We start from the raw sequence: 57671 nt of genomic DNA on the forward strand, positions 1-57671 counted from the left end.
TGGGTGCCATGCTGGGGAGATTTGGCGAGGCTACGATCGGGCTGCCGGGAGGTTGTAATTTTGAACCCCGTCCGATAGATCAGCATATTAAGGGATTTGAGGCGCTGGGAGCCACGGTAACAAATGAGCACGGTTCCATTCATCTTAAAGCCAAAGAGCTGCGAGGGGCCAAGATATATCTTGATGTTTGCAGCGTTGGGGCTACGATTAATATTATGCTGGCGGCTGCAAGAGCCAAAGGCTCCACAATTATTGAGAATGCGGCGAAAGAGCCTGAAATTATAGATGTTGCTACACTGCTGAACTCGATGGGTGCCAGCATTAAGGGCGCGGGAACGGAGACGATCCGGATTGAAGGGGTTAAGGAGATGAGCGGCTGCCGCCATTCGATTATCCCTGACCGGATTCAAGCGGGTACTTATATGATCGCCGCAGCTGCTACCCGCGGCGATATGATTATCGATGGGGTCATTCCAAAGCACCTAGAGGCGCTTACGGCGAAATTGATTGAAATGGGTGTCACCGTTGAAGAGATGGATGAGTCAATTCGCGTTCTTGGCGCGCATCGATATGAGCATGTTGACGTGAAGGCTTTGATCTATCCTGGCTTTCCAACAGACATGCAGTCTCCGATGACAAGCCTGCTTACGCAAGCAGAAGGGGTCAGCGTGTTAAGTGATTTTGTATACAGTAATCGGTTTAAGCATGTACCCGAGCTCGTGCGAATGGGCGCGAAGATCCGTGTAGAAGGCCGCTCGGCTATTATTGAAGGCGGAGAGCTCAATGCGGCTAAAGTTAAGGCAACCGATCTTCGGGCCGGAGCGTCGCTTGTCATTGCAGGGCTTACCGTCAAGGAAGGGATTACGGAAGTATCCGGCGTCGAATTAATCGATCGCGGTTACGATAATCTGGTGACTAACTTACGTGCACTCGGGGCGGATGTGTGGCGTCAGGCAGAGTAGAAGTTCTCTGCCTGACGCATAATTTTGTGGCAACCGGGTAATATTAATAAAATGCGTCTATCATTTTTCCTGTTTATAGATTTATACTGGTTTCATAGTGTGATAGATAATGCTTGAAATGATTATTCAAAAATATGCAAAATGAAAAAATTGAATAGGTGGTATACTATATGGATTTACAAATTGCCGACTTGGAAGAAATGAAACTGACGGAGCTTTATAAGCTGGCGAAGCAGTATCAGATTCCTTATTACGGACAGCTCAAGAAGAAGGAACTGATCTTTGCGATCTTAAGGGCTCAGGCAGAACAGAGCGGTCTTATGTTTATGGAAGGCGTACTGGAAATACTGCCAGAAGGCTATGGTTTTCTTCGTCCGATCAACTACTTGCCGAGCACCGAAGACATTTACATCTCAGCTTCCCAAATACGTAAGTTTGATTTGAGAACAGGTGATCTGGTATCTGGCAAATGTAGAACGCCGAAAGAAAATGAACGATACTTCGGACTATTGCAAGTGAATGCCGTTAATGGAGAGAATCCGGCTATTGCCGCCGAACGCCTGCATTTCCCGGCACTAACACCTCTTTATCCGCAAAGCAAGCTCGTGCTTGAAACAACCCCTAACCATTTATCCACTCGTATTATGGATGTTCTAGCCCCTGTTGGACTTGGACAACGCGGTTTGATCGTAGCACCGCCTAAGGCGGGCAAGACGCTGTTGCTTAAAGAAATCGCCAACAGTATTTCTACTAATCATCCCGAGATTGAGCTATTTGTGTTGCTTATCGATGAACGCCCGGAGGAAGTTACGGATATGCAGCGTTCGGTAAAGGGGGAAGTGATTGCTTCCACATTCGATGAGCTGCCAGAGAATCACATTAAGGTAGCCGAGCTTGTGCTGCAGCGCGCGCTTCGTTTGGTAGAACATAAGAAAGACGTTGTTATCCTGTTGGATAGTATTACTCGTTTGGCTAGAGCGTACAATCTTGTTGTTCCGCCTTCAGGACGTACGCTGAGCGGGGGGATTGACCCTGCAGCCTTCCATCGCCCGAAGCGGTTCTTCGGTTCGGCGCGGAATGTGGAAGAGGGTGGAAGCTTGACGATTCTAGCGACAGCTCTAGTAGATACGGGTTCTCGTATGGACGATATTATTTATGAAGAATTTAAAGGCACAGGCAACATGGAGCTGCATTTGGATCGCAAACTGGCCGAACGCCGGATTTTTCCGGCCATCGATATTCGCCGTTCCGGCACAAGACGGGAAGAAGTGCTCTTAACGAAAGAGGAATTGGATACGATCTGGTCGATTCGCAAAAATATGAACGATTCCTACGATTTTGTGGAGGGTTTCTTAAAAAAGCTGCGTGACAGCAAGACTAACGCGGAGTTCCTCGCTTCCTTTGACACCGCTGGCAGTACTTCAACATCCAGCAGTGGAAGCGGTGTGCGCCGTTCGCCGCGTCCCGCCACACCATCCGGATCCGGATCGGGCTCAGGGTCATAATAATATACGCCTGACGTCATGAAATAGCTTAAGAATGGCCGTACTGTAAGGCAAAGAGGAGAACGACATGTATTTAGTATATGCAGATAAACAAGGGCAAGTCTTTGATCATCCCTCGCTGTATGGACTAGCTCGCAGCGCGGATATGATCGTTGAGATTTTAGAGGATGAACTGATTCCGTTGCCAGAAGGGGCAACGCTGGTAGGCCTACCTTCAACAAGGCCAATCGGAATGGATCCTGCTACCGGGGAGATGATGCCCGTTCCTGGAGATGTGCAGGCTGTAGGAGCATTGCTTCCGCAGGGCTTCACCCGTCTTTGCCTTCCCGGCTATGTAAAGACGGACAAGGAGTATAAGCTTCCGCTGTTCGGATATTCTGCGGTTGTATGGAAGGATGGCCAATTTTATGTAACGGCTCGATTATCCGATGATCCCGAGAAATGGAATCCTTTGAACTGCGACCCGTTTGAGCTAAAGAGCCAAGTCAAGGCGTTAAGAACGAAATACCCCGATAACCGTTTGTACGAGCATTTATCCAACTGTGCGCTAGGATACGAATGCCTAACTGCTTCCAATACGTTCTTGAATCGTTGGGAAGGAGCGGTTCCAGTGTCTTATTCCTGCAACGCTGGCTGCTTTGGCTGTATTTCAGAACAACCGGACGACAGCGGTTTCGTCGCCCCGCAGACGCGAATGAACTTCCGTCCCCGATTGGATGAGCTAGTTGAAATCATGCTGGAGCATTTGCAAACGTCGGAGTCGATTATTAGCTTTGGCCAAGGGTGTGAAGGAGAGCCTTCGACGCAAGCCAAGCTGATTATTGAAGCGATTCGCGAGGTTCGGCGTCAGACGGATATGGGGTATATTAACATCAATACGAATGCTGGCCTGAGTGACCATATTCGCGGCATTGTTGATGCGGGACTGGATTTAATGCGTGTCAGTACGATTAGCGCGCTAGACGATCATTATAATGCTTATTACAAACCGCGCGGATATACGCTGGCCAATGTGGAGAAATCGCTTCGCTACGCTTCGGATCAAGGCGTATATACGTCGATCAACTATTTAATCTTCCCGGGTGTGACGGATCGGGAGGAGGAAATTGAAGCGATGATTGGATTCGCACGCCGTACGAAGCTTCGCCTGATCCAGCTTCGCAATCTTAATATTGATCCCGAAAGTTACTTGGGGCTTATTCCACCAGCGAAAGGCGATATATTCGGCATGAAGCAGGCGATTGAAATATTTCAGCAAGAATTGCCTGACGTAGTCATCGGCTCGTATACGCATGTTCCTCCGGCCGAATTAGCCCGCGTAAAATTGCGGAGATAAACCTCATATATTCCAATTGCGCGACAAAACATCGCGTGATATAATCACTTTATGTGTCATTTATAACTCTGTGCACGCTTGAGGCCCAGGGCGGAAAGAAGGTGAAAGTCATGAACGAAGCAATTCAACCTAAATATCACGTGACAACGGTAACTTGCGCTTGCGGAAATACCTTTGAAACAGGTTCTGTAAAGCAAGACCTGCGCGTCGAGATTTGCTCCAACTGCCATCCATTCTTCACAGGTAAACAGAAATTTGTGGATGCTGGTGGACGTGTTGACAGATTTAAAAAGAAATATGGCATCTAATTTACATTTGATGGAGACATGCTGCGTTGCAGCATCTCGAAATACATGCGAAATCCCCTGCTCATTGGCAGGGGATTTGTTGTTTTTCAGGATAAAATTATTTTTTGAATTCAATGCTTTTTTGCATTTGTGTCCACTCGTCTCCGCTGATTAGGCCGAGCCTCCATATTGCGATACCTTTAAGATCATAGCGTTTGGCTAAACCGATCAGCGTATTTACTGATTTGGCATTTTCACTGTTTATGTTGAGTCCCAGCACAAGCTTGTTCTTCTTCGTTTCCTTAAGGGCGAGGCGAATGGCTTCATCCACTTTATCGGCTGGCTCCGGTTGCCCGGTTCCGCCGCCGCTGCGGTAGTCATAGGCCATAATAATGATTTCATCCGCAATTTGACCGAGCGCCTTGTAATCGTACCCTTGATAAGACGAATTGAGCGGGTGCAGAGCCAGAGCGAGCTTCAGATTCTCAGATTTAGCCTGCAAGGACACCTCTTTGACGAAGGCAGTGAAGGAGGCGCGGGTCTTCGTTTTGTCCGTGGTAAGACCCAGACCTTCGAAATCAAGCAGAATGCCCTGAAATTTATTTGCTTTTGCAGTGGCAACCATTTCCGATATTGCTTGCTTCCGAGCATCGGCATTTTCGATAACTTTGGTTAGTTCACCATTGACATCCCCTGAATAAACCATCAAATAAGGCAGGGTACGGGACTGCGCTGCTTCACTAACTAGACTCTCTGGAGTTGTGTTTCCCGCGGGGAGGGGCCACTTAAAGTCTTTGCCGTTCAGTGTAAATTTCCCGTTCTCATCAATTCGGCTCCAGCCAAAGGCTACGGAATCCAGGATTGGAATGACGGATGCGTCGGAGAAGGATGAGATCGCATAGAAGCCCATGGTGTACATTCGCTGCTGCGGTGATAAAATCGAGACGGTGCGCGTCTTCTGATCCCAGTCGACCTGTGCCCCGAATTGCTGACTAAAGAAGCTGAGCGGAATTAAAGTATGCCCGCTGACCGCCTGCGGCGCTACCGCAAGATCGACGGCTGCTCCGTTTACGCTGGATTTCTTGCTGTTCAGGGTCAACTGCACCCGAACCGTATTTAGGCCAGTTCCTTTTATGGCGGAAATGCTCTTTGATTTAGCATCCCATGTCACTTGAATGCCAAGCGCTTCGGATATTACACGAAAAGGTACAAGGGTTGTCCCCTCTTTGATGATAGGCTCTTCCGGGAACTGAAGAGGGTATCCGTCAAGCATGATACGGATCGGGGGGTTAGCGTGAGCCTGCTGAGGCTGCGATATAACTCCGCTAAGGGTTCCGATCCAGATCGTAGCAGCGAGCATGAGTTTACCTATTTTTGTCATCCAGGTACATCCTCTCTATGAAGTTCCATATTATTCTATAAATATATCAAACTTTAAGAGAGAAGGCATGTTCAAAGTTAGCATAAAAGACAACTTTTGCTGCCAGTTGCTTTTTGGACATGTATAAGATATACTTATTTTCACCGTGCTAGATGGGGAGGTAGCGGTGCCCTGTAACTCGCAATCCGCTATAGCGAGGTTGAATTCCTGTTAGAGGTCTTGCCGATGTGAGGTCCGGTCTTTACGGCAGACGTTGACAGACGGGTCCTCCGCAATGAGTACCTGTGAACCTGGTCAGGTCCGGAAGGAAGCAGCCATAAGCAGTCCTACTTTTGTGCCGGGGGGAAGCCTGTCTCGAGTTGCGCCGTAAGGGTGCCGCTTGGATCGCAATGATCAATAACAGGTGCACGGCTACATAGTATTAATACAGCGACATCTTTGTCTTTTCGGACAGAGATGTTTTTTTATGTGTTTATTCTTGCGGGGAATGAAATGGCATTCCTTGTGAAACCTTACTGGGGGCGACTTGTAAGTTAGAAGTTTTTCTCGTCCTTCGAGTATAGTATAATGGGAAAGTGACGATTATCGTTTCATGAAGAAAGAAGGTGCCGCATATGGAGCATATTGCGCTGTACCGTGCTTGGCGGCCGCAGTCGTTTCAGGACATGGTAGGACAACAGCACATTATTCGTACGTTGCAGAATGCGATTCGGGAGCAGCGGCTTTCGCATGCTTATTTATTTAGTGGACCTCGTGGAACAGGGAAGACGAGCGCAGCCAAAATTTTGGCCAAAGCGGTGAACTGTGAGAAGGGGCCTGCTCCAGAACCGTGCAATGAATGTGACTCATGCCGCCGGATTACGGCTGGAGCTGTTATGGATGTGCTTGAGATTGACGCCGCTTCCAACAGGGGAGTCGAAGAAATTCGTGATTTGCGCGAAAAAGTGAAATATGCCCCTACCGAAGTGCGGCAGAAGGTTTATATTATCGATGAAGTTCATATGCTGACGACGGAAGCGTTTAATGCCTTGCTTAAGACGCTGGAAGAACCGCCGCCGCACGTTATGTTTATCCTTGCGACGACAGAGCCGCACCGGCTTCCAGCCACGGTGATATCCCGCTGTCAGCGCTTTGACTTCCGGCGGGTATCTTTGGAGGAGCAGAGCGAGCGGCTAAAGCTTATTTGTGAGCAGGAGGGCATAGCCGCCGAGGATGAAGCCATTCAGTATATAGCTCGATTGTCGGACGGCGGCATGCGGGATGCGCTCAGCATACTGGATCAAATCGCATCCTTCTCGGATGGACATGTATCCTACAAGCAGGCGCTTGATATGACTGGCGGAATTCCTTCGAAGCAGTTCGCGGAAATCGCGAAGACGCTTGCCGAAGGCGACGTCGGCGGTATGCTGCAACTGATTGAAGGACTTATGCAGGAGGGCAAGAGTGCTGATAAATGCATGGAGAACCTGCTGTATTATTTCCGCGACTTATTAATGATTAAAATGGTGCCTAATGCAGAGAAGATGACGGAACGCGTGCTTGATTCCCAGGAATTCAAGGAAATGGCGGAAGTATTCACACGTTCGCAGTTGTTCCGGATTATCGATACGCTGAACCATTATCAGATTGAAATGAAATATGCTCTGCAGCCGCAGACATTGTTTGAGGTAGCGCTATTAAAGCTGTGCAGCATTCCCCAGAGCGAAGAATCGACTCAATCGCAGGCTGTATCCTCGGCCGTGGCGGATTCCTCTGCGGGTCAATCGGAGGTTCAGCAGTTGCGTCGTCAATTGGCTGACTTGGAGAAGAAGCTTGAACGTGCGCTTCAAGGAGGTTTAGCGGGTGGGGGGCAAGATGCCGCTCAGAAGGGAAGCCGTTCGAGCACGAGAACGGCTGCACCGCGCATAGCCTCGAAAGCCAAGATACCTGCGGGAATAGATCGATACGTCGCGCAGCGAAGCAGCCCCGAATTTATGGCGGTGCAGGGCAAATGGAACCAGGTGCTTCAAGGTGTTAAGGACGAGAAGATTACCATCCATGCCTGGTTCGTCAACGGCGAGCCCGTCTCTGTCCTTGAGGATGCCGTTCTGGTCGCATTCAAGAACGATATCCATCGTGAAACCACGGAGAAGCCTGCGAATAAACAGCTCATTGAGATGGTTATGGAGCGGGTATTGGGCTCGTCATACCGTTTGGTCACGATGATGCTCAAGGATTGGAGCGATAGTATTGAAGGCGCTGCAGTTGATCCGTCCGAGGAGGAGCCCTTTCAATTAGAGCAGGCTTCAGAAGATGGAAGAGGCGGCAGTAAGGAGCCATGGGTGGACGAAGCGCTGCAAATGTTTGGCGATGATCTTGTTGTTGTGAAGGAGTAACTCGGCTAACTTTTTTTGCAAATTACTATAATATATAAATGACCAAGGTAAAGGAGATGTAAGTAATATGAATAATATGAACCAAATGATGAAGCAAGTTAAAAAAATGCAGGAGCAAATGTTGAAAGCCCAGGAGGAGCTCGGCGGCAAATCGGTCGAGGGAAGCGCGGGCGGTGGCGTAGTTACTGTGGAAGTCAATGGACATAAGAAAGTATTGTCCATCAATATTAAGCCAGAGGCCGTTGATCCGGAAGATGTAGAGATGCTGCAGGATCTCGTGTTGACGGCTGTTAACGATGCGCTGGGCAAAGCGGATGAGCTGGCTAACAACGATATGGGGAAATTCACGGGCGGAATGAAGATTCCGGGCCTATTCTAATTACACAACCGAAGGAGAACACTTTCATTGTATTATCCGGAACCGATCGCTAAACTGATCGACGCCTTTACTCACCTGCCGGGAATCGGGCCGAAGACCGCCGCGAGACTGGCTTTTCATGTGCTGAATATGAAGGAAGACGATGTTATCGATTTCGCCAAAGCTTTAGTAAGCGTTAAGCGGAACCTTCACTACTGCTCGGTATGCTGTAACATCACGGACACTGATCCCTGCCGGATTTGTCAGGACAAGACTCGGGATTCTTCCGTCATTTGTGTTGTCCAGGACTCCAAGGATTTGGTGGCTATGGAACGAACGAAAGAGTTCGATGGTTATTATCATGTGCTGCAAGGCGCTATTTCACCCATGGAAGGACTTGGCCCGGATGACATACGGCTTAAGGAGCTTCTGACCCGTCTCAGCGATGAACGGGTTAAAGAGCTGATCTTGGCGACCAACCCTAACATTGAGGGAGAAGCGACAGCGATGTATATTTCCCGTCTTGTGAAGCCGTTCGATATTCGTGTTACTCGCATTGCCCATGGATTGCCGGTTGGCGGTGATTTGGAGTACGCGGATGAAGTAACCTTATCGAAGGCGCTCGAGGGCAGGCGTGAACTAAGATAAGGAAATTATAATCAAGAAGAAGCGCTGGTTTATAACCAGGCTTCTTTTTTGTTTTTTCACCTTAACAAGGATTAATAGATCGCAATCAGGATTCCGGATGAAAATAAGAAAATAGGAAAGTTCTAAGTTTGTCCCTTTCTCGATACACATGAAATATACCGGATCGAGGGGGCGGATATTATCGTGATTTGGAAGCAATGGCTGTTGAGAGCGAAGAAGATCAAGCAACTCGACGAGGAGTTGGAGTATAAAGTGCATCTGTACAATGAAGTGAACAAAGCACAGCGAGAGTGGGAACGAGCCTATTGTGCGCTGCAGGAGGCGGTTGGCGCTGATGAGGTGGACATTGCGATATATACCCTGGAGGCTGCGGAAAGACGTTATCAGGTACAATTAAAGGCGGCCAAGCAGGCGAATGTTACGTGGCAGCCTTTTCAATTTGGCTCATATTTCGATTCGTACCTGAGAAAGTAGTCCGAGGTGTACTAATGTAGAGAGGTGATAAAGAATGAAACTGATACTATCCTTAGTGCTTATTGGATCGTTGCTGCTGCTAGGCTATATTATTTTTTCGCGAAGGATGGGCTTCGCATGGCTCACTCGTTTGGGAGTTCATATCGTATTGGCTGCGCTTGGGATTTATGTCGTTAATTTCTCTGGTTTACTGACCGAAGCGTATATTCCGATGAACCCGGTTACGATAAGTACAGTGCTTATTCTCGGCTTGCCTGGTGTAGGTTTACTGCTCGGGCTTAAATTAGCCATGTTTTGAATGCATTTCATAGTTGACGTTAATTTAAGTTCTGTGTTACATTATAAATCGCTTCTTCGAAAGCCCTAGAACAGCAAGGCTAGTCAGTAATTTTTATTTTAAAAAAAGTATTGACTTCGGAAGGGCGAGCATGATATATTATAAAGGTCGCTGCTGAAACAGTTTGGCGATGAAAACAAGGTTTGATCTTTGAAAACTGAACAACGAGTGAGCGGGTTTCACGGAAGTGAAATCTAAAAATAGAGTCAGATGCAAATCTGATCTCGTCAGATTCAAAATGAGCAAGTCAAACACTTTAATGGAGAGTTTGATCCTGGCTCAGGACGAACGCTGGCGGCGTGCCTAATACATGCAAGTCGAGCGAAGTTATTTTGGAAGCTTGCTTCCGAAATAACTTAGCGGCGGACGGGTGAGTAATACGTAGGCAACCTGCCCCTCAGCCTGGGATAACTAGCGGAAACGTTAGCTAATACCGGATAATTTGCTTTTTCGCATGAAGAAGCAATGAAAGACGGAGCAATCTGTCACTAAGGGATGGGCCTACGGCGCATTAGCTAGTTGGTGAGGTAATGGCTCACCAAGGCGACGATGCGTAGCCGACCTGAGAGGGTGAACGGCCACACTGGGACTGAGACACGGCCCAGACTCCTACGGGAGGCAGCAGTAGGGAATCTTCCGCAATGGACGCAAGTCTGACGGAGCAACGCCGCGTGAGTGATGAAGGTTTTCGGATCGTAAAGCTCTGTTGCCAGGGAAGAACGTCTTGGAGAGTAACTGCTCTAAGAGTGACGGTACCTGAGAAGAAAGCCCCGGCTAACTACGTGCCAGCAGCCGCGGTAATACGTAGGGGGCAAGCGTTGTCCGGAATTATTGGGCGTAAAGCGCGCGCAGGCGGTCATTTAAGTCTGGTGTTTAATCCCGGGGCTCAACTCCGGGTCGCACTGGAAACTGGGTGGCTTGAGTGCAGAAGAGGAGAGTGGAATTCCACGTGTAGCGGTGAAATGCGTAGAGATGTGGAGGAACACCAGTGGCGAAGGCGACTCTCTGGGCTGTAACTGACGCTGAGGCGCGAAAGCGTGGGTAGCAAACAGGATTAGATACCCTGGTAGTCCACGCCGTAAACGATGAATGCTAGGTGTTAGGGGTTTCGATACCCTTGGTGCCGAAGTAAACACATTAAGCATTCCGCCTGGGGAGTACGGTCGCAAGACTGAAACTCAAAGGAATTGACGGGGACCCGCACAAGCAGTGGAGTATGTGGTTTAATTCGAAGCAACGCGAAGAACCTTACCAGGTCTTGACATCCCTCTGACCGGTACAGAGATGTACCTTTCCTTCGGGACAGAGGAGACAGGTGGTGCATGGTTGTCGTCAGCTCGTGTCGTGAGATGTTGGGTTAAGTCCCGCAACGAGCGCAACCCTTGATCTTAGTTGCCAGCATTTCGGATGGGCACTCTAAGGTGACTGCCGGTGACAAACCGGAGGAAGGTGGGGATGACGTCAAATCATCATGCCCCTTATGCCCTGGGCTACACACGTACTACAATGGCCAGTACAACGGGAAGCGAAGCCGCGAGGTGGAGCGAATCCAATCAAAGCTGGTCTCAGTTCGGATTGCAGGCTGCAACTCGCCTGCATGAAGTCGGAATTGCTAGTAATCGCGGATCAGCATGCCGCGGTGAATACGTTCCCGGGTCTTGTACACACCGCCCGTCACACCACGAGAGTTTACAACACCCGAAGTCGGTGAGGTAACCGCAAGGAGCCAGCCGCCGAAGGTGGGGTAGATGATTGGGGTGAAGTCGTAACAAGGTAGCCGTATCGGAAGGTGCGGCTGGATCACCTCCTTTCTATGGAGTACCTCGCTTCCGTAGCGAAGCGGTACAAACGGTCAGCGCAAGCTGCCGGATATGCTTTCGAAGTAGCTTTGCTTCGTAAAGCTTTTAGCTCACTCGTTGGTCAGTTTTGAGAGGTTAAGCCTCTTATGCGTTTGGTGATAATGGCGGAGGGGTTCCACGCGTACCCATCTCGAACACGACCGTTAAGCCCTCCAGCGCCGATGGTACTTGGACCGCAGGGTCCTGGGAGAGTAGGACGTCGCCAAGCGCAGCCCATTTTATGGGTTGCCTTTTAAATTTAACATTACTTTTACGGGCCCTTAGCTCAGCTGGTTAGAGCGCACCCCTGATAAGGGTGAGGTCGGTGGTTCGAGTCCACTAGGGCCCACCATACAACTCCATATTCACTTATACGTGCTTTGGAGTGGCGTATGGGGCCATAGCTCAGCTGGGAGAGCGCCTGCCTTGCAAGCAGGAGGTCAGCGGTTCGATCCCGCTTGGCTCCACCATAAATGCTATCTCTTCCATAACTTACCGCTTGATTGGTGAGTGTGGACTTGATAAGATAGTCTTCCGCCAGTAAAATGGTGGTGGAACAATTTGCTGAAAGGTTGAACGTCACCTTGCGTGATCGTTACAAAATTTCATCATTGCTGATCATTACAACCTCACGAAGTGATGGCTGCGCATGATCGAGCATTTGATCCTTGAAAACTGGATAACGAAACGAAATTTGCGTTTTAGAAATATTCCTTTTCTGATGAATTTAAATGAGCTGCAAAGCCAAATTAAAATTCATCATAGCTGAACTTGTGTCAAAACAAGTGAAGTGAAAAGTGGCTAGCGAAGGTTTTGGGACTGGAGATCCTTTGTGAGGCGATTTCTACCTTGTATGAATTTACTTGATCAAGAAATCGACGAACAACAGAGCGCCAGGCGCAAAACCGAAGCATTATGGTTAAGCTACTAAGAGCACACGGAGGATGCCTAGGCGCTAGGAGCCGACGAAGGACGTGGCGAACAACGAAACTGCCTCGGGGAGCTGTAAGCAAGCTTTGATCCGGGGGTGTCCGAATGGGGAAACCCGGCTGTGGTAATACGCAGTCACTCGCATCTGAATACATAGGATGCGTAGAGGCATACCAGGGGAACTGAAACATCTAAGTACCCTGAGGAAGAGAAAACAAGAGTGATTCCGTCAGTAGCGGCGAGCGAACGCGGAACAGCCTAAACCAGAGAGCTTGCTCTCTGGGGTTGTGGGACGTCTCACACGGAGTTACAAAGGAACAGGTTAGACGAACAGGTCTGGAAAGGCCGGCCGTAGAAGGTAAAAGCCCTGTAATNGCTGGGCTGTGATGGGGAGGGAAAATTTACAGTACCGAAGGTCATGATCTCACACTGCCAAGAAAAGCCTCTAGCCAGGAGAAGGTGCCCGTACCGCAAACCGACACAGGTAGGCGAGAAGAGAATTCTAAGGCGCGCGGAAGAACTCTCGTTAAGGAACTCGGCAAAATGACCCCGTAACTTTGGGAGAAGGGGTGCCCCGGTAGTGTGAATAGCACGAGGGGGCCGCAGTGAAAAGGCCCAAGCGACTGTTTAGCAAAAACACAGGTCTGTGCGAAGCCGTAAGGCGAAGTATACGGGCTGACGCCTGCCCGGTGCTGGAAGGTTAAGGGGAGCGGTTAGGGAGTAATCCCGAAGCTGTGAACCGAAGCCCCAGTAAACGGCGGCCGTAACTATAACGGTCCTAAGGTAGCGAAATTCCTTGTCAGGTAAATTCTGACCCGCACGAATGGCGTAACGACTTGGGCGCTGTCTCAACGAGAGATCCGGTGAAATTTTAATACCTGTGAAGATGCAGGTTACCCGCGACAAGACGGAAAGACCCCATGGAGCTTTACTACAGCTTGATATTGAACTTTGATGCGATTTGTACAGGATAGGTGGGAGCCTAGGAATCCGGAGCGCCAGCTTCGGTGGAGGCATCGTTGGGATACCACCCTGATCGTATCGAAGTTCTAACCTAGGACCGTGACCCGGTTCGGGGACAGTGTCAGGCGGGTAGTTTGACTGGGGCGGTCGCCTCCTAAAGAGTAACGGAGGCGCCCCAAGGTTCCCTCAGAATGGTTGGAAATCATTCGTAGAGTGCAAAGGCAAAAGGGAGCTTGACTGCGAGACTGACAAGTCGAGCAGGGACGAAAGTCGGGCTTAGTGATCCGGTGGTACCGCATGGAAGGGCCATCGCTCAACGGATAAAAGCTACCCTGGGGATAACAGGCTTATCTCCCCCAAGAGTCCACATCGACGGGGAGGTTTGGCACCTCGATGTCGGCTCATCGCATCCTGGGGCTGAAGTAGGTCCCAAGGGTTGGGCTGTTCGCCCATTAAAGCGGTACGCGAGCTGGGTTCAGAACGTCGTGAGACAGTTCGGTCCCTATCTGTCGTGGGCGTAGGAAATTTGAGAGGAGCTGTCCTTAGTACGAGAGGACCGGGATGGACGCACCGCTGGTGCACCAGTTGTTCCGCCAGGAGCATAGCTGGGTAGCTACGTGCGGATGGGATAAACGCTGAAAGCATCTAAGCGTGAAGCCCTCCTCAAGATGAGATTTCCCAATTTAGTAAGACCCCTTGAAGACGACGAGGTTGATAGGCCTGAGGTGGAAGTGCAGCAATGTATGGAGCTGACAGGTACTAATCGGTCGAGGGCTTATCCAATTCCCTATATGAAGTAGGGCTAACACGCAAATGGTTGTTTCGTATCCAGTTTTCAGGGATTAACATCCTTGGATTTATGGCTTGGAGAGGTACCCAAGTGGCTATAAGGGGACCCTCTGCTAAGGGGTTAGACTGCGTAAGCGGTGCGAGGGTTCGAATCCCTCCCTCTCCGCCATTTGTACAACCTTATATGTTTGGCGGCGTAGCTCAGCTGGCTAGAGCGTACGGTTCATACCCGTGAGGTCGGGGGTTCGATCCCCTCCGCCGCTACCATAATTTTCGGAGGCTTAGCTCAGCTGGGAGAGCATCTGCCTTACAAGCAGAGGGTCAGCGGTTCGATCCCGTTAGCCTCCACCATACTTATCTATTTTTTTGCCGGTGTAGCTCAATTGGTAGAGCAACTGACTTGTAATCAGTAGGTTGGGGGTTCAAGTCCTCTCGCCGGCACCAGTTTTTCTTGGAGCTTTTATTGCGGAGCCGTGGTGTAGAGGCCTAACATGCCTGCCTGTCACGCAGGAGACCGCGGGTTCGAATCCCGTCGGCTCCGCCATTAACTTCCTCGAATAAGGGATGAGAACCTATAAGGGTTCGTTGAAGTGTCTGAAGTATCCATATAAAGTGTTTCCACAAGAAGTGGGAAAGTTATAAACTTAACCGCTTTATTTTTTTGACCAAATTTAATATGGCTCGGTAGCTCAGTCGGTAGAGCAGAGGACTGAAAATCCTCGTGTCGGCGGTTCGATTCCGTCCCGAGCCACTTTTATGCTCTCAGGCAACGCCCTGATCTAGCATGAAACCTTGGAGGCTTAGCGAAGTGGCCAAACGCAGCAGACTGTAAATCTGTTCTCGTACGAGTTCGGTGGTTCGAATCCATCAGCCTCCACCAGTAAGAGCCATTAGCTCAGTTGGTAGAGCACCTGACTTTTAATCAGGGTGTCGAAGGTTCGAGTCCTTCATGGCTCATCTCAAAAGTCGTCAATCTTGAATTGGCGGCTTTTTTGTTTTATAAAAATTGTACGCGCGAAGCAAATTTTAATTTTTTCTAAGGATCATGATACAATACTGACTATAGTCAATAAAAAAACAGGGTGCTCCAGAAAGGCATTTTTTATGGAAATCAACTTACTCAAGAAGCAACTGGAACTCATTATTAAGGCTCCCGTCCATATGTTAAATATGGAGCTGCAGGAGTGGCAAGATTTGACGGAAATTGCGAACTCAGAAGAATCGACATTAGCTCGATCCGCTGTGCTGAAGGATCGTTCTCTCTGGTTGTGTGGAATTCATAATCATAAGGTTCAAGTGCTTGAAGCGAATACGTCTGGCTTGGCCGAGACGGAAGTGAAACTGATCGAGCTTTTAATGGCTGCGTTTGATGGAGAGCGGTCGCTGCCGCTTGCTGGTGGGAAAAAAGATGATGAGTACCGCAGTCAGCAGCTGGGCGCATGGATTCAGGAACAGCTTGAGCAGGGGAATTACCAGACGGTCATACCAGAACCGTTAGCTTGGAAAACGAAGATACAGGGGATGATGCTTCCATTCCTGCTTGGTTGGGAGAACCACTCGGCCATGGATATTTCGCATGTTAAGCTAAATAAGCTGCTGCGCAGTTATTTTGGCGGTGACATCGTGCTGCTGCCCTTAAAGGAGGAGTGGTACGTTCTTGTCGGTGAGAAGCTGCTGACTGAAATTCGTGACGAGAGTGAAGAGGGCTTGGATACAGAACGGGACATGCTCAGCGCACTAAGCCAGGGGATGTACGAATTGATTACAAATGAATGGGTTGGGGGAGGCTTTCACCTGGCTGTAGGTGATCCGATTGATCCGGGGAAGGCACTGGTGTCGACGGCTTTCTTACTTCGTGAGACGCTGGCTATTGGCCGTATTTTTCATGTGACAGAGCAAATTCATTTGCCGTGGGAGCTGCGTCTCGAACGCCTCATTTACAGCATCCCTGATGCTCAGCGGCAAAGATTTGTAGAGGATACAGGGAATCCGATCGGTATGTTGAACGATGAAGAGACATTGACGACGCTGGATACCTTTTTTCAATTGGATTGTAATGTGAGCGAAACCGCTAAACGGTTATATATTCACCGAAACACGCTGCTGTATAGACTCGATAAGTTTAAACAGGAGACAGGCCTTGATGTACGAAGCTTCCATGATGCGGTTATAGTCAAGCTGGGGATGCTATTGTATAAAGTGACAAATAGGGAATAGGTTTTTTGTGCAGTTTGTGGATAGCGCATTATTGCCCTGGTGGGTTAATATAAAGATACGAAATGAATCCGATTACATTTGGATGAATCTTTAATACTAAATTTATTCTAGGAGGCAGAACTCATGGCAGGCGTACGCTTAGAACACATTTATAAAAAATACCCAGGTGCTGACAAAGCAACCGTTATCGACGTTAACTTAGATATTGCAGATAAAGAATTCCTCGTATTGGTTGGACCATCCGGTTGTGGTAAATCTACAACTCTTCGTATGATCGCTGGTCTTGAAGAAATTACTGAAGGTAAATTGTACATTGGCGACCGCGTCGTTAACGACGTTGCTCCTAAAGATCGCGACATTGCGATGGTTTTCCAATCCTACGCTTTGTATCCGCATATGAACGTGTATCAAAACATGGCATTTGGTCTGAAACTTCGTAAAGTGAAAAAAGAAGAAATCGACCAGCGTGTACGTGAAGCTGCAAGAATTCTTGATATCGAGCACTTGCTTGATCGTAAACCGAAGGCACTTTCCGGTGGTCAGCGTCAACGGGTTGCCTTGGGACGCGCGATTGTCCGCGATCCACAAGTCTTCCTCATGGACGAACCGCTTTCCAACTTGGATGCTAAACTCCGTGGTCAAATGCGTGCGGAAATCACAAAGCTGGTTAAACGTCTCGAAACCACTTGTATCTATGTAACGCATGACCAAACAGAGGCTATGACGATGGGTGACCGTATCGTTGTTATGCAAGACGGTATCATTCAGCAAGCTGCTTCTCCGGAAGAGCTGTACAACCAACCAACGAATATTTTCGTTGCTGGATTTATCGGTTCCCCTACAATGAACTTTATCAATGGTACAATTGTAGAGCAAAACGGCGCTGTATACTTCCAATCCGATACGCTTAAAGTTGAAGTACCTCAGGGTAAAGCTGTTACTCTGAAGGAAAAAGGATACGTAGGCGGCAAGGAAGTAATCATGGGCGTACGTCCTGAAGATATTCATGAAGAGCCAATCTTCTTGGAAGGATCCCCGAATACGATCTTCACGGCAAGTGTAGACGTAACAGAGAACCTGGGTCATGAAATGCTCTTGTACTTGAGCAGCACATCCTCGCTGATCGCTCGTGTGGACGGACGTTCCAATACTCGTGAAGGCGACAATGTGAAGCTTGCAATCGATATGAACAAAATTCATATCTTCGATAAAGAAACTGAGCAAAACATATTCTTCGGTTAATTATAACTGATGATCAGAACCGCCCTTCGGGGCGGTTTTTTTATTGTAAACCGGGCTGGTAATTGATTTACGTCGTATTTTCCTTTACGATGAATACAATGAAATAAATGCAGATGTGACTGGATTGTATTTACATATTTGCAGGGCGCTAACCGTAAAAATTGAGTTTCCGAGGCTAGCGGCTTGGAGAAGGAGAACATCATGGCAAAAAAAGTGAAAGTATCAGAATTGGTTAACCAGTTCGGGCTTGAGGTTGTATCTGGAGAGCAAGGGTTAAAACGAGTGATTACAGTGGATGATTTATATCGCCCTGGTTTAGAAATGGCCGGTTATTTCGAGTATCATCCGCCTGAGCGTGTACAAATTCTAGGGAAGACGGAGCTGGCTTTTTATGAAATGCTGCCAGCTGAGGAGCGGCGTGATCGTATGGAGCGCCTGTGCTCCAGTGATGAGACGCCTTGCATCATCGTGACAAGATCCTGGGAAGTGCCGCAGGAGCTGACGGAAATCAGCTCGGTCAAGAATATTCCCGTCCTGCGCAGCAATATGGCAACAACGATTCTATCCAGCCGGATTACCAGCTTCTTGGAGAAGAAGCTCGCCCCTACGGCTACGATTCATGGCGTACTTGTCGATGTGTATGGGGTAGGTATGCTCATTACGGGCACTAGCGGCATTGGTAAAAGTGAGACTGCTCTGGAATTGGTTAAACGAGGCCACCGCCTGATTGCCGATGATGCTGTAGAAATTCGTCAGACCTCCGACAATCAACTCCATGGGACTGCACCAGAGTTAATTCGGCATTTGCTTGAGATTCGGGGCGTCGGTATCATTAACGTTATGACTCTGTTTGGTGCAGGGGCCATTCGGAACAATAAACGGATTTCGCTCGTCGTGAGGCTTGAGGCTTGGCAGCAGGAGAAGCAGTATGACAGACTGGGGCTGGACGAGGAGACTACGCGGATTATCGATACCGATGTGCCGCTTGCAACGATCCCGGTGCGGCCTGGTCGGAACTTGGCTGTTATTATTGAAGTGGCGGCAATGAACTTCCGTCTTAAACGAATGGGATATAATGCGGCATTGCAATTTACGACCAAACTCACTGAGACCATTGCGGAAGATATCGACGATTTGGATTAGGAGCGTGAATGATGGGCACTTTGTTATTGGATCCAATAGCCTTTTCTATTGGAAGTATCGCCGTACGCTGGTATGGATTAATTCTTGGAACCGGCGCTTTGGTCGGCTTGCTTCTGGCTATTCGAGAGGGGAAGCGCTTCGGCATTCCGCAGGAGTTTTTCATGGATTTGCTGCTGCTGGGGGTTCCATCAGCTATTATTGGGGCTAGAATTTACTTTGTTGCTTTTACGTGGGAGCAATATAAGGATAATTTTTGGGATGTCTTTAAGATCTGGGAAGGTGGCATAGCCATATACGGCGCGCTTATAGGCGCAATTATATGTGCAGTGATTCTGGTGCGTAGACGCGGCTATAATTTCTGGCGGATCGCGGATATTTGTGCGCCTTCCCTGATTGTAGGTCAAATGATCGGCCGCTGGGGGAACTTTGTGAACCAGGAAGCCTATGGCGGGCCGACAACGGAAGCTTTTTTAAGTGATTATTTACATCTGCCAGCCTTTATTGTCAATCAGATGAACGTTGAGGGAATATTCCGTCATCCCACCTTTTTGTATGAATCGGTGTGGAACCTGGTCGGCCTGCTCCTGCTCTTCGTTCTAAGAAGACAGAAGTTTCTGCGGTCAGGAGAGCTATTCTTCTCCTATTTCATTTGGTATTCCATCGGCCGTTTCTTTATAGAGGCGCTGCGGATTGATAGCTTGGCCTTTAAAGGGCCGCAGTGGCTGGCTTCTTTTGTAGACGGGCTATGGTCTCCAATGTTATGGCTAGGTTTCGAGCACGGATATTTAGATCCCAATTATGGGAATGTTCGAATATCTCAACTGTTGGCTCTGGTTATTATTGTTATTGCTATCATCTTCATCATCGTTCGTCGTAGAACGGTATCTGATTTGCCACGGTACAGCGATCCGATCGTTTCTACGAAGAATCAGGAGATCGAGAATGTATCCAGTACTACCGCTCTGAACAAGAAAGTACTGGACGCCAAAGAGAATGATACAGATATCTCCAAGACGGAAGATGAGGAACAGAAAAAGGAGTAGCTTAATTTGAAGATAGATACGGTGTTATTTGATCTAGACGGAACGATTGTCGATACGAACGAGCTGATTATTGCATCATTTCAGCATGTATTGGACAAGCATAAGCAGCCGCGTACCCGGGAGCAGATTATCCCTTACATGGGGATGACCTTGGAACAGCAGTTTCAGGCCTTCTCGGGCTGGCAGGATGTCGCGGAGCTGGTTACCGATTATCGCTCATATAACACAATACACCACGATACGATGGTCAAGGGATTCCCCCATGTAGACGAAGTGATCTCCGCTTTGAAAGATAAAGGAATTAAGCTGGGAATCGTTACGACCAAGATTAGACCGTCAACGATGCGTGTATTGGAGCTGTTCGGGTTGCTGAAATATATGGATGCAATTGTTACAGTACAGGATGTGACGCATCCCAAGCCGCATCCAGAGCCGGTTCTGAAGGCTATAGAGCAGCTAAATGCTGATCCAAAGCGCACGATAATGGTGGGGGATAGTCCTGCAGATATTAAGTCGGCTCAAGCCGCCGGAGCTCTCTCGGCTGCCGTAGCCTGGTCGCTTAAAGGGGCGGAGGAGCTGAAGAAGTACAATCCGGATTATATTCTGGAGGACATGCTCGATCTATACGGAATATTAGGATGGGAGCTACAGAAGAAGTGAGGAGAGTGCAGCGTTATCCAGTAGAAGGGCCAAATGCACTGTGGCAGCTTTACCGTACGGTAAGTCCGTGGAAGGGTGTTAAAAATTTTATTTTCATCCAACTGGCTAGATATTGTCCGGTGCTGCCGCTAAAGAACTGGATTTATCGCCGCATTCTGGGCATGAAGGTGGGTGAACATACCGCATTCGGCCTCATGGTTATGGTTGACGTATTTTTCCCAGAGCTGATTACGATTGGGCGCAATTCTGTGATTGGCTATAATACGACCATCCTGGCTCATGAATATTTAATTAAGGAATATCGGCTGGGCAAGGTTCGTATTGGGGACGAAGTTATGATTGGTGCCAACACGACGATATTGCCTGGTGTCACGATTGGGGATGGGGCGGTCGTCGCTGCCGGATCGATCGTACATAAAGATGTTGCACCGGGAGCGTTTGTAGGCGGCAATCCGCTTCGTGTGATTGAGCGTAAGTCGCCAGGAGAAGCAGCAGCTTCGGAGGCTGTTGTAATGGCACAAGAAGAAACGGAAAGATAAAGGATCGCCCGAGGGCGATCCTTTATTGTTATTGGTAAGATGTTTTGTTACACAGGTGGAGGGGAGCGGGAGCGCAGTTCCTACTTCTTTGAATTGTTCTCGGAGAGAAGAGGAACTTCAAAAGTCTGGTAAATGTCGGTTCCGGGATAGGAGAGCAGTTTAAAGGTTAACGGTTGGGCGTAAGCGCCGGGCTTCATTTTATAGTTAATTGTTTGGAAGGTGTCCTGGCCTCTTCGGGAGCTAGAGCTGCCCATAATAAAAGAGTGTTCACCCCCGTCTCCGTCAGTAAACTCATTGTCCAGGTTGAATTGGGGAGATCTTTGATCGGAAACAAAATCAAGCTCAAAATAAAGATCAATAAACTCTTCGCTTGGAACTATGCGATCAAGCCGAATGGAATCGTTCGGAGAAGAAATCAGTTCCTGTTTCTCCGTATCAAGTACAAGTTCTAAATCCTCCCCTAACGCTTCTTCCATTCCAGAGGCACCAAATGAAAGCTGTTGCCAATCGGAATAATACAGGCTGTCAAATTGGATGAGAAGTTGGTCTGAATCTACATTTGTCGTAGACATTTGCATAGGAATGGACTTTCGTGCGCCCCCCTGAGTTATCCATAAAACCGGGTCGATCAGACCTTGGTATAGATTCTCCTCGGCGGATTCAATATGAACGTAGACTCTTGTCGTTAATGGGTTCAACAACGCTCTTGTAACGGTAAACGTATATGGCCCAATCGTCTCCGTGCGGTTGACCTCAACTTTTTGTTCCAACCCAGCATATTTACTGGAATCAAGCCGAATCGGGAAATTGATGAGTTCATGGGCGTTGTCAGACGCTTGCGGATGTCCCCATTTTGCGGAGAAGTTGAATTGATTCGGTATATCCTTTTTAGAAAAAGAAAGTGTAAATTCACCATGATGCACATTGGTCGCAGTTCCGGTATCGTTTTCCGTTGGAAGGTATTCGATCATAGCCTCTATATTTTTCCCCCCGGCGTCCATGAATTGAGGCTCACGCGGAAAAATGGGCGTATTCCCCGGCAAATTAACCGATGTATAGAACAGAACCATCTCTGTACGATCAGCAAGGACTCCGTGTACAGTCACCTGGTAATCGCCCTGCGTGACCGTCTCGTTGATAGGCTGATACAGTCCATGGCGTGCTGCCTCTTTAAGCTTTGGCGTCATTCTGTCGTATACGAAGCTCGGGATATCCATGCGAGAAGCATGAAATGCGGGATGATCTTTCTTTCCCAGTTCCCATGCCTGCCAGCCGCCGAAAAGGATCAAACAGCAAGCAAGTACTGCACCTGCAAGCTTCCAAGGATAGGAATGAGCGAGATGCTTGTGCCGGGAATTTCCTGCTGCAATTCCTGCGAGAAGCGCACTTTCTAATTTCTCTTCATCGATCTGGGTGGCAGCAGTGCTGTGGGACTTATAATAATCTATCAGTAGCTTTTCTACCTGATTATATTCCGGATCAAAATGATGGTTTCTCATCGTATCCTTCGCCTCTCCTTCCTATATGTCCTCGTATTTGCTTTAATCCTTGATGCAGCCAGGTTTTCACGGTGCCTTCAGGCCGACCCAGAATAAGGGCGATTTCAGTTAACGTCATATCCTGATAATACTTGAGCATGAGTACATCACGATATTTAGGCTTTAGGCGATCAAGCGCCTGTTCGAGATCCAGTCTGTAAACACTGATCATTTCTACTTTCTCCTGTGATGCTTCGGTATATTGAGGCAAAGTTCTTTTACGGTACTTTAGCTCATCGTGACAACAGTTAATTAGGATACGGATAAGCCATGGTACGAAGGCTGCCGGATCACGCAGCTGTCGGCATTTGACCCAGGCGCGGCAAATAGCCTCTTGGACGGCATCCAAGGCATCGGCCTCATTTTCCAGATAGCTATGGGCAATGCCGAACAGTTTTCTTGTTTGGGAAGATACCAGCTTGTAGAAGGCGTCTTCATCCCCAAGACATGCTGCGGCAGCCCATTCTTTTTCTTGCACGTTCTTGCTCCTTTCTGTATATATCTCCATGCTATAAATTCGGGGGATAATTTGCATCTATATGTTAAGACGTGGGAGGGCTACAAACGGTTTTATCCGATTCTCTTAAAAATAGGCGAAGGTATGTTAAAGTTGTAATAGATACATACCGTCTTCCAAATGCATCCAAAGCTTCGTGCATTGACGATTCGGAAGCAAGTATGATAAAATATGCCATACCCTTTAATTTGGTAGTATGGTAGCACTTTAATATGATAAAGTAATTTATACTTTGAATATAGTTTATATGACAGAAGAGGTGAAAGTCTTGTCTAAACCGAAAGGATTTGAAAAACCGGCTGGTGTGCGCGATTATTTGCCTTTTGCGGTAGAGAAGCTGCGGGCAATAGAGCGCAGTGTATTGGACTGCATGACCAGCTGGGGATATCGTCAAATAATGACACCGACAATGGAATATTACGACACGGTTGGCGTGGCTAGCTCAACATCGGATCAGAAGCTGTTCAAGCTGCTCAATAATCGGGGAACCACAATGGTGCTTCGTTCAGACATGCCTGCTCCAATCGCGCGTGTTGTCTCCTCATTATTAAGGGATGAGCCTCTGCCGCTTAGGTTGTCGTACCATGCGAACGTATTTCGGGCCATTGAAGAGGAAGCGGGGAAGGAAGCAGAGTTCTTCCAGACAGGCGTGGAGCTTGTCGGCGATGATTCTGCAGAGGCCGATGCCGAAGTCGTGGCCTTGGCTGTATCCTCACTTCAGGCAGCGGGGGTTACGACCTTCAAGATTGCTCTGGGTCACGTCGGCTTTCTGAACGGATTGCTTGAGGATGCCATTCCTGATCGGGAGGAAGCTAGGGAGACATTGAAGGAAGTGCTGATGCACCGCGATTACGTCGGGTACCGCGAGACGCTGGCGAGCCTGTCTCTGACCGAGGAACAGAGAAGTGAACTGGAAGGCGTGCTTAAGCTGCGCGGCGGGAAGGAAGTATGCCATCAAGCCTTGGAGCTTAGCGGTAATTCCCTGGCACAGTCCTCGATCGAGCATCTTGCTCAAGTATGGGATGCGCTTGAGGATTACGGGGTCGCGCAGCATGTCATGATCGACTTAACGATGATCGGGGACTTCTCGTATTACACGGGAATGACCTTTGAAGGATATGCGGCTGAGCTTGGTTTTCCGGTGTGCAGCGGCGGACGTTATGACAATTTGCTACAGCAATTTGGCCGTCCGGCACCGGCAACAGGCTTCTCGCTCAAGACAAATCGGATTCTGGACGGGGTGGGCGGCATTCAGGCCGAGCGGGAGCTGCCGATATTGCTGCAATATGATGCGGCGAATCGCAAATTGGCTTTTGCTGAAGCGGCTCGTCTGCGGAGTGAAGGACGAAGCGTACTCATGAAGCATACCGACAAACCGGAGGATTTATTGTCCGAGACGATAGTACAAAATGTGCGCAGCGGTCCATTAGGACCAGCTTATGGTGAGATACGCAGCTTTGTAAGTTTCTAACCTACATATGGCAAGAAGGGAGGACTTAAGCTTTGGGAGAAATTATTAAGGTGGCTATGCCCAAAGGGCGCATATATAAACAAGCAGCGGCATTATTTCGTGAAGCGGGGCTATCTATTCCTAGCGATGTGGATGAGTCGCGCAGGCTGGTTATTCCTTTGCCGGAGATCGGCATGGAGTTTATTATGGCGAAGCCCGTGGACGTGCCGACTTATGTGGAGTACGGGGTGGCGGATATCGGCATCGTTGGCAAAGACGTGCTGATGGAAGAGAACCGGGACGTATATGAATTGCTGGATTTAGGCATTGCCCGTTGTCGGATGTCGGTTATTGCGCTGCCGGACTGGAAGCCCGGTATTCACCAACGGGTAGCGACCAAGTATCCGAATGTAGCCTCGAAATATTTTCGGGAACAGGGTCAGCAGGTGGAGGTTATTAAACTAAACGGTTCTATTGAGCTGGCACCGCTGATCGGCCTTGCTGACCGCATCGTTGATATGGTCGAAACTGGCCGAACGCTAAAGGAAAATGGCCTTGTAGAAATGGAGAGCATATTTGAAATTACGAGCCGCTTAGTCGCGAACCGAGTGAGCTATCGGATGAAGAACGGTGAAATTCAGGCGGTATGCGACGCTTTGAACCGGGTTATTCAAGGTACGGGGATCGAAAGTTAGATCGGCATAAAATATTAGATGAAGGATTTACAGGTTGCGGAAACGCGTAAGACCGGGAGGAAATACCGCAATATGGAATCGATGAGAGCAAATGATAGGGGGCAAACAGGGATGAGAATCGTATCGGCGGGACAATTTCAGTTGAAGCGGGAGGTGGACTACGGTTCACCGGAGCAGAACGAAATCGTCAAAGCCATCGTTAGCGCTGTAAAAAATGAAGGGGAGGCCGCTCTTCTGAAGTACACAGAGCAACTGGACGGGATGAGGCTGACACCTGAAGGGCTGCGAGTGACGCAGGGGGAATTGCAGGCGGCCTATGACCAAGTAGAGCCCTCCTTTGTGTCTGCGATATCGGCGGCAGCCGAGAATATTCGTGCTTATCATTCCAGGCAGAAGCGCAACTCCTGGATGGATTTGCAAACTGACGGCAGCATTCTAGGTCAGATCATTCGCCCGCTCAAGCGAGTTGGTGTTTACGTGCCTGGCGGCAAGGCCTCTTATCCTTCTTCGGTGCTGATGAACGTCATTCCCGCACAAGTAGCCGGTGTGCCAGAAATCGTCATGGTAACTCCTCCGGCGACCAGCGGCAAGGCTGGTATCGACCCGTATATTCTGGTTGCCGCTGCGGAAGCAGGCGTGAATGAAATTTACCGGGTGGGTGGAGCGCAGGCGATAGCTGCCCTTGCCTACGGTACAGAGAGCATCGCACCTGTTGATAAAATTTGCGGGCCTGGCAATATTTACGTCGCACTTGCGAAACGCGAAGTATACGGCGCCGTGGATATCGATAGCATTGCGGGCCCTAGTGAAATTGCCGTGTTGGCTGACGACAGTGCCAATCCGGCCTATGTAGCGGCCGATTTGTTATCGCAAGCCGAGCATGACGAGATGGCCTCTGCCGTACTGGTAACAACCTCGGAAGCCTTTGCCAAGGCTTGTCAGGAAGAGGTTCAGCGTCAACTGGCAGAGCTGCCCCGGAAAGAGATCGCCGCAGCCTCGATTGATAAATATGGCGTCATTCTTCTAGTAGATTCGATTGAGGAAGGCATTGACGTTATTAATCAGATGGCTCCGGAGCATTTCGAACTGATGGTGGAGGATCCGATGAGGTATCTTGGGCTGGTGGAAAACGCGGGTGCCATTTTCCTGGGGCCGTATAGTTCGGAGCCAGTCGGGGATTATTTCGCCGGGCCGAATCATATTATTCCGACGAATGGAACCGCTCGTTATTCCTCTCCGGTGGATGTGGATGATTTTATTAAGAAATCCAGCTTGATCTACTATAGTAAAGAAGCTTTGCTGACGAACGGTGAGACTATTATGGAGCTGGCACGCCGCGAGGGTCTGGAGGGCCATGCGCGGGCGATTGAAATTCGAATGCGTAAAGAGGGAAAGGCAGGGAATGAATAATGACAACCAATCATGAACAGACAAGAGAGCGGAGCGCAAGCGTTAGCCGCAAGACGAATGAGACGGATATTAAATTAAGTTTCTCGATAGATGGCAGCGGGCAAGCCAACCTGCAAACCGATGTGCCGTTTCTGGATCATATGCTTGATCTGTTTACGAAGCATGGCCAGTTCGATCTGAAGGTTGATGCGCATGGCGATATTGAAATTGATGATCATCATACGGTGGAGGATATCGGGATTTGCCTCGGGCAGTGTCTGCGGGAAGCGCTGGGCGACAAAAAGGGCATCAAACGCTATGCAAGCGTATTTGTTCCGATGGATGAAGCGCTGGCCCAGGTTGTGATCGATTGCAGCAACCGGCCGCACTTCGAATACCGCGCGGAGTATCCGTCCGGCCGGGTAGGCAGCTTTGATGTGGAGCTCGTTCACGAGTTCTTGTGGAAGCTGGCGCTTGAGGCACGGGTGACGCTCCATGTCATCGTCCATTACGGACAGAACACGCACCACATGATCGAAGCCGTGTTCAAGGCACTTGGACGTGCCATCGATGAAGCTACAAGCATTGATCCGCGTGTGAGCGGCGTTCCGTCAACGAAGGGAGTGCTCTAACTTTGGCCATTGCCATCGTTGATTACGGAATGGGCAACCTGCACAGCGTCAGCAAAGCGGTCGAGCGCCTCGGCTACGAGGGGCTCGTCACAAGCGACGCTGCGGCGATTCTCGGTGCCGACGGCGTGCTGCTGCCTGGCGTAGGCGCCTTCGGCGACGCCATGGCGCATCTGCGCGGCACCGGGCTGGACGCCGTTGTGCGGCAGGCTGCCGCAAACGGCTCACCGCTGCTCGGCATTTGCCTCGGCATGCAGCTGCTCTTCGGCGAGAGCGAAGAGCATGGGCGCAACGAGGGCCTCGGCTTATTGCCGGGCAGGGCGGTGCGCTTTGCGGGCGGCAACTACAAGGTGCCGCACATGGGCTGGAACCGGCTGGAGTTCCTGCAGCCGGAGAGCTCGCTGCTTGCGGGGCTGGATGAAGGATACGTGTACTTCGTCCACTCCTACCATGTCGAGCCGCAAGCTGCGAGCGATTTGATCGCCGTAACCGACTACGGTCACCCGGTAACGGCAATTGTAGGCCGTGACAACGTATACGGCATGCAGTTCCACCCCGAGAAGAGCGGGGAGCTGGGTATGGCGCTTTTACGGAATTTTCTAGCCTTGGCCCAGCAAAAGGCTTAAATCGGCAAACGGGCGGCGCTAACAGGTTAAATGTATTGATGGATTTAGAGCAAGAGGAAATGTATAAATGCAAAGAGCGGAGGAACATAATCTATGTCTTCATTTATCATCTACCCGGCGATTGATATTCGGGGAGGCAAGTGTGTCCGCCTGGTTCAGGGCGATTATGGACGTGAAACAGTATATAACGACAATCCGGTGGAGGTAGCTAAGTCTTGGGAAGCTCAGGGCGGTACGTTCATCCATCTGGTTGATCTGGACGGTGCGAAGGCAGGGCAACCCGTGAACGACGAACTGATCGGGGAAATCGCCCGCAGCGTGCAGGTTCCCGTTCAAGTCGGCGGCGGTCTGCGTACGCTGGATGATGTGAAGCGCCTGCTGTCGCTTGGCGTAAGCCGGGTCATCCTCGGCACAGCAGCGATTGAGGATCGTCAATTCACGGAATCCGTGCTAGGAACTTACGGCGATAAGGTCGCCATTGGCATCGATGCCCGCAACGGCTTCGTGGCTACGCGCGGCTGGCTGGAAACCTCAGAGGTTCAAGCGGAGGTACTGGCTAAGGAGCTAGCCGCTAAAGGAGCGGAAACCTTCATTTTTACAGATATTTCCCGCGATGGGATGATGCAAGGGCCTAATGTGGAAGCCATTGTTGCTTTAGCCAAGTCCTCGGGACGTACCGTGATCGCCTCTGGCGGCGTAACGGTTCAGGATGACCTGGTTCGTCTTGCGGCTCATGCCCAGGAGGGCGTGGGCGGTGCGATTGTTGGCAAGGCATTGTACACTGGCAGCATCGATCTAACCGCTGCGATTCAAGCCATTAAGAGCTAATTCGTCTCATTGGGAAGAACGGCTCGCAGAAGGCAGAAGCGAATGAGCTTGCAACCAACTAGATGAATTTATAAATCGTATGAACTGATATCGTAAACTGAGATACTATTTGGGGAGGAATGATCCATCATGCTCGCAAAGCGAATTATACCCTGCCTTGACGTGAAGGACGGGCGGGTCGTGAAAGGTGTAAATTTTGTGAATCTGCGGGATGCGGGAGATCCGGTGGAACTGGCTGCGCTGTATGACCGGGAAGGCGCGGATGAGCTTGTTTTCCTGGACATATCCGCTTCGAATGAAGGAAGAGCGACGATGGTAGAGGTCGTGAAGCAAACCGCTGGAGAGATCTCCATTCCGTTCACGGTAGGCGGGGGCATTTCCCAGGTAGAGGATATGAAACGAATTTTGCGAGCGGGTGCGGATAAAATCGGCATTAATACGGCGGCCGTACTGAATCCGGATCTGATCTCCGAGGGCGCCCGGCGCTTTGGTTCCCAGTGCATCGTTGTCGCGGTCGACGCGAGGTACAATGAGGAGCTGAAAGACTGGGAGGTCTATACCCATGGCGGGCAGAAGGCAACGGGGATAAGCGCGATAAAGTGGGTGCAGGATGCCGAGTCAAGAGGCGCGGGGGAAATTCTGCTCACGAGCATGGATGCGGATGGCACGAAAGATGGATTTGATCTATCTTTAACGAAGGCGATCAGCCGTGCCGTGGGTATTCCTGTCATTGCCTCCGGCGGCGCGGGCCAAGTGTCTCATTTCTATGATGTGTTGACGGAAGGAGAGGCGGATGCTGCCCTGGCAGCAACGATTTTTCATTATAAAGAGATTGCGATCCCGGATTTGAAAAAGGATCTGATAACCAGAGGAGTGGAAATACGATGAGTCAGCAACTTAAGCAGCAGCTTCCGCTGAACCAACTGGAAGAGAGCATTCAATGGGGCGAGAGCGGCCTTGTTCCGGCGATCGTGCAGGACACAGCTTCAAAGGAAGTGCTGATGTTGGCCTACATGAACCGGGAATCCTTGAAGAAGTCGCTGGAGACCGGACAGACTTGGTTTTGGAGCCGCTCGCGCTCCGAGCTGTGGAATAAGGGAGCCACCTCAGGCAACACGCAGCAGATCGTATCTCTTCGTTACGATTGCGATGGCGATACATTGCTTGTGGAGGTTCAGCGACAAGGGCCGGCTTGCCATACCGGCGAAGACAGCTGCTTCTATCGCGTAGCTGCAGCGGCCGGGGATCAAGCAGCTGGTGCAGGCTCTGCGGCGAATCGTGGGGAAGATGGCCGATTTGCCGTTTTGGGCGAGCTGGAGCAGTTGATTGCAGAGCGGTATCAGGAGCGTCCGGAAGGAGCATATACAACCTACTTGTTCGATAAAGGGATCGATAAAATCCTCAAAAAAGTAGGCGAAGAAACCGCAGAATCGATTATCGCTGCTAAAAACGGGGATAATGACGAGTTGCGTTATGAAGTCAGCGATTTAATCTATCACCTGCTCGTTCTGCTTCGTGAGCGGAAATTGCCGCTCGACGACATTATGCAAGAGCTGGAGCGCCGTCATGAACGGCCACGTCGCGATTAACGAATGAACGGAGTTAGAAGGAATTTATGAGCTGGAGCGAGGGATCGTTTATGGCTAGAAAGAGCAATTATTGGATCGACTATCATACGCATCATGCCCGGTGTGGTCATGCTGTCGGCAGCCTGGAGGAATACGTAACCCGAGGGATTGAGATCGGTTTATCCGAGATCGGTCTATCGGATCATATGCCGTTGCTGCATGTGAACCCGAAGACGTATTATCCCGAGATGGCCATGGCGATAGACGAGCTGCCGCGTTATGTGGAGGAGGCCTTCGCCCTTAAAGAGAAGTACAGCGGCCAGATCGACGTGAAGGTAGGTCTGGAAGGCGACTATATCGAGGGTTGGGAAGCAGAGATTGAGAAAATCATCCTAAGCTATCCATGGGATTATGTCATCGGCTCGGTGCATTTTCTGGGCGAATGGGATATTTCCGATTTCCGGCAGGTTCATAACTGGGATGGTCAGGATGTCTTTGCGGTATATGAACGTTATTATAAAGCAGTAGGTCAAGCAGCAAAAACGGGATTATATGATTTTATCGGACATTTCGACGTCATCAAGCGCTTCGGCTATTCCCCGGCTATGGGTCGGGAGGAGGAGACAAGAGCGTTGGAGCACGCCGCATTATCAGCTATAGCGGAATCCGGTGTAGCGATGGAATTAAATGCTTCAGGCTTGTCTAAGCCATGTGCCGAAATGTTTCCGAGCAATCGCATTTTAGAGTCCGCCATTAAGCTGGGGATTCCCTTAACGGTAGGCTCAGACGCCCATGATCCGTTAAAGCTGAGCGAGCATTTGGATATCGCGCGGGCTACGCTGTACGAGCTGGGAGTACGGGAACTGGCTACGTTCACGAAGCGGGAGCGCAGGATGATTCGATTGGAGCAGGACTAATTCATGGGCTGGCTATCCGAGCTCACTGAGCTCCTACATAAAATGATTACTACAAAATGATCCAGGAGGATGTTATGGAATCCAGGCTTAGAATTTTTTCGGGTTCATCTAATCCAAGGTTAACGGCGCAAATTTGTGAGCGGCTCGGTGTGGAGCCTGGCAAAGTCAAGCTGTCCCGATTCAAAAGCGGAGAGATCTACGTTCATTATGAAGAGAGTATTCGCAACTCCGATGTGTTTCTGGTGCAGTCCCTCTCTCATCCGATCAATGAGCTGTTCGTCGAGCTGCTGGTGATGATTGATGCAGCCAAGCGGGCTTCGGCGCGGACGGTCAACATTATTATGCCGTATTATGGTTATGCGCGGCAGGAGCGCAAGTCGGCCCCTCGGGAGCCAATTTCCGCGAAGCTGCTGGCTGATGTGCTGACTACCGCTGGGGCTAGCCGGGTTGCAACAATCGATCTGCACGCGCCGGCCATCCAAGGATTTTTTAACATTCCTGTCGATCATTTGACGGCGTTGGACTTGATGACCGAATATTTGAAGGCGCAGAATATTTCTAATCCGGTCGTGGTATCTCCTGATGCCGGACGGGCATCCATGGCAGAGAAGCTGGCTAGCGGGCTGGATTCACCCTTTGCGATTATGATCAAGAAGCGGCCGACCCATAATGAGTCGGTCATTACGCATGTAATTGGCGATGTCGCGGGCTATACGCCAATCATTATTGAGGATCTCATTGATACCGGATCTACGATTGTTAATGTCGTGGAGGGTCTGAGGGAGCGCGGCGCCAATGACGCCTATGTCTGTGCAACGCATGGGCTGTTCTCAGATCAAGCGGTGGAGCGCCTTCATCATAAGAATATTCGAGAGGTCATTGTGACGGATTCGATCGAGCTGCCCGAGCCGCCACCAACCCATTTTAAGGTGCTATCCGTAGCGCCGATGCTATCCCAGGCAATTCAGTTTATTGTGGAGGGCGGGTCCATTGCCGCCTTGTTCAGAGATCGAGGAATTTAAGAGCTGAATGACCGGATGACTAAAAGAGCCGGAATCTTCTTTACTGAGGATTTCTGGCTCTTTCTAATTATTAGGCTTGCGCCGATTTCTGCCTAAAATCAGCCACACAACCAACCCGCCGATTAATAGTAGTGGAACTAGAAAGAACAATAAAGTTATTATGATATTTTCCCATATAATCGTCACTGAATCTCACCCCTATTTTAAAATTTTGTATCTATATTATACTTCAGAATTAACGGTTTTTTTCCTCTAGAATTAGAAATAATCCGTATTTTACCTTCCCGATTCCCCGTGGGAGGAGGGCTTCCACTATGGTATACTGTGTGGGAGAGATAGGGATAGAAGGAGGTGCCTTGAGTGAAGGAGAACAAAGTCCAAATAGAAGGCATGCAGGCGAATGTGCTGCCGCTTTCTATGGATGCGAACTTTTTCTTTGAGAGAGCTGTCTCCTCATTAGACCGCAATCGCTATGACAAGGCATTGAAATATTTTCGTAAAGCGGTGGAATATGAACCGGGCAATCCGGTGAATCATTGCAATATGGCGGGTATCCTCTCCGAAATGGGCGATTATGAGGCATCAAATGCTGTGTTGTCCGCCATTTTACAGGACATTGACCCGTCCATGACGGAATGTTATTTCTATATGGCTAATAATTATGCGAATATGGAGCAGTTTGAAGCGGCAGAAGAGGCATTAATTTCGTATTTAGAAGAAGATGAAGGCGGACAATTCCTGGCAGAGGCAGAAGAGATGATGGATTTGCTGCAGTATGAGCTGCAGCGTCCGACGAAGCTAAAGAGCGTCAAATCGCGCGAAGGTATGATTGAGCACGACTTGGCTCGCGAATTGCTGGAAGAAGGAAAGTTTGTCCAAGCAGTAAAGCTCCTGGAGGACATTGTCGCTAAGCATCCGGATTTTCTGGCGGCTCGCAATAATTTGGCGCTAGGCTATTATTATCAGGGTTTATTTCCGGAGGCGATGGACGCGATCCACGGAGTGTTGGAGCAGGATGCATCTAATTTGCATGGTCTATGCAACCTGTCCGTATTTTTACAGCGTGAAGGAAATGTGGAGGAATTGGACAAGCTGAGGAAGCTGTTGCGAATCGTCGTTCCATTCCATCAGGAGCATTTGTTTAAGCTGGCGACGACGATGGGGATTTTGGGTGAGCATGAGGCGGCTTATACGCACTTCAGGCGGCTTCTTAAAGATCAAGAGGCGAACGGCGATCATACGTTATATCATTATGCAGCGGTGGCGGCATACAATACCGGGCGCTGCTCGGTCGCACGAGCGCTCTGGCAGCAGCTGAAGAGGCTTGATCCCGGATCGGGGATATCTTCTTTTTATCTAAACAGAATGGATGATTATGAGCTGCATGGGCAGTATCCTCCAATTAGCTATCATTATAACCTTCCTTTTGAAGAACAGCTTAGACACCCGGAAAAGTGGGAGAATGGCTTCCCACCGGAAATTAGGGATAATCCTCTCATACGTTCTTCCTTCTTCTGGGCGCTGCGTCATGGCGATCATCATACGAAACTGCAAGTGATTCAGGCGCTCCGCCTGATTGCGGATCGTGAGGTCGAGGAAGCGCTTTTGGCATTTTTATTAGTTCCTGAGGAAGATGTCTATTTAAAGGACATGGCTGTATTGGTGTTAAGGTCACTTGGCGTAAAAGGCCCGGTACCCGTATGGAAGGACGGGACAACCACTTTGGTTGATCCCAGCCAAATAGGTTCCAGTTTACCGGTATGGCGCAGCGAATGGCAGGCGGTAATCGATTTGGCCGTCAAGCGGATAGGGAAAATTTCGGATCTACAATTACAGCATGATATCGAAACGCTGTGGGTAGACTTTTTGACTCGTCTATATCCGGATATTCCAGCGATGGCTCATATTGAAGGCTGGGCAGCAGCATTGGACTACTTGACGGCCAAGAAGCATTGCAAAGCGATCACCTACGAAGAGGTAGCCAAACGATACGGAATATCTGCATCTACGGCCAGTAAGTACGCTCGTCGGGTGAACCAGGTATGCAATAGCGAGGAGAGCACGAATCGTACATTCCCCTTCGTACAATAAGTAGGCAGAGTATTTTGGCGCCTTATTGCCAGCGAGCGGGTAAAGCAGGCCTGTCTTGGGTAAAACTTGTGTATAGGATCAATTACATAATAGATTACAGGTCATTATGAATTGATTTGATAACCAGAGATACCAGGGAGGTTGGGTTAATGTACAAAACGATTGTAATTGGAACCGGGCCAGCGGGGCTAACGGCAGCGATTTACTTGGCCCGCGCCAACTTGAGTCCGCTTGTGATCGAGGGGATGGAACCAGGGGGGCAGTTGACGACGACAACGGAGGTGGAGAACTTCCCTGGATTCCCGCAGGGCATTTTGGGGCCAGAATTGATGGATCAGATGCGGAAGCAGGCTGAACGCTTTGGCGCGAAATTCAGAAGCGGATGGGTGGAAGAGGTGGAGTTCGGCAAACGGCCGTTCAAACTGACCGTTGAAGGTGGGGAAGTTCTAGAGGCAGAGACGCTTATCATTTCCACCGGGGCTTCCGCCAAATATCTCGGCATTCCGGGAGAGAAGGAAAACGTCGGCCGCGGAGTAAGCACGTGTGCGACTTGTGATGGATTTTTCTTCCGTAATAAAAAAATCATCGTCATTGGCGGTGGCGATTCAGCCATGGAGGAAGCGAGTTTCTTGACTCGCTTTGCCACCAGCGTGACGGTTGTGCATCGGCGCGACGAGCTGCGCGCTTCAAAAATTATGCAGGATCGCGCCAGGAATAATGAAAAGGTCGAGTGGGCGCTGAATCGTACGCCAATAGAGGTATCAACGGACGAGCTGGGCACGGTCATCGGCCTCAGGGTTCGAAACAACGCAACGAATGAGGAGGAGTTGATTCCGGCGGACGGTATTTTTGTTGCGATTGGCCATACGCCGAACACGAAGTTCCTTGGTGGCCAGATCGAGACGGACGAACACGGCTATATTGTCGTGAAGCCGGGAACGACGATAACGAACATCGAAGGCGTGTTCGCCTGCGGAGACGTACAGGATACCCGCTATCGCCAGGCGATTACGGCTGCAGGCTCCGGCTGCATGGCGGCGATGGATTGCGAGAAGCTGCTGGAGGGCGCTATGGTGCGCGATTGGAGTGAGACGCTGAATCCATGGTATGAGGAATAAGAGGCTGCCCCAAGTCATAATGAAGATAATGACTTGGGGCAGCCTTTATTTGCTGGCTTCCAATCGCTCGATCGTTACCCGGCAGTATGCGGCTTGGCTGTGCTTCACGACATTCGTTACCGCTCCTTTGATGCAGATGCTGATGATGTTCTGGGTCAAGTCGGGGATATCCTGCAGGCTGGCGTCGCCGTAATCTCCAGCTTGATCCCGGCGATGCGGAGAATCTCTCCGGCTTCGGTCAGCTCCCCTGCTACAGTGATTGTCCGCATGTCCGAGTCAGCTCTTAGTTTTAAATTTCCTTCCGGCGAAAGTAGGTGAGTCCGGCCAGAAAGAATAGCAGAAAGCTGCCCAGCACGGTGATTAGCAAGCTTTGGAACGGCAGGTTAAAGGCGCCGAATTCGGCTTCACCGTTCGGCATCATAGCGAGCAGTGGCTGTGCCCAAGGGTAGAACGGGCCGTAGGTGGCCGAGTTGACGATGAGCATATTCGGAATCGTCAGCGATACGTTCAGGGCGAGCGGTGCCGCAAAGCTCGCCCAGTTCAGCGATACACCGAGCTGCAGCGCGACGAGCGGCAGGCAGGCGATCCAGCCGCCTAGAATGCTCTGTAGGAACAGCCCCCACGGCATAGCTCCAGGGAAGGCATGAAATTTTGCTGCACCAATTAGGGCCAGGAGAAAGAAGAACTGGCTAAGCGCAAGCAGACCGGCAACAACGGCAAATTTGGCGAAATATACGCCTGTACGCGATACGGGCAGGACAAGCAGCTGCTTCCAGCCGCCGCCGGTATGCTCGTAGCGGCAGACGAAGGCCGCGAATAGTCCGGCCATAATAGGCAGGAACAGCATGCCGTGCAGCATGACCATGGCACCGAGCATGATCGGCCAAGGGTCAGCCCCCGCAGGCACCGATACTAATGCCCCGACTAATAGGGAAAGGAGTGGACTGGCCAGAATAATCAGCCAAATGCCGGATCTAGACATTTTCAACGATTCCGCAGATAAAATTCGCAAGAAATTCCGCATGGTTAGTCCACATCCTTCCGGTTAAAATGCAACAGGCTGATAAGCATAATGAAGAGGCCCAGTACAATGCCGCCAATCATGAAGGGCAGCGGGCTCGTGTCCCCTAAGGCCAACGTGGGCCAATTGAGCGGCATCCAAGCAGACAGATCCAGCGTAAACGGCGAGAGAATCGCTGCGGCTACGCCAATCGATACCGGAAGCGCCTGATTGCGAAACGTTAGCGACAGCCAGAGCTGAAGAGCTAATAGCGGCCATGCGGCTAAGTAAGGATAGAAGCCCATAGAAAGCAGCTCTTTGATCGGTAGAGCAGGCTCAAAGCCCAGGAGAAGTCCCAGCCCTACAGTACAAAGCGGCAGCAACAGGCAAGAAGCAGTCAACAGAAGGACGCAAAGTGCAAATTTGGACAGAAATACGGCACTTCGTGAAATCGGCAAGGCGAGCAACTGCTTCCATGAGCTCATCTGATGCTCTACATTGGCGACCAAGGAGCTAATCAAGGTGCAGCCAAGGAAGAGGGACATCGGGACGAATAATTCGATATTGTAAATTAATCCTCCCCAAAGGTTATCCTTGTATATGTTGGATAAATAGTCGTAGCGCAGCCCGAAGTTCAGTCCCTGCATCGCGACTAGACCGAGTGGAGCCAGGAAGATTAGGAACCAGATCCCTTTGCGGCGTATCTTCAGGAAATCTGCGCGAAGCGAGCGCAGCACCATCATAGCGCTCCCTCCCCGATCACTTGCATGAAGATGTCCTCCAGGGATTTCTTCTTCTGCTCAACTCTGTAGACGGCGTGGCCGTTCTCGACGAGCCGCTTGACCAGATGGGCGACCTGAGGGTCTTTCATGCCTGGGAAGGTCAGAACTCCGCTTTGAAGGGTGCCTGTCTGGCCCATGTCCCGGGCAATCCAGATGGCCGAATCAGGCTCGGATACGACCAGTTCGATGTCGTGCCGGGCTTGAAGGCGGAGGTTATCGATCGTATCCTGATATACCATTCGTCCTTCGCGAATGATGCCGACCCTATGAGCCATTTGCTCCATTTCGCCGAGCAGATGGCTGGAGACAAGCACGGTAATGCCATACTGCTGCGGCATGTTCTTAATCAGCTCGCGAATTTCATGGATTCCTGATGGATCGAGTCCGTTGGTCGGCTCATCGAGAATCAGGAGCTCGGGATTGCCGAGCAATGAGGCCGCAATGCCCAGCCGCTGCTTCATGCCAAGGGAGAATCCCTTTACTGGACGCCTAGCTTCCTTGGTTAGGGATACGATCTCCAGCACCTCATCGATCCGTGATTTCGGCACATCCAGAATGCGACGGATCGCTTCTAAATTGTCCGTAGCGCTTAAGTGGCCGTAATAGGAAGGATACTCTACGAGCGAGCCGATCCGCCGCAGAATATTCAGCTTGTTCTTTCTAAGCTCCTGCCCGAAAATTGAAATCGATCCGCTTGTCGGCTGGATCAAACCGAGCAGCATGCGGATCGTCGTTGTCTTACCGGCCCCGTTTGGTCCAAGAAAACCGTAAATATCCCCTTTCGAGATTTCCAAGTTCAACTGATCGACTGCAGCGCGTCCGCGGTATTTTTTCGTTAATCCACTGGTTTGGATAATCATTTCGTTCACGATATATCACCTCGGAAACCATCATATCCTCCGAAGTTTAAGTGCAGTGACTGGTGAAGTTTAAGTTTTGGTTAAGAGGTTGTTAATAAGCTGAAAGTCTGACCCTTTTTGAAATGGCATGTGGTTCATCACGGTCATGCGGCGCTGAATTTGTGCTTTATGCAGTGGGATAGATGATGAACCGAGTACCTTCAACGGAGGATTCCGTATCGAGCTGGAGACCCATTTCCCGCAGCAGCAAATCTACGATGGCGAGTCCTAGGCCCGCGCCTTTGGCGTCTGAGGCAGTGCCGAGACCAGGGCCGCGATCTGTAATGGCGAGAGCGGCTTTTCCCTTCCAGTTTATCGTATGGATGCCTACATATTTGCCTGATCCGGCATGGCGAACGACATTCTGGAACAGGTTATCCAGTACGCGGCGGAAGCCTTGCGTGTCAATAGCCCATTTTAAAGGTTCCTCGGGCAGCTCGATATCGACGTCCATTTCAGCCTTCTCCCAGATCGGGTACCATGCGGCTGCGCTTTCTCTGACGAGGCGGTGCATGTCCTGTCTCTCCAAGGACAGCGCGTACCTGCCGCTTGTCAGTAAATTGTAGGACAGCAGATGGTCGATTAAGTGATCGAGGTCATCCAGCTTCGTCTCCATCAGGGATAAGGACTCGCGCGCCTGCGCGGATAAAGGCTCCTTTCCAATCGAGTAGAGATGACTGCCCAGCACCGTGAGGGGCGTGCGCAGGTCGTGGGACAGGTTGGCGATAAGGTTCTTCCGCAAATCTTCTTCCTCGCGTTCTCTTCGGCGCCCTTCCTCCAATTGATCCACCATATGATTAAAGGCTTTCTCCAGTCTGCCAATTTCGTCGGGCCGTCCTTCAGCTGTGGGCGCAGGCAGTCCATTATCCCCTGCATGTGTCATAGCGGCCTCCAGCCGGAGAAGGCGCTTGCGAATGTCACGGAAGAATAAGTAGGACAGCAGGATGAAGATGCCAAAGATGAGGGCCATAAACATGCCATAGAACCGAGTGTCGCTGGGTCGTCCTTGAGGCGTCAGGTAGGAGCGCGGCAGTTCGAAAACCATGAAGCCCTGCTTAAGCTCCTCTTTGCCTCCGATCAAGGCAACGATTGTATAGGGATCGGCATTGATTCCTGCTTTCATAAAGGAAATCGTATTCTCTGCAGACCATTGCTTGGGAAGCGATGCCTGCACGGGCAGTTGAAGGCGGGTGGAACCCTCTCCATCGACCCAGAAAAGCGTGGCATCAGGATACTCCTTCTTTAACGCAGCCAGCTTGGCGTTGATCCCCTCAGGCGAGGCTCCGGCCAGCGCTTTGGCCTGCTTATGCCACATTTGTTCCAGCTCATATGCAGAGCCGTAGGGCAGCTGAAAGGCATCCTGCCCGCCTAGATTAAGCATTCGGTTCACAGCCCAGGATGCCGCAAAGCTGGCTGGAATGAGCACAGGAATAAATACAAGGGCCGTCACAATGATCAGTACGTATCGGGAGAGCAGGGAGGTGCGAAGGCGCTGCAATGGGCTTTGCTTCATCAATCTCATGATCTCACCCGGTAGCCGATTCCCCGGATCGTCTCGATAATTTCGGGCGATGCGGGATCGCGTTCTATTTTTTCGCGTAAATGCCGGATATGTACCATCAGAGACTTATCGCCTTCCAGATAGGGTTCGCCCCATACGGCTTCATAGATTTGCTCCTTCGTCATAATTTGGCCGAGGTGGCGCAGCAGGTATTTGAATATATGAAACTGCTTTCCGGTAAGGATGACCTCTTCTCCGTTATCCTGGTTGATTATAAGGTTCTCGCGCTCATGGATGAGCAGATGCCGAAGCTTTAGCGGCTCCGAGGAAGTACTGCCACTGCGGCGGAGCAGCACTTCAATCCGGGCGACCAGCTCATCCGGATGAAACGGCTTCGTCAAATAATCGTCCGCGAACTCCAGGCCCTGCAGCTTATCGTCGATCGATGTTCTGGCCGACAGCATTAAAATGGGCAGATCGGGATACTGCTTCTTTAGCCGCTGTCCGATCGTGAAGCCGTCCAGACCCGGCAGCATGACATCGAGAATGACGAGCCGACAGGCATCCGCTTGTTCCAAGGCGCCTTCTCCGCTGGTCAGCCAAGTTACGCGGTAGCCACGATCCTGCAGATTCCCGCTGACCCATTCTCCAATCTCCGTATCGTCTTCAATATACAGCAAATGAATTTGATTCATAATTAGGCCTCCTTAATACTCCTATTGTGACAAATCTGCATAAAAAAATAAACCACACTGACAAGTAAAACTAGCCTTGTGATTGTAATCACAAGTCGCTGCCGCAGCCTGTGCTAATTTTGATATGAGAATGGTTTTCAATCAAATTTGAAGAAATGCGGTGAGAGTTCATGGGGAAATTGATCGATTTGCGTAAAACGGTGTACGAGTTATGTACGGCCGATCCTGAAATCACCGCTATTATGGTAGGCCTGGGCTTTGAGCAGCTTGCCAAGCCGGGCATGCTACAGAGCGCGGGGCGTTTTATGACGATCCCCCAAGGGGCCAGGCTGCGCAAGGTGGAGCTGGATAAAATTAAGGATGCATTTCTCGCAAAGGGTTATGAAATCAAGGAATGAGTCCAACACGATGAACTGTCCGAGGCTTTGGTCTTTAGGATATTTAGAATATGAAAATAACAGGTTTGAATTATAAAGGAGGATACAGCAATGAGCGAAATGATTAACAACCGCGAGCATACAGTACCAGAACAGGGACGTCGGCAGCAACTGCTGAAGGAGATCATTAAGGAGCTGCATGAAGGAAAGAGCGTTGATGAGGTTAAGGCGCGGTTCGAGGAAGCGGTAGGGGATGTAACGGTGGCGGAGATATCCGCCATGGAGCATGCATTAATGGAGGAGGAAGGTATTCCCGTCTCCGAAGTACAGCGCTTGTGCTCTGTGCATACAGCAATTTTTAAAGGCTCAATTGAGGAAATCCACCGCTCGTCCAAGCCAGAAGAGCAGCCGGGGCACCCTGTTCACACCTTTAAGCTTGAGAATCGTGAAATTGAGCGGCATGTCAATTTCAAGCTGGAACTGCATAAGGATAAATTTCAACGGGAAGACAGCACGGAAATCGTGTATAAGCTGGTAGAGGATTTAAATCTATTACTGGATCTCGATAAGCACTATAGCCGTAAGGAAAATTTGCTCTTTCCCTACTTGGAGAAATACGGGATCTATGGCCCTACCAAGGTAATGTGGGGCGTGGATGATGCTATTCGTGCGATGATCAAGGAAGTGAAGGAGAAGCTGATGAGCTACAACAGCGACGGTCCTGCGGATAAGGACATGCTCATCATCGATCTGGAGCGCGTGATCACTGAGGTCAACGAGATGATTTTCAAGGAAGAGAATATTTTGCTGCCGATGGCTTTGGAGAAGCTCACGGAGGATGAATGGGTTAAGATTGCCGCAGAGAGTGATGAGATCGGCTATTGTCTGACTGCTCCGGAGGAGAAGTGGATTCCCGAACGTGTACCGCTTCCGTTCGACGAGGCTAAAGAGGGGGCAGAGGATGGCCATCTGCCTGAGGGGCTGATCCGATTCGATACAGGGATCGTGTCAGTAGCGCAGATGGAAGCGATTATGAATCATTTGCCCGTTGATCTTACGTTTATCGATGAGCACGATGTCGTAAGGTATTTCTCCCACGGGAAGGAACGGATCTTCGCCCGGACGAAGGCCGTCATTGGCCGCACGGTGCAGAACTGTCACCCTCCGCAAAGCGTGCATGTGGTGGATGAATTGCTGGCGGATTTCAAGGCTGGGCGGAAGGACACTGAGGATTTTTGGATTCCGTTCAAGGATAAGTTCGTCTATATTCGTTATTTTGCCATTCGCGACGATGATGGGAAATACATGGGAACCTTGGAGTTTACACAGAATATCGCTGGGATCCAGGCTCTGGAGGGACAGAAGCGAATATTGTCTTAACTTCAAGCTGACGTCGAAGTAAATATAGAGCAGCTCTTGTCCGTTGGACAGAGCTGCTCTATTCGTGTTTATAGATGATTTTAAATGCTCCTGCTATAATATTGAAGGTGCCTGATAGTGACAGGGTCATGGGATATTCGAAGTATTAAGTAACTCAACTCTAGTTCCAGGCAGTGAGAGAACAGTCCCTAATATTAATATTGGTAATTACCGCGCCATCAATGCTAAGACGAAGTATCCAGAGGAAGCAAAGAAATTTGTTGCTTTCATGAATGGCAAAGCAGATCAGAGAAGGCTTGCTGAGGGAGCTTTGGCTGTTCCGTCCATTGTAGGGACTCATGTCAGCCATCCGTTTGTAGAGAAGATTTCCGAAATTCTAATGTTACCGGATGCGACGGTATATTGGCCGCACACGGTTTCTACAGAATCTCTACAGGTCAAAATCCTGGAAGGTGTAAACAAGTATTTGGCTGGCAGCTCCAGTTTGGAAGAGACTTTAATTGAAATACAACAGGCGGTGGATCAAGCGTGGGATTAATGATTTTAAGCATGCAAACACCCCTTGTGAATTTCATCATTTGCGCTGAAAGCCTTGTATTTACTGGATTTTCTGCAGCTCGCTTCTCTTGACCGAACGGTGTGGTTCGCTTATAGTTGGTACGTAGGATAAACTATTTTATTTGAAGAAAAAGGTGGCTTGTACAATGTCTGAAAAAATCTACATTGGTGTTGACCTTGGCGGTACTGCGATCAAAGTCGGCATCTGTAATGATGAAGGGCAGCTTCTTCATACCTATGAAGGGCCAACCGAGGCTGATAAAGGTGCCGATACCGTTGTGAGCAATATTGAGCAGTATGTCCGTCATATTGTGGAGCAATCTCCCTTTGAATGGGAACAGGTAGCAGGTATCGGGGCTGGAGTTGCCGGATTTACGGACGTACGCGAAGGGATCATCATTCTGGCACCGAATGTAGGTTTGAGGGATCTTCCGATTCGAGAGATTCTGGAGGCACGTCTGGGCAAGCCTGTCAAAATAGACAATGATGCTAACGTTGCGGCACTAGGAGAAGCATGGGGCGGCGCTGGTAAAGGCATTGACCATTGCGTCTGCGCAACGCTGGGTACAGGAGTCGGTGCGGGCATTATTATTCATGGTAAAATTTATCAGGGCTTTGCCGGATTTGCGGGCGAGCTGGGCCATATGTCTGTCGTTCCCGACCTGGAAGCGATTCAGTGCGGATGCGGCGAGACCGGCTGTCTGGAGACTGTCTCCTCGGCAACCGGTATTATTCGGATGGCGAACGATGCTGTGGCCAGAGGCGAGCGTACTACGCTAGCGCAGGTGGAGAAGATTATGGCGAAGGACGTATTTGATGCGGCCAAAGAGGGAGACGAGGTGGCGATTCGGATCGTCAACCGTGCCGCGTTCTATTTAGGTAAAGCGCTGGCTGCTGTTGCCGTCGTTCTTAATCCGGAAGTGTTCATTATTGGCGGCGGTGTATCCAAGGCCGGGGACATTCTATTCAATGAAGTGCGCAGCGTGTTCCAGAAGCTGACGCCGGAAGTAGCGGCAAGAGGGGTAAGCATCGTTCCCGCAACGCTGGGTAATGATGCCGGAATGGTTGGTGCGGCTGGCTTGTTCACCCGTTCTTAAGTTCGCTAGTTTATCAATTGCGTATTTTGTTGCTGCAAACTTGTCATTGTAATTTGTAGGCTCGAAGCTCAAAGGCAAGTCGGGGGTCTGTCATCATTTTCTGTCGATATATGCTGTCGATATTATTTAGATATATAATATAGATAGAAGAACAGGAGAACTACACGAGGAGGGAAATGCATGTCAGACAAAGAGAAAGCATCAGTTGCTAATTTGATTATCATTACAGGCATGTCGGGCGCAGGGAAATCCCTCGCCGTAAGGAGTCTGGAAGATCTAGGATTTTTCTGCGTGGACAATTTGCCTCCGGTACTTATCCCCAAATTCGCTGAGCTCATCGAGCAATCGAATGGCAAAATCGCCAAGGTGGCGCTAGTTATCGACCTGCGCGGCCGAGAGTTTTTTACGGCGTTATCCGAATCGCTGGGCTATGTAAAGGATCATTTCACAATTAATTGTGAAATTCTGTTCCTTGATGCCACTGATTCCGTATTGGTGCAGCGCTACAAGGAGAGCCGCCGCCGTCACCCGCTTGCTCCGGACGGTATGCCGCTGGACGGTATCCGGCTTGAGCGTAAAATGCTGGAGGAATTGAAAATCTCCGCGACCCAGGTGATCGACACGAGCAATATTAAACCAGCTCAGCTTAAAGAGAAGATCATCTCCCGCTTCTCTCATCTCGAGAGCAATCATTTATCCGTTAATATCACATCCTTCGGTTTTAAATACGGCATACCGATCGACGCCGATCTGGTCTTTGACGTCCGGTTCCTGCCGAACCCTCACTATATTGAGCAGCTTCGTCCACACACCGGACAAGACAGCGATGTATATGATTATGTTATGAAGTGGCCTGAGACGCAGTCGTTTCTGACCAAGCTGCTAGACATGCTGCACTTCCTGCTGCCTCAATATCATAAAGAGGGGAAAAGCCAGGTCATCATCGCCATTGGCTGTACCGGAGGAAAGCACCGTTCGGTGGCCATTTCTGAATATTTGGGCCGGATGCTCGGAACTAGTGAAACGGAGACAGTTCGCGTAAGCCATAGGGATGAGGGCCGAGACCGGTAATTAAGAGGGTGAATCAAGACGATGAATCGAGCTAACGAAACGAAAGTGCCGCGAATTGTAGTGATGGGCGGTGGAACCGGCCTATCGGTCATGCTTCGCGGATTGAAAGAGAAACCGCTCGATATCACGGCCATTGTTACCGTCGCCGATGATGGAGGAAGCTCCGGAATACTTCGGAATGAGCTGCATATGCCTCCTCCCGGCGACATCCGTAACGTATTGACCGCGCTGGCGGACGTGGAACCATTGCTGTCGAATATGCTAAGTTACCGCTTTTCTAACGGTTCGGGACTAGCAGGGCATAGTTTGGGCAATTTAATATTAGCGGCCATTACAGATATATCCGGTGATTTCGTCACGGCTGTCCGCGAATTGAGCCGCGTGTTTGCAGTACGCGGCCGCGTACTGCCCGCCGCCGACCAAGCGGTAGTGCTGCATGCGGAAATGGAGGATGGCACGATTGTCACCGGGGAATCGAAGATTCCCGAGGCCCGCGGGAGGATCAAACGGATCTTCCTAGAGCCGGAGGAGGTGGAGCCGCTGCCGGAGGCTTGTGAAGCAATTCGCGAAGCCGATGCCATTCTAATTGGCCCGGGCAGTCTTTATACGAGTATTATCCCGAATCTGCTCGTGCCGAAGCTGACAGAGTCGATTTTGGCTAACAAGAACGCGATCAAGATTTTTGTGTGCAATGTTATGACTCAGCCTGGAGAGACGGATAATTATACGGTGAGCGATCATCTGCAGGCCGTTTATGATCATGTTGGTCATCATTTATTCGATTATGTCATCGTCAATGACGGCGAAATACCGACTCAAGTGCAGGATTTCTACGCAGAGCAAGGTGCCAAGCCTGTTGAGGTCGATTGGGATGTTGTGACAGGCAGAGGTTATAAAGTTATTGCGGACACGCTCGTGTTGTTCCGTCGATATTTGCGCCACGATGCTGACAAATTAAGTCAGCATATTTATCAATTGGTGCAGAGCTGGAATTTGCGAAAGAGGTGAGAGTCTTGTCGTTTGCGGCGCGAACCAAAAAGGAACTAACGATGGTCGAGGCCGAGCCTTGCTGCGAGCAGGCCGAGCTGTCCGCGCTGATTCGGATGAACGGCTCGGTGCAGGTTTCGAACAAAAAGGTTGTTCTGGACATCTCCACGGAAAACGCCGCGATTGCAAGGCGAATTTATTCTTTATTGAAGAAGCACTTTCAGGTTCACACCGAACTGCTTGTACGCAAGAAAATGCGGCTAAAGAAAAATAACGTCTATATCGTACGAATTCCGACCAGGGTTCAGGAAATACTAAAGACGTTAAAGATTGTGTCTGAAGGCTTTATTTTTACGCAGGGGATTAATCCGGACTTGACCCGGAAAAATTGTTGTAAACGGGCCTATTTACGCGGCGCATTTATGGCGGGAGGCTCGGTAAACAACCCGGAGGGCTCTTCATATCATCTCGAGATTGCTTCCATGTACGAGGAGCATTGCAAGGCCTTGGTGGATCTTGCTAATGAGTTTCACCTGAATGCACGATGCATTGAGCGCAAGAAAGGCTTTATTTTCTACATTAAGGAAGGCGAGAAAATCATCGAACTGTTGAACATTATCGGCGCTCATCAAGCCTTATTCAAATTTGAAGACGTGCGGATCATGCGCGATATGCGTAACTCCGTTAACCGGATCGTCAACTGTGAAACGGCGAATTTGAATAAGACGATTGGCGCAGCTGTTAGGCAGATCGAGAATATCAGGCTGCTTGAGAAAGAAGTAGGACTTGAGAACCTCCCGGAGAAGCTCAGAGAGGTGGCCGAAGTGCGTTTAGCTCACCCCGATATGAACCTTAAAGAGGTCGGAGAACTGTTAAAAGGCAAGGTCAGCAAGTCGGGCGTGAACCACAGGCTTCGGAAGATTGACGAGCTGGCGGAAAAAATTCGCGGGGGTACAAGTGTATAGCTAGTCTGTTATAGTCGGTATATGATATAATGATATAAATTTACCATGATCACATAGTTCTACAATATGCTGATTGAATTCGTAATAGGGGGTAAGGTTTCATGATCAAACACCCGGTAACTGTTCGATTGAAAACGGGTCTACACGCTCGGCCGGCAGCGCTTTTCGTTCAGGAAGCGAATAAATACTCATCTGAAATATTTGTTGAGAAAGACGATAAAAAAGTAAATGCTAAAAGTATCATGGGTATTATGAGCCTTGCCATTAGCACCGGAACGGAAATTTACATCAGTGCAGATGGCGCCGACGCGGAGCAAGCCGCAAACGCTTTAATTAATCTTGTTAGCAAAGAGGAACTGGAGAACCAATAACGGGTTGCCGCCAGTGTTCAAGAAGGGACGATTTCGTGGCTCGATCACGAAATCGTCCTTTTTTACTTTTGAAATTTTGTCGAAGGAAAAATTTTCAGAGGAATTGATGCCTAGGTGCAACATTTGTCCGCAACCTGCCGTTTAGTAGTTAAACTCACCCTATAATGGAGGTCATTTCTAATGAAAAATTGGTTAAAGCCCGTTGGAGCAGTGCTGATTGCAGGAGTATTGGTTGCTGGAGGTTCATTGATTAGCGGGGGGCTAGACTCGGCGCAGTCTGTATACGCTGACAACGAGGTGCAGCGCAATGTAATTAACGTTACGGGCAGCGGGGAAATTCTGATTAAGCCGGATATAGCTTATATTTCCGTAGGGGTAGAGACACAAGCGGATACAGCGAAAGAAGCACAAAGCCAAAATGCCGCCAAGATGGCGAAGGTGAACGCATTGCTGAAGGATACGTGGAAGCTGGATGCAAAGGATATGAAGACAGGACAATTCTCGGTTCAGCCGAACTATACGTATTCGGAGAAAGAAGGCCAGAAGGTAAAGGGATATTCCGCTTACCATACTTTGTCGATTACTTACCGCGACTTAGAGAAGGTTGGCCAGCTTCTTGATGAGCTTACGAAGGCAGGAGCGAACCGGATCGATAATGTCCGCTTCTCGACTGAAAATCTGGATCAATATCAGGAGCAGGTCATTCAGAAGGCAATGGCGAATGCGGACATGAAGGCCGCTGCGATTGCCAAGGCTGCCAAGCGTCAGGTTGGCGTCGTGCTGAGCGTGACCCAAGGTGGCGGCAATGATTACGCGCCTTATATGAACATGAGCTTTGCCGTAGCAGAGAAGGCTTCCATGGATCAAGCAACCTCAATCGAGCCAGGGGAAATTACTGTCAAGACCACACTTTCCGTGATGTATGAAATGAAATAAACCGCTGAATAGTCGTCAATATTTGGAAGGTTCTAATGCGTTGTAACTATTGCGGGGATGCTAAGCTGAGCGCACTACCGCCCCTAGAGCCTATCAATCTTCACAAAACCTCCTTCAGTTCTGCCAAATGGCCTAGAAAAGTGTTGTAACTGAGAACAAAACAAGGTATAGTGAATATGCAAAAAATGAATCGACTGACCTGTTAAAGCCATACCAATGGATATGGCTTTTTTTTCTTAGTAGACCTGAAGGAGTTGGTGCATACATGATTGAACTGTCCGAAGTTGAAAAAAGCTTTGCAGGACAAGTCGTTGTGCATCCGCTATCGCTCACCATACAAGAAGGGGAGTTCTTAACCCTGCTGGGCCCGAGCGGCTGCGGCAAGACGACAATATTACGCATGATCGCCGGGTTCGAGCAACCGACAAGCGGCAAAATTATGCTGGACGGCAAGGATTTGACCCACCTGCCTCCGAATCGCCGGGATTTGAACCTGGTGTTTCAGCACTATGCATTATTCCCGCATATGACTGTTGAAGATAACATCGCATTTGGATTGAAGATGAAGAAAATGCCGTCCAAGGAAATGCGGCAGCGCGTAGAGGAAGCGGTAACGATGACTCAGTTGACTCCGCTGATTAAGCGCTATCCGCACCAGCTGTCCGGCGGGCAGCAGCAGCGCGTGGCTATCGCGCGGGCAATTGCGAACAAGCCGAAGGTCCTCCTGCTCGATGAGCCGCTGGGTGCGCTTGATTTGCAGCTTCGGAAGAATTTGCAATCCGAGCTGAAGCAGCTGCAGCGAAGCCTGGGTATTACGTTTGTATATGTAACCCATGATCAGGAGGAAGCGATGATGCTGTCCGACCGGATCGTGATTATGAATAATGGACAAGTAGAACAAATAGGCACGCCTCGCGAAATATACGCGACACCAACCACCCTGTTCTCCGCCACCTTTGTAGGAGAGAATAACATTTTCTCCAGCGACGGGCGGCTATTTGCTGTGCGTCCGGAGAAATTGCGGGCGAGCAGGCAAGTTGAAGGTTCCAAACGAAGCGGAGAGGTTATGGATGTCCTCTATCTGGGCAGCATTCATAAGCTGATCGTTCAGCTCGACAACGAGCCGATGACCGTGTCGATCGTATTTGACTTTACGGATGATCGTCCTTGGAATATCGGCGAAAAGGTCGGTGTGGATTGGAACGCGGAGGATGAGGTGATTATCGGGCCATGAGGAAATCGAGCCTGTCTGTACTGCCGGTACTGCTGTGGCTGGGTATTTTTCTAGTCATTCCGATGCTGATCGTCGTCGGTATGTCGTTCATGGGTCGAGACGCGACAGGCGGAGTTGTCGCGGGGTTTAGCCTGTCTTCCTATGCTCGCTTTTTCGATCCGCTGTATTTGGGGATTTATTGGGATACGATCGTGCTGTCTGTGCTAACGACGGTAATTTGTCTTCTGCTTAGCTATCCGCTGGCTTATTATATTGCGAATTCCGGCCCGAAGAAGCAGACATGGGGGCTTATTCTTGTTACAATACCGTTCTGGATTAATTTTCTCATTCGCACATACGCATGGGTCTTATTACTCCGGACGCAGGGGATCGTCAACAATCTACTGATCGATATCGGCTTGATCCAGGAGCCGCTGCAGATGCTGTATACAAGAGGCGCCGTCTTGCTTGGGATGGTGTATACGTTTATTCCCTTTATGGTGCTGCCGATCTATGTGGCACTGGAGCAAATGGATAAGAAGCTGCTAGAGGCTGCGAGCGACCTCGGAGCATCGCCTTGGAAGGCATTTTGGCACATTACGCTGCCGCAGACGAAATCGGGGATTATGACGGGCTCCGTACTTGTCTATGTCTCGACAACGGGGATGTTTGTCGTGACTGATATCTTGGGCGGAGCAAAATCGGCGATGATCAGCAATGTCATCCAAGCGCAATTTTCTGGAGCCAGAGACTGGCCGTTTGGCTCGGCGCTGTCGATCATCTTCGTAATCACATCTTTAATTATGATCGCCTTGTTTAACAAAGCGATGACTTCCAGGCACTTAAAAGTGAAGGAGGGTCGCTGATGAAGACCAAGTCGCATCCGCTTCTCGGATTCCATTCGCTGCTGATGATGGTGTTTATATACGTACCGATCGCTTTTATTATTGCTTATTCGTTTAATAGTTCACGTCTAGCTGCGGATTGGAGCGGCTTCACGCTGGACTGGTACGTCTCTTTATTCAAAAATCGGCGGGTCATTGAGGCGCTGAGCAACAGCCTGATCGTTGCGGGGGTATCTACCGTAGTGTCCACAATTTTGGGGACGATGGCGGCTTTGTCGATGAAAACGCTGAACCGCAAGATGCGGGCCGGCATGGGCGGACTGCTCTACTTGCCAATTATTATTCCGGATATTATTATGGGTTTATCTTTGCTAGTCCTGTTTACTCAATTTCACATTCCGATGGGGAAGTTGACGATTATATTAGCTCATATTACGTTTAGTATGTCTTATGTGTATGTCGTGGTCAGCACGCGGCTGGCCGGCATGGGCAAGCAGCTGGAGGAAGCCGCGAATGACCTGGGGGCGAGCGCATGGCAGACGTTCCGTTATGTCACATTTCCGCAAATCATGCCGGGCATCGTGGCTGGAGCGCTTATTGCCTTTACACTATCTTTAGATGACTTCATGGTAAGCTTCTTTGTAAGCGGGCCAAGCTCGACGACGCTGCCTATTTATATATATGGGCAAGTAAAACGCGGTATTTCCCCGGAAATTAATGCACTTTGTACAATTTTGATCGTAGTAAGCATAACGCTGATTTTGCTTGCGCAATATATTTTGAATCGGGGCAAAGGGCAGAAGAAACAATCCATCCTCCCATTCTAATGTGAGGTAGTTAAAGCGTTTTGAAAAAACGCACATCGGAAGGCTGAGCTTCGGTGCTGAAAAGTTGACTTTTTGAACGTGGTTTAACTAGGTGATTAAAGAGAGGAGACCAAGAGTTGAAAAGAATGAGATGGGCCGGCGTGCTGCTGGCGAGTATGTTAGTAATATCCCTACTGTCCGGATGCGGATCATCTGGGAAGCAGACGCTGAATATATACAGCTGGGCCGATAACTTTGATGTGGATGTATTGGCCGATTTTGAAAAGCAATATGATGTAAAAATTGTGTATGATGTATTTGCCAACAATGAGGATTTGCTTGCGAAGATCAAAACGGGCGGCAGCGGCTATGATCTGATTCAACCATCCGATTACATGGTAGACACTATGATTAAGGAGGACTTGCTCGCGCCGTTGAATATGGAGAATATTCCGAATTTCGAGAATATCGATCCTGCGTTTAAGGATCCGGTGTTTGATCCGGGCAACAAGTACTCCATCGTGTATATGACCGGTGTAACAGGAATTGCATACAACAAGAAATACATCAAGGATGAAATCGATAGCTGGGAAGACCTCTGGAACCCGGCGTATAAGGGGAAAGTGCTCCTGCTCGACGATAACCGGGAAGTGATCGGGATGTCGCTGAAAAAGGCTGGCAAATCGAACAGCTCCATGGATGAAGCGGAAATTACCGCCGCGGTGGATGATTTGAAGCAGCTGCTGCCGAGCGTGCTTGCTTTTGATACCGATAATATCAAGAATAAAATGATTCAGGAAGAAGGCTGGATCGGCACGGTGTGGTCTGGCGATGCATCTCTGATTGCCAAGGACAACCCGGACGTGGCGTATGTCGTGCCTAAAGAAGGCGGAACGATCTTCGCGGATAACTATGCTATTCCGAAGGACGCGAAGAATCAGGAGCTGGCGGAGAAATTCATCAACTATATGTTGGAGCCTGAGGTTAGCGCGAAAAATTACGAATCGATTGGATATAGCGATCCGAATATTAAGGCAAAGGAATTCCACAGCGAAGAATATAATGCCGATACGATGATCAACCTTTCTGTGGACGAGCTGTCCCGCACGGAGTGGCTCGGCGACGTTCAGGATAAGCTGCAGCTTTATGACCATTTCTGGACGGAGCTGAAGAGCGGCCGCTAGTAATATGATAATCCGATTATAATAAATCTGTAGTTATTTAGAACAGTGAGGCGTATCAGCGCTTCACTGTTTTTTGCTGTTTGCATCTTCTGTGGATTCTAGAAGCATGATTTAACCAGAGTCGGGACATAATTCGACTATCCTAGGAAAGAGGTGAGGCACAGATGATCATGTCCAAGAAGATACAAATTCGACTATGCCTGCTAGCTGCCCTGCTGTTGCCGACAGGAATGCTTCTGGAGGGGAGAGTTAGCGAAGCTGCGGCCTCCGAGAGACTTCATGCAAGCCAGGCGCAATTCACGGTGATTGCCCCAGGAACTACGGCAGCTCCGAACCAAGGGGTTCAAGTGGAGACACGCACAATAACGAAGTCTTTACCCGGGGCTTCGATTAAAGCGGAGTATCCGCATGTTAGCGGCTTGAAGAGCAAATCTGTCCAACGGAGACTCAATTCTTTTTTCAAGGCTCGGGCAGAAGCGTTCGTGAAGAAATCGGTTCAAGAAATGAAGCAAAGCGGGCCTTCTCCCAGCGGCCATGAGTATGAATTTTTGGGCAACTACAATGTCACGTATAACAAGAATGGCATCTTGAGTCTCTATGAGCAAACCTATGCTTATACGGGAGGGGCTCATGGGAACAGCTATCGGGAGGGAATGACCTTCCGACTGGAGGACGGGAAGCTGCTTACACTTGATGAGCTGCTGCGTGCAAATCCGAATTATCGCCAAATCGTTGACCCGGCGATTGCTCAGCAGTTGCAGCAAACACAGGGGTATTTCGGTAATTTCAAAACAATTGGCCCGAATCCATCGTATTACGTCAAGGATGAGGGAGTCGTTATCTTTTTCCCGGTCTACGAGTATTTGCCTTATGTGAACGGGTTCCCGGAGTTCTATTTTCCCTTCTCACAGCTGCTTCCGGCGGGTACGAATCCGTTTGATTTCACAAGACGCTAATAGCTTGTTTCGAGGCTTTCCACGGGGCGCTGACTCCATGTGGAAAGCCTCTTTTTTGCAACAGAAAAGTAATCAACGGCCGGTTGTTTTGTTACTGTTATTTCGCTATGCTAATATAAGTCGTCGAGATGAGTCGCTCTTAATTTACTGGGGAGAGTTATTTGTGCGAAGGAAGGTCACAATGCAGCAAATTGCCGACATGGCAGGAGTGTCAAAATTTGCTGTATCCAGGGCGCTTTCCGGTAAAACGGGAGTAAGCGAGCAAACGAGAGCATATATTGTCAAGGTCGCAGGCGAGCTGGGGTTCTTTGAAGCATCAAAGCAAACGGCAATTCGGCCCGGCTACCATTTGAGAGATGCCGAAACTTCAGGCACGGTACTTGTATTATTTCCTAATATTCGTTATCAGAACGTGGAGAATAAATACTGGGGATTCATTTATGATGGGATATCCCAAAAGCTGCAGGATAACGGTTTGGATATGATTACATTAACCCAGCCCTTCCGCGATAGTGTCACGAAGTTGTTCAATCCGAAGATGATTCTGGGAGTCATTTGTGTGGGAACGGTGTCTACCCAGGTGCTGCTTGAACTGCAAAGCATGGAGCTACCGATGGTCATGATCGACCATATTGATCCAGCCATACAATGCGACGGCGTGTTTGTAGATAACTACTTTATGATGAGAAAGTTAATGGCCATGTTGATTAGCAAAGGGTATCAGCGATTTCAATTTGTGGGGAAGGTTTCTTATGCCTTTAGCTTTGAAGAGCGTTGGAGAGCATTTCGGGATTCTCTTTCCGAGTATGGTATCGTACACAACCAGCTTCCTCAGCTTATGGCGTCCGAAAATCTAAATGAATATGAGGGCGTGATGTCTATTCCGCAAGAAGAGCTTCCGCAAATTTTTGTATGTGCCAATGACTGCGTAGCCTTGAGCGTGTACGATGCATTGAACGAGCGAGGTATTAAAATTCCTACCGAGTGTGGAGTTGCGGGGTTTGACAATACGGAGGATGCTCAGCAATTGGTTCCGAAGTTAACATCAGTCCATGTTCCCAAGGAAGCGATGGGAGCCAGGGCGGTCGATCGTCTGTTGCAGCGGGTCAGAAATAGGGATGAATGTTATGAGAAAACGTTGCTGCTGGGCGATGTAGTGCTCAAGCATTCAACGATTTAATATAGCTCAGGGTAAAGAAGAGGCGAATGCGCCTCTTTTTTTGTTGAATAAACATCGCTTAGGGCGCATATAACAAATAATAAATTATATTTAATTTGTTATTTGTTTTTGTTATTTGATTCGTTTAATATAATTAATATATTGACATTTTGTTTTGCAAATGTATGATTATGTTAGTTGTAATAATATAGTCATCTGAGAATGAGGAAATAGGGGTATATCCCGGTATATAAGGGTTTTGGGAAGGTTTGGGGGAAGGTTATAGAGAGGGGGAACGCAAAGAGGAGTTTTGAGGGACATGTTTTGTATGCGTTTACAATTTGCTAACTGTTAGTTTTTTTGGTTTATTGTTATGGTTGTTATGTTTGTTTGCTTCACCGTTCAGGGTTTTTATTTCAATGTATAGAAGAGAATGGGAGGGTTTCTATGTTAAACAAAAAAATTAAACCGCTTACATTTGGTCTATTTATACTGATAATTCTTTTCGTAGGCGCTTGCTCAAGCTCCGGATCTAGCAACGGCAACTCCAGTGAGTCTGAAGGGAATAAGCCGGCCGCGACGGTTGAGAACCAATCTTCCCCTCAAGAAGAGGAAGAAGTTCCTGATCTCGGGGGGCGGGTCATTCGATTATCTGCCTGGTGGGACTTGACTCCGAATGGCGAATCGGCCAGCAGCAAAGCTGAGCTTGAACAGATCGCTGCAGTTGAAGAAAAATACAACGTAAACATTGAATTCGTGAATGTTCCTTTTGACAACTACGTAGATAAATTCACCACCACAACGCTGGCCGGAGAGCCTTTTGCCGATATTGTCATGCTCGAGAATAAAGCTGCGCTGCCAGCCATCTTAAAGGGACAGATTCTTCCTATTGATGAATTTACCGACGGTTCCAGCAATATTAATAACGAGCAAAACCTGATTAAGAAGAATGAGCCGTTGGGTGGAGGCAATTACGGATTTGGCCGTCCAGGGAATTCAGGAGTTTCATTGATGTATAATCGTGAAATTTTTAAGCAATTAGGTTTGCCGGATCTCCAGGAGTTATATGCCAAAGGGGAGTGGAATTGGAGCAAGTTTGAGGAAATTGCGAAGCTGGCTACCAAGGACACGAATAACGACGGCAAGAACGATTATTGGGGCTTCTCTGGATGGGGACTCGATATCGCGCGTCACTTTGCCGCTGTGAACGGAGCCAAAGCTGTCGATGATGCCGTCGGCAAAGAAGGGATCAGCGATCCGAAGATGGTCGAAGCTCTGGAGTTCATCAACAAACTATACAACGTGGATAAGGTTGTTAAGGTGAAAACCGGCAACCGCATGGAATGGACGGAGATGGAAACCTTTAAGGATGGGGACGTAGCCATGTTTATCGCTGCGGAATGGATGGTAGGAGATCTGCAATTTGATTTCAGCATCGTACCGATTCCAAACGGGCCTCAGGGCTCTGACAAATATGTATTTGCAGACTCTGCCGGTCAAGGCTTCTTCATCCCTAAGGGCGTAAAGGATCCCCAGCTTGTTTATAAAATCTACGAAGAAATGGTGGATATTCCTCCGCTTGAGGATTTCCCGGGACAAACGTGGCTTGAGGGGATCTACAAGCATCAGGAAGACATTGATATGGTTGTCCAGCATATTTCGGGTCGAGGGATGCCGGCTCTGGAAGATGCTTACCCGGACTTCCCGCTTTCTAGTGTAGTGGAGGATATTATATCCAAGAATGCTTCTGTCACTTCAACCATAGATAAATACAAGCAGCAGGCTCAGGCGGCTGTCGATGCATTAGGCAAGTAAGCTGTTCGCTTATGAGGAACCTCGTCTGGAAATACAGGTGAGGTTCCTTCCAGCTATGCATAATTCTCATCCCTGGAGTATTAGAGCAAGGGATGGCGTGAGTCATGTTTTGTAATGACTGGGGGACTGACATTGAAGAAGTTAGCCAGACAACTAGGCATAGCCATGCTGCTCGCAGCTATGGTGATCGCTCCATTTCCTTCGATCTATGCGGCTTCGGTTCAGCCGGCAGAGGGGGATATTCAGGATGGAAATGAGGGCTTGAATAGCGTGGAGCAAATTTTGAAAGTGAATTCCGGATATAGCGAACGTACTTTATATTCGGAGTACGTGAAAGAGTATGAAGACGCATCCACCCCGCATACGGAAATCGTGATCGAAGCCGGCAATTACTCCTTGTCCGCAGGAATGACGCCTGTTGTCGAAGAGAATTTCGAGGGAATGCCCGGAAAATCTTTGCGTACGGGAGAGGAAGGGCAAGTTTCCTGGGAGATTCATGTCGCCGAAGGAGGATTGTACCATTTATCCGTGCAGTACTATCCCGTGGAAGGAAAAAGCACGGATATTCAGCGTTCCTTACTCATTGATGGACAATTGCCTTATTTTGAAGCCGCTTTCTTGAAGTTCCCCCGTGTATGGGGCAACCGTTACGAGGAAGTGAAGGTGGATAACCAAGGGAACGAAATTCGGCCTCAGCAAATCGAGACTCCTCTTTGGCGCAGCATGACCGTTCAGGATACGGACGGAAAATATTCGAAGCCGTATCAATTTTATTTGTCTGCTGGACATCACGAGATCACTTTGATCTCGCAGCGGGAGCCAATGATGATCAGAGAGCTTAAATTTTATCAGGAGCCGGAAGCTCCGTCTTATAAGGAGGCGCTTGCCGCTTGGCAGGCTCAAGGGGCAACTCCGGCAGTGAAGCAAAGAATCGAGCTTCAGGCGGAGAATGCGAGCCATAAATCCTCGCCCACTTTATATCCGCTGACGGATCGCTCCAGCCCTGCTGTATATCCGTACAGCCCGTCGGTGGTGAAAATGAATACGATTGGCGGAAATAATTGGCGTCTGTCGGGACAGTGGATTTCTTGGAGAGTAGAGGTGCCGGAGAACGGGCTTTACCATATTGGGATGAATGCCAAGCAAAACTTTGTGCGAGGGACGTATTCGGCCCGAAAGCTGCAAATCGATGGCATAATACCGTTTCAAGAGGTGGAGGAAATTAAGTTCAAATACAAGGATTCCTGGCGGCTGGAGGTGCTGGGCGAGGTGGAGGAGCCTTATCTATTCTACCTGACCAAGGGGACGCACGAGTTGTCTTTGGAGGTGAACCTCCAGAGCATGGCGCCGCTGATTCATGAAGTGGAGCAGAGCCTGCTTAATATCAATGCTTTATATCGCAAAATTCTGATGATTACCAGCTCCAGCCCTGACGCCTTCCGGGATTATCAGTTGGACAAGAAGATTCCCGGGTTGAAGGAGAGTCTTGAGACCGAGCGAGATCGGCTTGATCAGGTCATTCTCGGACTTAAATCGATGGCCGGGCAGCGGGGCGACCAGGAGGCTTTGCTGCTCACGATGCGCGATCAACTGGAGGATATGCTTGATCGGCCGGATAGAATACCGCGGCAGCTTACGTCATTAAAGACCAATGCGGGA

Annotated in this window: 53 protein-coding genes, 10 tRNA genes, 2 rRNA genes, 1 other RNA gene and 1 other annotated feature (2 of these 67 cut by a window edge); of the genes, 58 read left to right on the forward strand and 8 right to left on the reverse strand. The window is 49.5% G+C overall.

Annotated elements, in window-relative coordinates; translation table 11 throughout:
• From CZ379_RS00385 to rpmE, 4 genes are all read left to right on the forward strand, one after another.
• Positions 1–962, forward strand: the 3' portion of a protein-coding gene (locus tag CZ379_RS00385) for a UDP-N-acetylglucosamine 1-carboxyvinyltransferase (RefSeq protein WP_110929794.1). It extends 292 nt beyond the left edge of the window; the window shows 962 of its 1254 coding nt (coding positions 293–1254); its start codon lies beyond the left edge, outside the window; its stop codon occupies positions 960–962.
• Positions 963–1132: 170 nt separating this feature from the next.
• On the forward strand, positions 1133–2467 hold the full coding sequence (rho, locus tag CZ379_RS00390) for a transcription termination factor Rho (RefSeq protein ID WP_110929795.1): 1335 nt from the start codon (positions 1133–1135) through the stop codon (positions 2465–2467).
• A 67-nt stretch (positions 2468–2534) separates the two neighbouring features.
• Positions 2535–3803 (forward strand): radical SAM family protein, encoded by a 1269-nt coding sequence (locus CZ379_RS00395; RefSeq protein WP_110929796.1) that lies wholly within the window; start codon positions 2535–2537, stop codon positions 3801–3803.
• Between the two features lie 110 nt (positions 3804–3913).
• On the forward strand, positions 3914–4111 hold the full coding sequence (gene rpmE / locus CZ379_RS00400) for a 50S ribosomal protein L31 (protein ID WP_110929797.1): 198 nt from the start codon (positions 3914–3916) through the stop codon (positions 4109–4111).
• A 97-nt stretch (positions 4112–4208) separates the two neighbouring features.
• Here rpmE and CZ379_RS00405 read toward each other — a convergent pair whose 3' ends face one another.
• The gene (locus tag CZ379_RS00405; RefSeq protein ID WP_110929798.1) at positions 4209–5471 is read right to left on the reverse strand and encodes a stalk domain-containing protein; all 1263 of its coding nucleotides are present in this window, start codon (positions 5469–5471) and stop codon (positions 4209–4211) included.
• A gap of 143 nt (positions 5472–5614) precedes the next feature.
• Between CZ379_RS00405 and ffs the strand changes: the two genes are divergently transcribed.
• The 24 genes from ffs to CZ379_RS00525 all read left to right on the forward strand — a co-directional run bounded on the left by ffs (position 5615) and on the right by CZ379_RS00525 (position 21027).
• Positions 5615–5882, forward strand: an RNA gene (gene ffs / locus CZ379_RS00410) — signal recognition particle sRNA large type.
• Positions 5883–6085: 203 nt separating this feature from the next.
• Positions 6086–7846, forward strand: coding sequence for a DNA polymerase III subunit gamma/tau (gene dnaX / locus CZ379_RS00415; protein ID WP_110929799.1), 1761 nt, complete (start codon positions 6086–6088; stop codon positions 7844–7846).
• A 67-nt stretch (positions 7847–7913) separates the two neighbouring features.
• Positions 7914–8225: a YbaB/EbfC family nucleoid-associated protein gene (locus tag CZ379_RS00420; protein WP_110929800.1), complete on the forward strand. Its 312-nt coding sequence runs from the start codon at positions 7914–7916 to the stop codon at positions 8223–8225.
• Between the two features lie 27 nt (positions 8226–8252).
• Positions 8253–8852, forward strand: coding sequence for a recombination mediator RecR (recR, locus tag CZ379_RS00425; protein WP_110929801.1), 600 nt, complete (start codon positions 8253–8255; stop codon positions 8850–8852).
• Positions 8853–9032: 180 nt separating this feature from the next.
• Positions 9033–9326: a DUF2508 family protein gene (locus tag CZ379_RS00430; RefSeq protein WP_407668593.1), complete on the forward strand. Its 294-nt coding sequence runs from the start codon at positions 9033–9035 to the stop codon at positions 9324–9326.
• Between the two features lie 34 nt (positions 9327–9360).
• Complete coding sequence (locus CZ379_RS00435) at positions 9361–9624, forward strand: pro-sigmaK processing inhibitor BofA family protein (RefSeq protein ID WP_110929803.1); 264 nt, start codon at positions 9361–9363, stop codon at positions 9622–9624.
• 295 nt (positions 9625–9919) lie between these two features.
• Positions 9920–11474: ribosomal RNA gene (locus tag CZ379_RS00440) — 16S ribosomal RNA — on the forward strand.
• Positions 11475–11613: 139 nt separating this feature from the next.
• Positions 11614–11730, forward strand: a 5S ribosomal RNA gene (rrf, locus tag CZ379_RS00445).
• 46 nt (positions 11731–11776) lie between these two features.
• Positions 11777–11853 (forward strand) — tRNA-Ile (locus CZ379_RS00450).
• 42 nt (positions 11854–11895) lie between these two features.
• Positions 11896–11971 (forward strand) — tRNA-Ala (locus CZ379_RS00455).
• Between the two features lie 447 nt (positions 11972–12418).
• Positions 12419–14177, forward strand: a sequence feature (23S ribosomal RNA rRNA prediction is too short).
• 83 nt (positions 14178–14260) lie between these two features.
• Positions 14261–14352, forward strand: a tRNA-Ser gene (locus CZ379_RS00460).
• A gap of 21 nt (positions 14353–14373) precedes the next feature.
• A tRNA-Met gene (locus tag CZ379_RS00465) sits at positions 14374–14450 on the forward strand.
• Between the two features lie 8 nt (positions 14451–14458).
• Positions 14459–14534, forward strand: a tRNA-Val gene (locus CZ379_RS00470).
• A gap of 17 nt (positions 14535–14551) precedes the next feature.
• Positions 14552–14627: transfer RNA gene (locus tag CZ379_RS00475), tRNA-Thr, on the forward strand.
• Between the two features lie 23 nt (positions 14628–14650).
• Positions 14651–14727 (forward strand) — tRNA-Asp (locus CZ379_RS00480).
• 134 nt (positions 14728–14861) lie between these two features.
• A tRNA-Phe gene (locus CZ379_RS00485) sits at positions 14862–14934 on the forward strand.
• Between the two features lie 43 nt (positions 14935–14977).
• A tRNA-Tyr gene (locus CZ379_RS00490) sits at positions 14978–15063 on the forward strand.
• A 4-nt stretch (positions 15064–15067) separates the two neighbouring features.
• Positions 15068–15140 (forward strand) — tRNA-Lys (locus tag CZ379_RS00495).
• Between the two features lie 147 nt (positions 15141–15287).
• Entirely contained in the window at positions 15288–16400 is a 1113-nt protein-coding gene (locus CZ379_RS00500) for a PucR family transcriptional regulator (RefSeq protein ID WP_110929804.1), read from the forward strand.
• 123 nt (positions 16401–16523) lie between these two features.
• Entirely contained in the window at positions 16524–17642 is a 1119-nt protein-coding gene (locus CZ379_RS00505; protein WP_110929805.1) for an ABC transporter ATP-binding protein, read from the forward strand.
• 201 nt (positions 17643–17843) lie between these two features.
• Positions 17844–18785 (forward strand): HPr(Ser) kinase/phosphatase, encoded by a 942-nt coding sequence (gene hprK, locus CZ379_RS00510; RefSeq protein WP_110929806.1) that lies wholly within the window; start codon positions 17844–17846, stop codon positions 18783–18785.
• Between the two features lie 11 nt (positions 18786–18796).
• Positions 18797–19828 carry a prolipoprotein diacylglyceryl transferase gene (lgt, locus tag CZ379_RS00515; protein WP_110929807.1) on the forward strand — a complete coding sequence of 344 codons (1032 nt, stop codon included), beginning with the start codon at positions 18797–18799 and terminating at the stop codon, positions 19826–19828.
• Positions 19829–19834: 6 nt separating this feature from the next.
• A complete protein-coding gene (gene ppaX / locus CZ379_RS00520) occupies positions 19835–20488 on the forward strand; it encodes a pyrophosphatase PpaX (RefSeq protein ID WP_110929808.1) in 654 nt (217 codons plus the stop codon).
• The gene (locus tag CZ379_RS00525; RefSeq protein WP_199925382.1) at positions 20485–21027 is read left to right on the forward strand and encodes an acyltransferase; all 543 of its coding nucleotides are present in this window, start codon (positions 20485–20487) and stop codon (positions 21025–21027) included. The genes ppaX and CZ379_RS00525 overlap by 4 nt, the downstream gene beginning before the upstream one ends.
• Positions 21028–21107: 80 nt before the next feature.
• Here CZ379_RS00525 and CZ379_RS00530 read toward each other — a convergent pair whose 3' ends face one another.
• Positions 21108–22526 (reverse strand): DUF4179 domain-containing protein, encoded by a 1419-nt coding sequence (locus CZ379_RS00530; RefSeq protein ID WP_110929810.1) that lies wholly within the window; start codon positions 22524–22526, stop codon positions 21108–21110.
• Positions 22507–23043 (reverse strand): sigma-70 family RNA polymerase sigma factor, encoded by a 537-nt coding sequence (locus CZ379_RS00535; RefSeq protein ID WP_234404758.1) that lies wholly within the window; start codon positions 23041–23043, stop codon positions 22507–22509. The genes CZ379_RS00530 and CZ379_RS00535 overlap by 20 nt, the downstream gene beginning before the upstream one ends.
• Before the next feature lie 307 nt (positions 23044–23350).
• Between CZ379_RS00535 and CZ379_RS00540 the strand changes: the two genes are divergently transcribed.
• The 13 genes from CZ379_RS00540 to CZ379_RS00600 all read left to right on the forward strand — a co-directional run bounded on the left by CZ379_RS00540 (position 23351) and on the right by CZ379_RS00600 (position 35733).
• A complete protein-coding gene (locus CZ379_RS00540) occupies positions 23351–24553 on the forward strand; it encodes an ATP phosphoribosyltransferase regulatory subunit (protein ID WP_110929812.1) in 1203 nt (400 codons plus the stop codon).
• Between the two features lie 32 nt (positions 24554–24585).
• Positions 24586–25227, forward strand: coding sequence for an ATP phosphoribosyltransferase (gene hisG / locus CZ379_RS00545; RefSeq protein ID WP_110929813.1), 642 nt, complete (start codon positions 24586–24588; stop codon positions 25225–25227).
• A gap of 111 nt (positions 25228–25338) precedes the next feature.
• Positions 25339–26637: a histidinol dehydrogenase gene (hisD, locus tag CZ379_RS00550; RefSeq protein WP_110929814.1), complete on the forward strand. Its 1299-nt coding sequence runs from the start codon at positions 25339–25341 to the stop codon at positions 26635–26637.
• Positions 26637–27248, forward strand: a complete 612-nt coding sequence (gene hisB / locus CZ379_RS00555; protein WP_110929815.1) for an imidazoleglycerol-phosphate dehydratase HisB — start codon at positions 26637–26639, stop codon at positions 27246–27248. Before hisD ends, hisB begins: the two co-directional genes overlap by 1 nt.
• A 2-nt stretch (positions 27249–27250) precedes the next feature.
• Positions 27251–27871 carry an imidazole glycerol phosphate synthase subunit HisH gene (gene hisH, locus CZ379_RS00560; protein WP_110929816.1) on the forward strand — a complete coding sequence of 207 codons (621 nt, stop codon included), beginning with the start codon at positions 27251–27253 and terminating at the stop codon, positions 27869–27871.
• A 93-nt stretch (positions 27872–27964) separates the two neighbouring features.
• Complete coding sequence (hisA, locus tag CZ379_RS00565) at positions 27965–28699, forward strand: 1-(5-phosphoribosyl)-5-[(5-phosphoribosylamino)methylideneamino]imidazole-4-carboxamide isomerase (protein WP_110929817.1); 735 nt, start codon at positions 27965–27967, stop codon at positions 28697–28699.
• Between the two features lie 129 nt (positions 28700–28828).
• Positions 28829–29587, forward strand: coding sequence for an imidazole glycerol phosphate synthase subunit HisF (gene hisF, locus CZ379_RS00570; RefSeq protein ID WP_110929818.1), 759 nt, complete (start codon positions 28829–28831; stop codon positions 29585–29587).
• On the forward strand, positions 29584–30288 hold the full coding sequence (gene hisIE, locus CZ379_RS00575; protein ID WP_110929819.1) for a bifunctional phosphoribosyl-AMP cyclohydrolase/phosphoribosyl-ATP diphosphatase HisIE: 705 nt from the start codon (positions 29584–29586) through the stop codon (positions 30286–30288). The genes hisF and hisIE overlap by 4 nt, the downstream gene beginning before the upstream one ends.
• 26 nt (positions 30289–30314) lie before the next feature.
• Complete coding sequence (hisJ, locus tag CZ379_RS00580) at positions 30315–31184, forward strand: histidinol-phosphatase HisJ (protein ID WP_234404759.1); 870 nt, start codon at positions 30315–30317, stop codon at positions 31182–31184.
• 74 nt (positions 31185–31258) lie between these two features.
• Positions 31259–32206 (forward strand): ribose-phosphate diphosphokinase, encoded by a 948-nt coding sequence (locus CZ379_RS00585; RefSeq protein ID WP_110929820.1) that lies wholly within the window; start codon positions 31259–31261, stop codon positions 32204–32206.
• A gap of 360 nt (positions 32207–32566) precedes the next feature.
• Complete coding sequence (locus CZ379_RS00590; protein ID WP_110929821.1) at positions 32567–34297, forward strand: tetratricopeptide repeat protein; 1731 nt, start codon at positions 32567–32569, stop codon at positions 34295–34297.
• A gap of 149 nt (positions 34298–34446) precedes the next feature.
• Complete coding sequence (gene trxB / locus CZ379_RS00595) at positions 34447–35415, forward strand: thioredoxin-disulfide reductase (protein WP_110929822.1); 969 nt, start codon at positions 34447–34449, stop codon at positions 35413–35415.
• A gap of 33 nt (positions 35416–35448) precedes the next feature.
• On the forward strand, positions 35449–35733 hold the full coding sequence (locus tag CZ379_RS00600; protein WP_110929823.1) for a hypothetical protein: 285 nt from the start codon (positions 35449–35451) through the stop codon (positions 35731–35733).
• Here the strand turns inward: CZ379_RS00600 and CZ379_RS00605 are convergent.
• The 5 genes from CZ379_RS00605 to CZ379_RS00625 all read right to left on the reverse strand — a co-directional run bounded on the left by CZ379_RS00605 (position 35705) and on the right by CZ379_RS00625 (position 40292).
• The gene (locus tag CZ379_RS00605; RefSeq protein ID WP_110929824.1) at positions 35705–36439 is read right to left on the reverse strand and encodes an ABC transporter permease; all 735 of its coding nucleotides are present in this window, start codon (positions 36437–36439) and stop codon (positions 35705–35707) included. The two genes, CZ379_RS00600 and CZ379_RS00605, sit on opposite strands and share 29 nt — an antisense overlap.
• 2 nt (positions 36440–36441) lie before the next feature.
• Positions 36442–37155, reverse strand: coding sequence for an ABC transporter permease (locus CZ379_RS00610; protein ID WP_110930444.1), 714 nt, complete (start codon positions 37153–37155; stop codon positions 36442–36444).
• Positions 37155–38066: an ABC transporter ATP-binding protein gene (locus CZ379_RS00615; protein WP_110929825.1), complete on the reverse strand. Its 912-nt coding sequence runs from the start codon at positions 38064–38066 to the stop codon at positions 37155–37157. The genes CZ379_RS00610 and CZ379_RS00615 overlap by 1 nt, the downstream gene beginning before the upstream one ends.
• A gap of 157 nt (positions 38067–38223) precedes the next feature.
• Positions 38224–39609: a sensor histidine kinase gene (locus tag CZ379_RS00620; protein WP_199925447.1), complete on the reverse strand. Its 1386-nt coding sequence runs from the start codon at positions 39607–39609 to the stop codon at positions 38224–38226.
• 5 nt (positions 39610–39614) lie between these two features.
• Positions 39615–40292 carry a response regulator transcription factor gene (locus CZ379_RS00625; RefSeq protein WP_110929827.1) on the reverse strand — a complete coding sequence of 226 codons (678 nt, stop codon included), beginning with the start codon at positions 40290–40292 and terminating at the stop codon, positions 39615–39617.
• A gap of 170 nt (positions 40293–40462) precedes the next feature.
• Between CZ379_RS00625 and CZ379_RS00630 the strand changes: the two genes are divergently transcribed.
• The 17 genes from CZ379_RS00630 to CZ379_RS00710 form a co-directional block, all read left to right on the forward strand.
• Positions 40463–40690: a DUF1858 domain-containing protein gene (locus CZ379_RS00630; RefSeq protein ID WP_110929828.1), complete on the forward strand. Its 228-nt coding sequence runs from the start codon at positions 40463–40465 to the stop codon at positions 40688–40690.
• Between the two features lie 90 nt (positions 40691–40780).
• The gene (locus tag CZ379_RS00635; RefSeq protein ID WP_110929829.1) at positions 40781–42049 is read left to right on the forward strand and encodes a DUF438 domain-containing protein; all 1269 of its coding nucleotides are present in this window, start codon (positions 40781–40783) and stop codon (positions 42047–42049) included.
• A 268-nt stretch (positions 42050–42317) separates the two neighbouring features.
• Positions 42318–42587 carry a hypothetical protein gene (locus tag CZ379_RS00640; RefSeq protein ID WP_110929830.1) on the forward strand — a complete coding sequence of 90 codons (270 nt, stop codon included), beginning with the start codon at positions 42318–42320 and terminating at the stop codon, positions 42585–42587.
• Between the two features lie 166 nt (positions 42588–42753).
• Positions 42754–43704 carry an ROK family glucokinase gene (locus CZ379_RS00645; RefSeq protein ID WP_110929831.1) on the forward strand — a complete coding sequence of 317 codons (951 nt, stop codon included), beginning with the start codon at positions 42754–42756 and terminating at the stop codon, positions 43702–43704.
• A gap of 180 nt (positions 43705–43884) precedes the next feature.
• On the forward strand, positions 43885–44775 hold the full coding sequence (gene rapZ / locus CZ379_RS00650) for an RNase adapter RapZ (RefSeq protein WP_110929832.1): 891 nt from the start codon (positions 43885–43887) through the stop codon (positions 44773–44775).
• Positions 44776–44796: 21 nt separating this feature from the next.
• Positions 44797–45783 carry a gluconeogenesis factor YvcK family protein gene (locus tag CZ379_RS00655; protein WP_110929833.1) on the forward strand — a complete coding sequence of 329 codons (987 nt, stop codon included), beginning with the start codon at positions 44797–44799 and terminating at the stop codon, positions 45781–45783.
• A gap of 5 nt (positions 45784–45788) precedes the next feature.
• Positions 45789–46727: a DNA-binding protein WhiA gene (gene whiA, locus CZ379_RS00660; RefSeq protein ID WP_110929834.1), complete on the forward strand. Its 939-nt coding sequence runs from the start codon at positions 45789–45791 to the stop codon at positions 46725–46727.
• 101 nt (positions 46728–46828) lie between these two features.
• Positions 46829–47098, forward strand: coding sequence for an HPr family phosphocarrier protein (locus CZ379_RS00665; protein ID WP_019640181.1), 270 nt, complete (start codon positions 46829–46831; stop codon positions 47096–47098).
• A gap of 180 nt (positions 47099–47278) precedes the next feature.
• Positions 47279–48034 (forward strand): SIMPL domain-containing protein, encoded by a 756-nt coding sequence (locus tag CZ379_RS00670; protein WP_110929835.1) that lies wholly within the window; start codon positions 47279–47281, stop codon positions 48032–48034.
• Between the two features lie 265 nt (positions 48035–48299).
• On the forward strand, positions 48300–49268 hold the full coding sequence (locus tag CZ379_RS00675; RefSeq protein WP_110929836.1) for an ABC transporter ATP-binding protein: 969 nt from the start codon (positions 48300–48302) through the stop codon (positions 49266–49268).
• Positions 49265–50113, forward strand: a complete 849-nt coding sequence (locus tag CZ379_RS00680) for an ABC transporter permease (RefSeq protein WP_110929837.1) — start codon at positions 49265–49267, stop codon at positions 50111–50113. Before CZ379_RS00675 ends, CZ379_RS00680 begins: the two co-directional genes overlap by 4 nt.
• Positions 50113–50919: an ABC transporter permease gene (locus CZ379_RS00685; RefSeq protein ID WP_110929838.1), complete on the forward strand. Its 807-nt coding sequence runs from the start codon at positions 50113–50115 to the stop codon at positions 50917–50919. The genes CZ379_RS00680 and CZ379_RS00685 overlap by 1 nt, the downstream gene beginning before the upstream one ends.
• Before the next feature lie 116 nt (positions 50920–51035).
• Positions 51036–52082: an ABC transporter substrate-binding protein gene (locus CZ379_RS00690; protein ID WP_110929839.1), complete on the forward strand. Its 1047-nt coding sequence runs from the start codon at positions 51036–51038 to the stop codon at positions 52080–52082.
• A 164-nt stretch (positions 52083–52246) separates the two neighbouring features.
• On the forward strand, positions 52247–53038 hold the full coding sequence (locus tag CZ379_RS00695; protein WP_110929840.1) for a DUF3298 and DUF4163 domain-containing protein: 792 nt from the start codon (positions 52247–52249) through the stop codon (positions 53036–53038).
• Between the two features lie 163 nt (positions 53039–53201).
• Positions 53202–54218 carry a LacI family DNA-binding transcriptional regulator gene (locus tag CZ379_RS00700; RefSeq protein ID WP_110929841.1) on the forward strand — a complete coding sequence of 339 codons (1017 nt, stop codon included), beginning with the start codon at positions 53202–53204 and terminating at the stop codon, positions 54216–54218.
• 426 nt (positions 54219–54644) lie between these two features.
• On the forward strand, positions 54645–56012 hold the full coding sequence (locus CZ379_RS00705; protein ID WP_110929842.1) for an ABC transporter substrate-binding protein: 1368 nt from the start codon (positions 54645–54647) through the stop codon (positions 56010–56012).
• 132 nt (positions 56013–56144) lie between these two features.
• Positions 56145–57671, forward strand: partial view of an extracellular solute-binding protein gene (locus tag CZ379_RS00710; protein WP_234404760.1) — the 5' portion only. The gene runs 1425 nt beyond the window's last position; 1527 of the gene's 2952 nt are visible here — the first part of the coding sequence; it begins with the start codon at positions 56145–56147; the stop codon falls past the right edge of the window.

The organism is Paenibacillus bouchesdurhonensis (assembly GCF_900155685.1).
GTDB lineage: Bacteria > Bacillota > Bacilli > Paenibacillales > Paenibacillaceae > Fontibacillus > Fontibacillus bouchesdurhonensis.

Coding starts and splice junctions, on each gene's coding strand:
- rho (WP_110929795.1), top strand. CDS start 1,133: ATGGATTTACAAATTGCCGACTTGGAAGAAATGAAACTGACGGAGCTT.
- CZ379_RS00395 (WP_110929796.1), top strand. CDS start 2,535: ATGTATTTAGTATATGCAGATAAACAAGGGCAAGTCTTTGATCATCCC.
- rpmE (WP_110929797.1), top strand. CDS start 3,914: ATGAACGAAGCAATTCAACCTAAATATCACGTGACAACGGTAACTTGC.
- CZ379_RS00405 (WP_110929798.1), bottom strand. CDS start 5,471: ATGACAAAAATAGGTAAACTCATGCTCGCTGCTACGATCTGGATCGGA.
- dnaX (WP_110929799.1), top strand. CDS start 6,086: ATGGAGCATATTGCGCTGTACCGTGCTTGGCGGCCGCAGTCGTTTCAG.
- CZ379_RS00420 (WP_110929800.1), top strand. CDS start 7,914: ATGAATAATATGAACCAAATGATGAAGCAAGTTAAAAAAATGCAGGAG.
- CZ379_RS00435 (WP_110929803.1), top strand. CDS start 9,361: ATGAAACTGATACTATCCTTAGTGCTTATTGGATCGTTGCTGCTGCTA.
- CZ379_RS00500 (WP_110929804.1), top strand. CDS start 15,288: ATGGAAATCAACTTACTCAAGAAGCAACTGGAACTCATTATTAAGGCT.
- CZ379_RS00505 (WP_110929805.1), top strand. CDS start 16,524: ATGGCAGGCGTACGCTTAGAACACATTTATAAAAAATACCCAGGTGCT.
- hprK (WP_110929806.1), top strand. CDS start 17,844: ATGGCAAAAAAAGTGAAAGTATCAGAATTGGTTAACCAGTTCGGGCTT.
- lgt (WP_110929807.1), top strand. CDS start 18,797: ATGGGCACTTTGTTATTGGATCCAATAGCCTTTTCTATTGGAAGTATC.
- CZ379_RS00530 (WP_110929810.1), bottom strand. CDS start 22,526: ATGAGAAACCATCATTTTGATCCGGAATATAATCAGGTAGAAAAGCTA.
- hisD (WP_110929814.1), top strand. CDS start 25,339: ATGAGAATCGTATCGGCGGGACAATTTCAGTTGAAGCGGGAGGTGGAC.
- hisB (WP_110929815.1), top strand. CDS start 26,637: ATGACAACCAATCATGAACAGACAAGAGAGCGGAGCGCAAGCGTTAGC.
- hisA (WP_110929817.1), top strand. CDS start 27,965: ATGTCTTCATTTATCATCTACCCGGCGATTGATATTCGGGGAGGCAAG.
- hisF (WP_110929818.1), top strand. CDS start 28,829: ATGCTCGCAAAGCGAATTATACCCTGCCTTGACGTGAAGGACGGGCGG.
- hisIE (WP_110929819.1), top strand. CDS start 29,584: ATGAGTCAGCAACTTAAGCAGCAGCTTCCGCTGAACCAACTGGAAGAG.
- hisJ (WP_234404759.1), top strand. CDS start 30,315: ATGAGCTGGAGCGAGGGATCGTTTATGGCTAGAAAGAGCAATTATTGG.
- CZ379_RS00585 (WP_110929820.1), top strand. CDS start 31,259: ATGGAATCCAGGCTTAGAATTTTTTCGGGTTCATCTAATCCAAGGTTA.
- trxB (WP_110929822.1), top strand. CDS start 34,447: ATGTACAAAACGATTGTAATTGGAACCGGGCCAGCGGGGCTAACGGCA.
- CZ379_RS00605 (WP_110929824.1), bottom strand. CDS start 36,439: ATGCGGAATTTCTTGCGAATTTTATCTGCGGAATCGTTGAAAATGTCT.
- CZ379_RS00610 (WP_110930444.1), bottom strand. CDS start 37,155: ATGGTGCTGCGCTCGCTTCGCGCAGATTTCCTGAAGATACGCCGCAAA.
- CZ379_RS00620 (WP_199925447.1), bottom strand. CDS start 39,609: ATGAAGCAAAGCCCATTGCAGCGCCTTCGCACCTCCCTGCTCTCCCGA.
- CZ379_RS00625 (WP_110929827.1), bottom strand. CDS start 40,292: ATGAATCAAATTCATTTGCTGTATATTGAAGACGATACGGAGATTGGA.
- CZ379_RS00630 (WP_110929828.1), top strand. CDS start 40,463: ATGGGGAAATTGATCGATTTGCGTAAAACGGTGTACGAGTTATGTACG.
- CZ379_RS00635 (WP_110929829.1), top strand. CDS start 40,781: ATGAGCGAAATGATTAACAACCGCGAGCATACAGTACCAGAACAGGGA.
- CZ379_RS00640 (WP_110929830.1), top strand. CDS start 42,318: ATGAATGGCAAAGCAGATCAGAGAAGGCTTGCTGAGGGAGCTTTGGCT.
- CZ379_RS00645 (WP_110929831.1), top strand. CDS start 42,754: ATGTCTGAAAAAATCTACATTGGTGTTGACCTTGGCGGTACTGCGATC.
- rapZ (WP_110929832.1), top strand. CDS start 43,885: ATGTCAGACAAAGAGAAAGCATCAGTTGCTAATTTGATTATCATTACA.
- CZ379_RS00655 (WP_110929833.1), top strand. CDS start 44,797: ATGAATCGAGCTAACGAAACGAAAGTGCCGCGAATTGTAGTGATGGGC.
- CZ379_RS00665 (WP_019640181.1), top strand. CDS start 46,829: ATGATCAAACACCCGGTAACTGTTCGATTGAAAACGGGTCTACACGCT.
- CZ379_RS00670 (WP_110929835.1), top strand. CDS start 47,279: ATGAAAAATTGGTTAAAGCCCGTTGGAGCAGTGCTGATTGCAGGAGTA.
- CZ379_RS00675 (WP_110929836.1), top strand. CDS start 48,300: ATGATTGAACTGTCCGAAGTTGAAAAAAGCTTTGCAGGACAAGTCGTT.
- CZ379_RS00680 (WP_110929837.1), top strand. CDS start 49,265: ATGAGGAAATCGAGCCTGTCTGTACTGCCGGTACTGCTGTGGCTGGGT.
- CZ379_RS00685 (WP_110929838.1), top strand. CDS start 50,113: ATGAAGACCAAGTCGCATCCGCTTCTCGGATTCCATTCGCTGCTGATG.
- CZ379_RS00695 (WP_110929840.1), top strand. CDS start 52,247: ATGATCATGTCCAAGAAGATACAAATTCGACTATGCCTGCTAGCTGCC.
- CZ379_RS00705 (WP_110929842.1), top strand. CDS start 54,645: ATGTTAAACAAAAAAATTAAACCGCTTACATTTGGTCTATTTATACTG.